Source organism: Streptomyces sp. NPDC004721, assembly GCF_053601495.1.
On record NZ_JBSGBZ010000046.1, the window covers coordinates 1 to 57,671 of the forward strand.

Consider the following 57,671-nt stretch of genomic DNA (forward strand, 5'->3'; position numbering starts at 1 on the left):
ACGCCCGGTTACATTCCGAACCCGGAAGCTAAGCCTTACAGCGCCGATGGTACTGCAGGGGGGACCCTGTGGGAGAGTAGGACGCCGCCGAACAATCTTTGGAGGACCCCTGGTCACCAGCGTTCAGCTGGGACCAGGGGTCCTTTTCGCATTTCCCGTACAGAAGACAGGAGTCACCGATGTCCGCCAACTCTCCCGATGAGCGCCCGGAGCGCGATCAGCGCCGCCGGGACGGTGGTGACCGCGGTGACCGTGGCGGGTTCCGCGGAGGACCGCGCCGTGACGACCGGGGCGAGCGCCGTGATGACCGCCGAGGCTTCCGTCGTGACGACGACCGTGGTGGTTTCGGCCGTCGTGACGACCGTGGTGGTTTCCGTCGTGACGACAGGCCCGGGCGTGGCGATCGGCCCGAGCGGGGCGAGCGCGGGGATCGTGGCGGCTTCCGCCGTGACGACCGCCGTGACGACCGGCGGGATGGTGACCGCGGGGGCTTCGGCCGTCGCGACGACCGTGACCGCGGCTTCCGCCGTGAGGGCGACCGCCCCACCTACCGCCGTGACGACCGCCGCGATGACCGCCGTGACGACCGGAGGGACGAGCGCCGCGACTTCGACCGCGGTGACCGTCGCGACGCGCGTCGGGACTTCGACCGCGGCGACCGCCGTGACGACCGGGGCGAGCGCCGTGATGACCGCCGAGGCTTCCGTCGTGACGACGACCGTGGTGGTTTCGGCCGGCCTGACGACCGTGGTGGTTTCCGTCGTGACGACAGGCCCGGGCGTGGCGATCGGCCCGAGCGGGGCGAGCGCGGGGATCGTGGCGGCTTCCGCCGTGACGACCGCCGTGACGACCGGCGGGATGGTGACCGCGGGGGCTTCGGCCGTCGCGACGACCGTGACCGCGGCTTCCGCCGTGAGGGCGACCGCCCCACCTACCGCCGTGACGACCGCCGCGATGACCGCCGCGATGACCGCCGTGACGAGCGGAGGGACGAGCGCCGCGACTTCGACCGCGGCGAGCGCCGTGACGGCCGCCGCGATTTCGAGCGCAGCGACCGCCGTGACGACCGCCGGGACCACCGGAGGGACGACCGCCGTGACGACCGCCGGGACTTCGAGCGCAGTGACCGCCGTGATGACCGCCGCGACTTCGACCGCGGCGACCGTCGCGACGACCGCCGTGACTTCGACCGCGGTGACCGCGGTGACCGCGGTGGCTTCCGTGGCCGTGACGACCGTGGTGGGCGCGGCCCGCGTCGGGACGACCGGGGCGTACGCCCGGGTGGGTTCCGGGGCGGCCGTGACGACCGGCGCGGCGGCGGGCGTTTCCGCGACGACCGTGACCGGGACCGTGACCGGGACCGTGAGCCGATCAAGCGGCTGCCGATCCCGGAGGACGTCACGGGCGAGGAGATCGACAAGGACGTGCGACAGGAGCTGCAGAGCCTGCCCAAGACGCTCGCCGAGGACGTCGCCAAGAACCTGGTGATGGTCGCCCGGCTCATCGATGAGGACCCCGAGGGCGCCTACGGCTACTCCAGGGTGGCCCTGCGCCTGGCGTCCCGTGTCGCGGCCGTGCGAGAGGCGGCCGGGTTCGCCGCGTACGCGAGCCAGAAGTACAGCGAGGCGCTCGCCGAGTTCCGGGCCGCCCGGCGGATGACCGGGAACGTGGACCTGTGGCCCGTCATGGCCGACTGCGAGCGCGGTCTCGGACGGCCGGAGAAGGCGCTGGACATGGCCGGGGCGCCGGAGGTGCACAAGCTCGACAAGGCCGGGCAGGTGGAGATGCGGCTCGTCGCGGCCGGCGCCCGGCGGGACATGGGTCAGCTGGACGCGGCCATCGTGACGCTGCAGAGCCCCGAACTGGCCTCCGGCTCGGTCCAGCCGTGGACCGCGCGCCTGCGGTACGCCTACGCCGACGCGCTGCTCGCCGCCGGCCGGGACTCCGAGGCGCGGGAGTGGTTCGCCAAGGCCGTCGAGGCCGACCGGGACGGCAGCACCGACGCCTCGGACCGGCTGGCCGAGCTGGACGGTGTGGAGTTCACCGACGCGCTCGACGAGGGCGGCGCGGACGACGAGACCGACGAGAACGCAGAGACCGACGAGAACGCAGACAACGGCGTGACCGGCGAGAGCGGCAACGCCGACCCGGCCGACAAGGACTGACGGACACCACAGGCCGTCAGGCCGTCACGCCGACCGTCACAGACAGAGGGCGGGCCCCGGTCACCGGGGCCCGCCCTTCGTCGTTTCAGAGGTCCAGTGCCCTCAGCACCAGTCCCGACGCCGGCTTGGGGCCGAACGACGTCGACTTGCGGGGCATCGTGACACCCTGGCGGGCCAGGTCGCGGACGACCTCCTCGCGGACCGGGTGCATCAGGACGGCCGTACCGCCGTCGCGTTCGGCCTTCTCCACGGTGGCGACCGTGTCGTGGATGTAGGCGATGTGGGCCGGGGAGTCCTCGGGGATGTGCCAGACGTGCTCGAGGAGCGTGGCGTGCAGGACGGTCGCGTCGAGGGTGCGCCAGGCGGCGGGGTGCTCCGCCGGGATCGTACGGGCCAGCAGGGCCGGGTCCGGGCGGTCCACGAGATGGAAGCTGCCGTCGCCGGCGAACAGGAAGGCGTTGCCCTCGCAGGCCGCGTCCGCGAGTGCCTCCAGCGCGTCCGTCAGGGGCAGGTCCAGATGCCGTACGCGGAACAGGCCCTCCAGGGCGGACAGCGCGTCGGCGACCGGCAGGCCGTGCAGCAGGCGGTGGATGGCGCGTACGCGGAGCGGGTAGCGGGCCGTGTCGACGAGGAGGACCAGACCGTAGTCCCAGGCGCTGGGGGAGGGGTGTTCCGCGCGCAGCCGACGGTAGGTCGCCCAGCGGTGATGGCCGTCGGCGATCAGGGCCTGGTGCCGGGCCAGGTCCCCCTGCACGCGCGCGAGGTCGTCGGGGTCGGTGACCGCCCACAGGCGGTGGCCGAAGCCGTCCTCGGTGGTCGTCGACAGCAGTGGCGGCCGCTCGGCGACGCGTTCGATGATCATGGTGGTGGCGGCGGTCGAGCCGTCGCCGCGGTAGGTGAGCAGCAGCGGTTCGAGATTGGCGCTGGTCGCGCGCATCAGGGCGGCGCGGTCCGCGACCACGTGCGGCATGACGTCCTCGTGCGGCAGCACCACGCCCTCCGCCGGCTCCGACACGCGCAGCGCGCCGATCAGTCCGCGTTGCAGCATGCCGTCGCCGTCGCGCTGCTCGTAGACGTACAGGGCCGGTTCCGGGTCGGCGGCCAGGACGCCCTCGGAGAGCCAGCGGCGCAGGGTCTCCGCCGCCTGTTTGTTGCGGGCGCTGGGCGTTTCGGCCTGCGGCAGAATCAGCCGGACGATGTTGTACGGATCGGCCGACTGGAGGTGGTGCAGGCCGTCCGGCCGCACGACGACGTCGTACGGCGGGGACGTCACGGCGGCCAGGCTGCCGACCCGGTCGGGGTCGTAGCGCAGCCCGCGGAACGGGGTGAGTTCGAGGCCCGGGCGCGGTGTCGCCGGTGGGGGACCTGCTGTGTTCATCCCGGCATCGTACGTGTGTCAGTGGCGTGGGGGATGATCGGGGGAAAACGGGTTTCATGAGGAGAGATGCGGAATGACCCAGGGCGTCAGGACGAGGCCCGAAGGCAGTGCACAGGCCCTGAGCGAGGCGTACGACACGGCCCTGCTCGACCTGGATGGAGTGGTCTACGCGGGCGGCCACGCGATCGCGCACGCGGTCGACTCGCTGGGCACCGCCCGCGCGGGCGGGATGCACCTGGCGTACGTCACCAACAACGCCCTGCGCACCCCGGCCGCGGTGGCGGCACACCTCACCGAGCTGGGCATACGGGCGGAGGCGGCCGATGTGGTCACCTCCGCGCAGGCGGTGGCCCGGCTGATCGCGGACCAGGTGCCGCCGGGCGCGCGCGTACTGGTGATCGGCGGTGAGGGGCTGCGTACGGCGCTGCGCGAGCGCGGGCTGGAGCCGGTCGAGTCGGCTGACGACGGCCCGGCCGCGGTGGTGCAGGGTTACGGCGGTCCGGAGCTGGCGTGGGGGCGTTTCGCGGAGGCGTGCTACGCCATCGCGCGCGGCGTGCCCTGGTTCGCCTCCAACACCGATCTGACGATTCCGGGCGCACGCGGGATCGCGCCGGGCAACGGCGCGGCGGTCGAGGTCGTCCGGATCGCCACGGGCGCGGAGCCGCAGGTGGCGGGCAAGCCGCTGCCGCCCATGCACCGCGAGACGATCCTGCGCACCGGTGCGGAGCGGCCGCTGGTGGTCGGGGACCGGCTGGACACCGACATCGAGGGCGCGTTCAACGGCGGGGTCGACTCGCTGCTCGTCCTGACCGGGGTGACCGACGGCGCGAAGCTGCTCGCCGCGCCCCCTCGGCACCGGCCGACGTATGTCGACGCGGATCTGCGGGGGCTGCTCACCGGGCAGCCGGAAATCACTCGGGAGGGTGACGGTTTCCGGTGCGGCGGATGGACGGCGACGGCGGACACCGGTCTTGAGCTGAACGGCGAGGGGGAGGCGCTGGACGGGCTGCGCGCGCTGTGCGCGGCGGCCTGGACGGCGGGCGGCGAGGACGCGTGCGAGCTGGACGGGGGGAAGGCGCTGGCGCGACTGGGGCTCTGAATCGGGTGAGGCGCCGGGAACCGTCGAGTCAGTGGAGAGGGTAGGCTAACCTAACCTCGTGTTGGTCGACAGTCCCCCAGAAGAGCGCGCGGCGGCCGCCGCCGCGCCCCCAACCCGTCGAGGCGCGCGGGCCGTTGGGCTTCTCGCCTCCGTCGCGGTACTGCTGCTCGTCGCCCTGGCGAGCCTCGCGATCGGAGCGAAGGAGCTGTCCCTGGCTCAGGTCTGGCACGGCCTGTTCCAGGACTCGGGGACGTACGGCGACGTCGTGGTCGGCGAGCGGCTGTCCCGTACCGTCCTCGGACTGCTCGCCGGATCGGCGCTCGGGCTGGCCGGGGCCGTGCTCCAGGCGCTGACCCGCAACCCGCTCGCCGATCCGGGCATCCTCGGCATCAACGCCGGCGCGTCCGCCGCCGTCGTCACCGCCATCACCTTCCTGGGCGTGACCAGCCTGAGCGGCTACGTCTGGTTCGCCTTCCTCGGCGCCGCGGCCGTGGGCGCCCTGGTGTGGTTCCTCGGCGGCAGCCGGGGCGCCACGCCCGTGCGCCTCGCGCTCGCCGGCACCGCGATCGGCGCCGCGCTGTACGGCTACGTCCAGGCCGTGATGATCATGGACGGGGCGGCGCTGGGCAGGATGCGGTTCTGGACCGTGGGTTCGCTCGCCTCCGCCACGACGGCGACCGTCATCCAGGTGCTCCCGTTCTTCGCGGTCGGCACGGTCGTCGCCCTGCTGCTGGCCCGGCCGCTCAACGCCATGGCCATGGGCGACGACACCGCCCGCGCCCTCGGCGCCGACCTGAACCGCACCCGGGCGCTCGCCATGCTCGCCGCGACCGTGCTGTGCGGGGCCGCGACCGCCGCCTGCGGGCCGATCGTCTTCATCGGGCTGATGGTCCCGCACGTCGTGCGCTCCTTCACCGGACCCGATCTGCGCTGGATCCTGCCCTACGCCACGGTCCTGTCCCCCGTGCTGCTGCTCGGCGCCGACGTCGCGGGACGGATCGTCGCCCGGCCCGCCGAGCTCCAGGTCGGGGTCGTCACCGCGATCATCGGCGGCCCCGTGTTCATCCTGCTCGTACGGCGGCGGAGGACGGCCCAGCTGTGAAGACCACCCGCGCCCCCCGCCCCGTACGGGCCCTGCGCACCCCCGGCGGGCTGTCCCTGCGCCTCGACGTCCGCACCTGCGTGGTCGTCGCCCTGCTGGTGCTGGCCGCGCTCACGGCGAGCGTCGTGCTGATCGGCACCGGTGACTTCCCGATCCCGGCCTCCGACGTGCTCAGGACGCTCGTCGGCCAGGGCGGACAGGGGCAGGAGTTCGTCGTCCGCGAACTGCGGCTGCCGCGCGTCCTCGTCGGGCTCCTGGTCGGCGGCTGCCTCGGCGTCGGCGGCGCGCTGTTCCAGTCCGTCTCCCGCAATCCGCTGGGCAGCCCGGACGTGCTCGGCCTCTCCCAGGGCTCGGCCGCCGGCGCCCTCACCGTCATCGTCCTGTTCTCGGGCAGCGCCACCGCGGTCACCCTCGGCGCGCTCGTGGGCGGCCTGGTCACCGGTACGGCCATCTATCTGCTGGCCTGGAAGCGGGGCGTGCACGGGTACCGGCTCGTCCTGGTCGGTATCGGCGTCTCCGCGGTGGTCACCGCCGTCAACGGCTACCTGATCACCAAGGCCGACTTCGTGGACGCGGCCCGAGCGGTGGTCTGGATGACCGGTTCGCTGAACGGGCGCGACTGGACCCAGGTCGGACCGCTGGCCGTGCTGTGCGCCGTGGTGCTCCCGGTCGTCCTCGCCAACGCGCGCGCCCTGCGGATGCTGGAGATGGGCGACGACGTCTCCCACGCCCTCGGGGTGCGCGTCGAACGCGTACGGCTCCTGCTGATGGGCTGTGCCGTCCTGCTGGTCGCCGCCGCCACCGCGGCCGCCGGCCCCGTGAGCTTCGTGGCCCTGACCGCGCCGCAGCTGGCCCGGCGCCTGACCTGCTCCCCGGGCCCCAACCTGGTGCCTTCCCTGTGCATGGGCGCCGCCCTGCTGGTCACCGCCGACCTGGCCGCGCAACGGGCCTTCGGCGCCGACCAGCTGCCGGTCGGCGTGGTCACCGGCGTGCTCGGCGGGGTCTACCTGCTGTGGCTGCTGGTCACCGAGCGCAGGGCCGGGCGGATATGAGCGCCCGCAGCAACGCAGTGAGCAACCGAAGGAGCAGCGTGAACCGCCTGTCCGCCGACAACGTCACCCTCGCCTACGACCAGCGCGTCATCGCCGAGCAGCTGTCGGTGGAGATACCCGACAACTCCTTCACGGTGATCGTCGGCCCCAACGCGTGCGGCAAGTCCACCCTGCTGCGGGCGCTGTCGCGGATGCTCAGGCCCAGCCGGGGCCGGGTGCTCCTCGACGGGCAGGTGATCCAGTCGATGCCTGCCAAGAAGGTCGCCCGGACGCTCGGCCTGCTGCCGCAGTCCTCGATCGCGCCCGACGGGATCACCGTCGCCGACCTCGTGGGCCGCGGCCGCTACCCGCACCAGGGGATCCTGCGCCAGTGGTCCGCCGAGGACGAGCGGGTCGTGCGCGAGTCCATGGAGCGGACCGGCGTCGCCCCGCTCGCCGAGCGGTACGTCGACGAGCTGTCGGGCGGCCAGCGGCAGCGCGTGTGGATCGCCATGGCGCTGGCCCAGCAGACGCCGCTGCTGCTGCTCGACGAGCCGACGACGTACCTGGACATCCAGCACCAGATCGACGTCCTCGACCTGTGCGCCGAACTGCACGAGGAGCAGGGGCGCACCCTCGTCGCCGTGCTGCACGACCTCAACCACGCCGCCCGCTACGCCACCCACCTCGTCGCCCTGCGCGGCGGCCGGGTCATCGCCCAGGGCGCGCCGAACGACATCGTCACCGCCGAACTCGTGGAGGAGGTGTTCGGGCTGCGCTGCCAGGTCATCGAGGACCCGGAGACCGGCACGCCGCTGGTGGTGCCGGCGGCGCGCGCGGCCCGCGCGCGTGTGGCGGCCCACGGCGCGGTCGCCGGCCTGGCCGCTACAGAAGCTTCGTGAGCCGCATCAGGTCGAACAGGCTCGCCTGGAGCTTCACCCGCCCCGATCCCCAGGCCTTGGCGAACGCCAGCTCCCCGCCGACCATCGCGAGCAGGTCGTCGCCGGTCATGGCGAGCCGGATCTCGGCCTTTGTAGGCGGCGGGCCCTGAACGGTGTCCCGTACCTCTATCCGGCCGCCGACGAGGCGGCCCAGGAAGGTGACGTCCAGATCCTTGATGTGGCAGCTCACCGAGCGGTCCAGGGCCGCCGCCTCGCGGACGTCCCCTTCCGCTGTCGCCATGGTGTCGGAGAGTCTTTCGAGTGCGCTGCGGCACTCCTCGATCGTTGCCATCACCACCGACGTTACCCCAGGGCTTCGCGGTAGCGTCTGGGCATGAGCGACTCTGTGACCGGGACGGAGGTCCGGGAGGAGGCGGCGGACCCCGAGGGGGAGGCTCCACCGCCCGGCGGCGAGGCGGCCGACGCGACCGGCGGGCACGACCCCGCCGCCCCCGCCCCGCTGCTCGTGCCCCGCACCCCCACCGGCGACGCCCGCGTCGACGCGGCCCTGGAACGGCTCGGCGACGCCGACCACCTCGCCACGGACGGACACCTCGAGGTGTACGAGGATGTACACGGGGGGCTGCGCGACGCGCTCACCGCGCTCGACGCCCGTCCGGCACCTCCGGCGCCCCCCGCGCAGTCACCGCCGTACCGACACAGGAGCTGAACCGAACGTGGCAGGAGTCGCACGCCGCCGTCTCGACGCGGAGCTGGTCCGCCGGAAGCTCGCACGCTCGCGCGAGCACGCCGGCCAGCTGATCGCCGCCGGGCGGGTCACCGTCGGCAAGACCGTCGCGACCAAGTCCGCCACCCAGGTGGAGACCGCCGCCGCCATCGTCGTCGCCTCCGACGACAGCGACCCCGACTACGTCTCCCGGGGCGGGCACAAGCTGGCCGGCGCGCTGGAGGCCTTCGTACCGCGCGGGCTGGTCGTCGAGGGGCGGCGGGCACTGGACGCCGGCGCGTCCACCGGAGGCTTCACCGACGTGCTGCTGCGCGCGGGCGCCGCACACGTCGTCGCCGTCGACGTCGGATACGGACAACTCGCCTGGTCTTTGCAGAGCGATGAACGCGTCACCGTCAAGGACCGTACGAACGTACGCGAGTTGACGCTCGAAGCGATCGATGGGGAGCCTGTGGATCTTGTCGTGGGGGACCTGTCCTTCATCCCGCTCGGCCTGGTGCTGCCCGCCCTCGTGCGGTGCGCGAAGCCGGACGCCGACCTGGTGATGATGGTCAAGCCGCAGTTCGAGGTGGGGAAGGAACGGCTGGGCAGCGGGGGTGTCGTACGGAGTCCGGAGCTGCGGGCGGAGGCCGTGCGGACCGTGGCCGGGAAGGCGTGGGAACTGGGGCTGGGGGCCGAAGGCGTCACCGCCAGTCCACTGCCCGGGCCCTCCGGGAACGTCGAATACTTTCTGTGGCTGCGTGCCGGGGCGCCCGCCCTGGACCCGGCCGATGTTGACCGTGCAGTGGCGGAGGGGCCGCGTTGACACAGACCCAAGCTCGAACCGTTTTCCTGCTGGCCCACACCGGGCGGCCGGCCGCCATCCGCAGTGCCGAGCTCGTGGTCAAAGGGCTGCTGCTGTCAGGCATCGGCGTACGCGTCCTGGAGGCGGAGGCATGCGACCTGCCGCTGCCGGACGAGGTGGAGCTCGTCAGGGAGGCCACCCCGCAGTGTCTCGACGGGTGCGAGCTGCTCATCGTGCTGGGCGGTGACGGCACGCTGCTGCGCGGCGCGGAGTTCGCCCGCGCCTCGGGCGTGCCGATGCTCGGGGTCAACCTCGGGCGGGTCGGGTTCCTCGCCGAGGCCGAGCGGGACGACCTGGACAAGGTCGTCGACCGGGTGGTCAGCAAGGCCTACGAGGTCGAGGAGCGCATGACCGTCGACGTGGTCGTGCACCGCAACGGGGACATCGTGCACACCGACTGGGCGCTGAACGAGGCGGCCGTGCAGAAGGTGTCCGCCGAGCGGATGCTGGAGATCGTGCTCGAGATCGACGGGCGCCCGGTGACCGGGTTCGGCTGCGACGGCATCGTCTGCGCCACCCCCACCGGGTCCACCGCGTACGCCTTCTCCGCCGGCGGGCCCGTGGTGTGGCCGGAGGTCGAGGCGCTGCTGATGGTGCCGATCTCCGCGCACGCGCTGTTCGCCAAGCCCCTGGTGACGTCGCCCGACTCCGTGCTGGCCGTCGAGGTGCTGCCGCACGTCCCGCCGGGCGTGCTGTGGTGCGACGGGCGGCGCACGGTCGAACTGCCGCCCGGCGCGCGCGTGGAGGTGCGCCGCGGAGCGGTACCGGTCCGGCTGGCCCGCCTGCACCACGCGTCGTTCACGGACCGCCTGGTCGCCAAGTTCGCGCTGCCGGTCTCGGGGTGGCGCGGGGCGCCGCACTAGGACGGCCGTCCCGGGACACGGGGGGACGGGCGTGCCCCCTCTATGGGTGGGGCGGCGTCGCACGACGCGACCAAAACCTCGTATGGTCGTGGTCGTGTTGGAGGAGATGCGGATACGGTCACTCGGAGTGATTGACGACGCGGTCGTCGAGCTGTCGCCGGGGTTCACCGCCGTCACCGGTGAGACCGGGGCGGGCAAGACCATGGTGGTCACCAGTCTGGGACTGCTGCTGGGCGGACGCGCGGATCCGGCGTTGGTGCGGATCGGCGCCGGGAAGGCGGTCGTGGAGGGGCGGGTCACCGTACCCGCGGACGCCTCCGCCGCCGTACGGGCCGAGGAGGCCGGTGCCGAGCTCGACGACGGGGCGCTGCTGATCAGCCGTACCCTCTCAGCCGAGGGCCGCTCCCGGGCGCACCTGGGCGGGCGGAGCGTGCCGGTGGGGCTGCTCGCCGAACTCGCCGACGAACTGGTGGCCGTGCACGGGCAGACCGACCAGCAGGGGCTGCTCAAGCTGTCCCGGCAGCGGCAGGCGCTCGACCGGTACGCGGGCGACGCCGTCGCCGTGCCGCTCGCCAAGTACGCCGAGGCCTACCGCCGGCTCCGCGTCGTGACCGCGGAGCTGGACGAGATCACCACGCGCGCGCGTGAGCGGGCCCAGGAGGCCGACATGCTGCGCTACGGCCTTGACGAGATCGCCGGGGTCGAACCGCGGGCCGGGGAGGACACCGAGCTGGCCGAGGAGGCGGAGCGGCTCGGCCACGCCGAGGCGCTGTCCGCCGCCGCGACGGCCGCGCACGCCGCTCTCGCGGGCAATCCGGAGGACCCCGAGGGCATCGACGCGGCCACGCTCGTCGCGGGCGCCCAGCGGGCCCTGGAGGCCGTGCGGTCGCACGATCCGGCGCTGGCCGATCTCGCCGACCGCATCGGCGAGATCGGCATCCTGCTCGGCGACGTGGCCGGGGAGCTGGCGGGGTACGCCGACGACCTGGACGCCGATCCGCTGCGGCTGGCGGCGGTGGAGGAGCGGCGGGCCGCGCTCGGCGCGCTGACCCGCAAGTACGGCGAGTACGAGAAGGGCGTCGCCGCCGTGCTCGCCTGGGCTGAGCGGAGTGCCGCGCGCCTCACGGAGCTGGACGGCGACGACGAGCGGACCGGGGAGCTGACCGCCGAGCGGGACGCGCTGCGCACCGAACTGGGCGGTCTGGCCCAGGCGCTGACGGACGCCCGCTCGGAGGCCGCGGAGCGGTTCGCCGCCGCCGTGACGGCCGAGCTGGCCTCCCTGGCCATGCCGCACGCGCGCGTGTCGTTCGACATCCGGCAGACCGAGGACCCCGAGGGCGTCGAGGTCGGTGGCCGTACCGTCGCCTGCGGGCCGGCCGGCGCCGACGAGGTCGAACTACTCCTCGCCCCGCACCCCGGGGCGCCGCCCCGGCCGATCGCCAAGGGCGCCTCCGGCGGTGAGCTGTCGCGCGTGATGCTGGCCGTCGAGGTCGTCTTCGCCGGGACGGATCCGGTGCCGACGTATCTGTTCGACGAGGTCGACGCGGGCGTCGGCGGCAAGGCGGCCGTGGAGATCGGGCGGCGCCTGGCCCGCCTGGCGAAGAGCGCCCAGGTCGTCGTCGTCACCCACCTGCCCCAGGTCGCCGCCTTCGCCGACCGGCAGTTGCTGGTGGAGAAGACCAACGACGGCTCGGTGACCCGGTCGGGTGTGAAGGTGCTCGAGGGCGAGGACCGCGTCCGAGAGCTGTCCCGGATGCTGGCCGGCCAGGAGGACTCGCAGACGGCCCGGGCGCACGCCGAGGAACTGCTCGCCGCGGCCCGGGCGGACGTCTAGAAAGTGCGTAGGGTGGCGAAATGATCTCCCGTGCCGCCACCCCGCGCACACATCCACCCACTCCCACCCGACCCGCCACCGTCCTCCCCGCCGCACCGCCGGCCGGACGCGATTGCTGGGGCCTCAGGCACCACGAGGGACGACCCATCGGGCGGCACACCGGACCGGCGACGGCCGCGACGGCCGCGACGGCCGCGACGGCCGCGGCCGGGGTCGGTCGGGTGCGGTCCGCGGCGGGCCCGGCGGTGCCGGCCGCGTGCGCTGGGTCGGCGGCGGCTGTGTATGCCGTGACGGCGACGGCCGCGACGGCCGTGGCCGGGGCTGGCCGTGTGCGGCCCGAGGTGGCTTGGCGGGTTGTTGGGAGTTGCGGGGTCCACGACCACGCCGGTGGCTCGTGGCGCGGCTTCCGGGCGTGTCTTGCCGTCCTGCGGTGCGGTGAAGTCACCCGCGGGACGGCCGAGCTGCCGCGGATCCCCGCCGCCGGGGCGAGGCTGAAGGAATGGCTGCCGGACGGAGTGGTGATCGCCGGGGGCCGCGTGCCTCGTCGGCCTCCCGGACGTGCGGCCCGGTCGGTTGGCCGGCGCGGTGTTCGCGCTGCCGTGCGGTGGACCGGTCGCTGCCGGGGGAGTTGCCGCGGCGGTACTGCCCGGGGCGCTCGGGGAGCGGGTGGTGAGCGGTGGTACGGGGGCGCACGCCCTGGGCGTGGCGCCGTCGCGTGCGACGGGCGCGGCGGACTGGTCGCGCACGCCCTCGCGGTGGCCGCCGCTGCCGCGCGCGGGGAGAAAGTGAACGCGCCGAGGGCGGCACCGACGCGCCGGTTTCACTCTTATGGGTGATCCGGCGTCAAGCTGTCGGACCGTTCCCGCAGGCGCCCGGCACCCCGCGCCGACCCGGAACACCCGTACGTACTGGCATCCTTGGACGCCGGGGGCAGTGAGCCGGGACAGCGTGTGCGGCTTTGTACCCCGGCTCGATACCTTCTGTACGTTTCCCCGTGACCCTCCCGACGCCGAACCAGGAGCCCCGGCCGCGTGAGCCCCGTGAGCAGCCACGTATCGCCCGGTCAGTCGACGCTGCGCACCGTGCAGGTGCTGGGCGGAGGCAGCGCCGGCAGCAGCACGCACGTGCGGTCGCTGGCCGCGGGCCTGGTCGCCCGGGGCGTGCGGGTGACGGTGTGCGCCCCCGCCGAGGCCGACCGCGCCTACTCCTTCACCGGTGTCGGCGCCCAGCACGTGCACGTGCCGCGCAGCAGCGACCCGGTGTCCGTGGCCGCGCTGCGCACGGTCTGCGCGGACGCCGACCTGGTGCACGCGCACGGGCTGCACGCCTCCTTCCGCGCTGTCCTGGCGCTCAGCGGCCGTAGCACGCCCCTCGTGGTGACCTGGCACAACCACGCGCACGCCGAAGGGGCCCGCGCGCACCTGATGCGGCTGCTGGAGCGCCGTGTGGTCAGGGCCGCCACCGTCGTGCTCGGCACCACCTCCGAACTCGTCGACCGGGCCCGGGGCAGGGGCGCGCGGGACGCCCGGCTCGCCGCCGTCGCTGTGCCCCGGCCGGCCGCCGGATACGAGCACCCGGACCGTCCGAGCTCCAAGGTGCGGGCGGAACTCGGCGCCACCGACCGGCCGTTGCTGATCGCCGTCGCCTCCCTGGACCCGGGCCGCGGCCACGAGCTGCTGCTGGACGCGGCCCGCGCCTGGCGCCTCATGGAACCCGTGCCGCTGCTCGTCGTCGCGGGGGAGGGGCCCCTGCGTGCGGAGTTCCAGCGGCGGATCGAGGACGAGGAGCTGCCGGTCCGGCTGCTCGGGCGGCGCGACGACGTCGGCGAGCTGCTCGCCGCCGCCGACCTGGCGCTGCTGCCCAGGAGCTGGGAGGCCCGCTCCATCCTCGCCCAGGAGGCCCTGCACGCGCGGGTGCCGCTCGTCGCCGCGCGGACCGGCGGCGTCCCCGAACTCGTGGGTGACGCGGCCGAACTGGTACCGGACCAGGACGCGGACGCGTTCACCGGCGCCGTCATACGGCTGCTCGGCGACCCCGAACGCCGTGAGGCGCTGCGGGACATGGGCGCCCGGCAGGCCGCCACCTGGCCCACCGAGGACGACACGGTCGCCCAGGTGCTCAGCGTCTACGACGAGTTGACCAGGCCCCGGCCGCTGACCTGACGCTCAGGGCAGTGCCGGCGGGCCCGCAGCGCCAGGCTCAGCGCCAGGACCGTCTGCGGGTCGTCGAGGTCGGTGCCCAGCAACTCCCCGATCCGGGCCAGGCGGTTGTAGAGCGTCTGCCGGTTCAGGTGCAGCTCGCGGGCGGTCTCCGCCTTGCGGCCCGCGTGCGCCAGATACGTCTGGAGGGTGGGCAGCAGCGGCGGCTTCGAGCGCTGGTCGTGGTCCCGCAGCGGGCCGATGGCGCGGTCCACGAAGGCCGCCAGGTCGGGGTGGTCGCGCAGCCGCCACAGCAGCAGGTCGATGTCCAGGCGGCGGGCGTCGTACCAGGGGCGGTCCGGCAGCCCCTGCGCCGCCGTCGCCGCCTCCGCCGCGTGCCGCAGGCCCGCCGAGGCGGCCGCCCAGCCGCCCGCCACACCGACGACCACCACCTCCGGCTGCCCGCCCGGCCGCCGCATCCCGGCCCGCTCCACACCCGCCCGCAGTGCCGCGGCGACCCGGTCCGCGACGGTGGGCCGCTCCGCCTCCGATCGCAGGCCGACCAGCAGCGGTACGCGGCCCTCGACCGGCCGCACGCCCAGCAGCACCGGCACGCCCACCGAGGCGAGTTCCTCGGCGACCGCGCGGGCCAGTACCGCCCAGCCCCCACCGCCGGCGGCCGCGCTCGGCCGGGTGGTGTCCCCGGTGGACGCGAGCGCGTCGCCGAGCCGCATCACCACGGGCAGCAGCGGACTGTTGCCCGGCTTGAAGCCGAGGACCCGGGCCTGCGCGGGAGCGTCCTCCGCGGCGATACGTCCCTCGGCGAGGTCGGTGAGGAAGTCGCCGCGGCCGCGCGCCGCCAGCTCCTCGTCCTGGCGGGCTTGCATCAGCACCACGGCCAGGAGGCCCGCCGCCCGCTCGGCGGCCATGCGGTGCACCGGGGCCAGCGGCGAGCGGACCGGCAGCAGCACGAGCCGGGCACGCACCGAGCCGGTGCCGGGTCCGCCGCCGGGCACGTCCACGACGACCGAACCGGCCGGTGGCGCCGCGTCCTTGCGCTGGCCGCGCAGTCCCTCCCAGACCTGGAGCGGATCGGCGCCCTCGGGGCCGGAGCCGGCCGCGTACAGCAGCTGCCCGTCCGGGGTCTCCAGGAAGACCGGGTTGCCGCCGAAGTCGGCCAGGATACCGAGCACCTGCGGCACTCCGCCGCCGCCGAGCAGTGCCTGAGTGCAGCGGCGGTGCACCTCCTCGGCCCGCTGGAGCAGCGCGTAGTGGCCGTTGACGATCTCCGTGTGGATCTCCTCGGTGACCGCCACGAACGGCACCTCGCGGTGCAGCTGGACGAGGGGGAGACCGGCGGTCCGCGCGGTCTCGACGAGGGCGGCGGGCAAACGGGTGAAGCGCGGACCCAGCTCCACCACCAGCGCCGCGATGCCGCGGTCGGCGAGGGTGCGCACGAAGGCCCGCTGGTCGGCGGGGCGCGTGCCGAGGCCGTAGCCCGTGGTCAGCAGGAGTTCGCCGCCCTTGAGCAGGGAGGCGATGTTGGGGACCTCGCCGGCGTGCACCCAGCGGACGGTGCGGGTCAGCTTGTCGGCGCCGGCGAGGACCTCGGGGAGGCCACTGCGCAGGCCGGGCAGTTCGAGGGCGCGCCGGACGGTGATGCCGGTGCCCTCGGTGTCGAATCTGCGGTCCATGAAGCGGACGCTACCTCTGCCCGCAGGGCCGCGGCAGCGTCGGGTGGCCGGAGCGGTCCGACCACCCTGAGCTGCGCCGACCGCCGGGCGGGCGCGCTCACCCGCCCGGCGCCGGGTCAGCCTCCGTAGGCGCCGCTGGCCGTCAGGCGCAGGGCCGTGTCGATCAGCGGCACATGGCTGAAGGCCTGCGGGAAGTTGCCGACCTGGCGCTGGCGGCGCGGGTCCCACTCCTCGGCGAGGAGGCCCAGGTCGTTGCGGAGCGACAGGAGCTTGTCGAAGAGCTTGCGCGCCTCGTCCACGCGGCCGATCATCGCCAGGTCGTCGGCCATCCAGAAGGAGCAGGCGAGGAAGGCGCCCTCGTCGCCGGGCAGGCCGTCGACGCCCGCGTGGTCGCCGTCGGTGGGGTAGCGCAGGATGAACCCGTCCGCGGTGGACAGCTCGCGCTGGATCGCCTCGATGGTGCCGATGACCCGCTTGTCGTCCGGCGGCAGGAAGCCCATCTGCGGGATGAGCAGCAAGGACGCGTCCAGCTCCCGCGAACCGTAGGACTGCGTGAAGGTGTTGCGTTCCTTGTCGTAGCCCTTCTCGCACACTTCGCGGTGGATGTCGTCGCGCAGCACCTTCCAGCGCTCCAGCGGGCCGTCGGCCTCCCCGGACTCGATGAGCTTGATGGTGCGGTCGACGGCGACCCACGCCATGACCTTGGAGTGCACGAAGTGGCGGCGCGGCCCGCGCACCTCCCAGATGCCCTCGTCCGGCTCCTGCCAGTGCTTCTCCAGGTACTGGATCAGCTTGAGCTGGAGCAGCGCGGCGTAGTCGTTGCGGGCCAGGCCCGTCATGTGGGCCAGGTGCAGTGCCTCGGTGACCTCGCCGTAGACGTCCAGCTGGAGCTGGTGCGCGGCGCCGTTGCCCACCCGGACCGGCGCGGAGTTCTCGTAGCCGGGCAGCCAGTCCAGCTCCGCCTCGCCCAGCTCGCGCTCGCCGGCGATGCCGTACATGATCTGGAGGTTGTCCGGGTCGCCGGCGACAGCCCGCAGCAGCCACTCGCGCCAGGCGCGGGCCTCCTCGCGGTAGCCGGTGCGCAGCAGCGAGGACAGGGTGATCGCCGCGTCGCGCAGCCAGGTGTACCGGTAGTCCCAGTTGCGCACACCGCCGATGTCCTCGGGCAGGGACGTGGTGGGGGCCGCCACGATGCCGCCGGTCGGGGCGTAGGTCAGGGCCTTGAGCGTGATGAGGCTGCGGACCACGGCCTCGCGGTAGGGGCCGTGGTACGTGCAGTGCCCGACCCACTCGCGCCAGAAATCCTCCGTCGCCTCGAGCGACTGCTCCGGCTCCGGCAGCGGCGGCGGCTCCTTGTGCGAGGCCTGCCAGGAGATCGTGAACGCGATCCGGTCACCGGGAGCGACCGTGAAGTCCGCGTACGTGGTCAGCGACTTGCCGTAGGTCTTCACCGATGTGTCGAACCACACGGAGTCCGGACCCGCCACCGCCACCGTGCGGCCCTCGTGCCGGTGCACCCACGGCACGACCCGGCCGTAGGAGAAGCGCATGCGCAGCGCCGAGCGCATCGGCACCCGGCCGGTGACGCCCTCCACGATGCGGATCAGCTGCGGGGCGCCGTCGCGCGGGGGCATGAAATCGGTCACGCGGACCGTGCCGCGCGGGGTGTCCCACTCGGATTCCAGGATCAGCGAGTCGCCGCGGTAACTGCGCCGGGCCGCCGTGGGCGGCTGTGTGCCGGCCGCGAAGGCCGGGCCGATCCGCCAGAAACCGTGTTCCTCGGTACCCAGCAGGCCCGCGAAGATGGCATGGGAATCGAAGCGGGGCAGGCACAGCCAGTCGACTGTCCCGTCCCGGCAGACCAGGGCAGCGGTCTGCATGTCTCCGATGAGTGCGTAGTCTTCGATGCGCCCGGCCACGTGCAACTCCAGTCGAACGGCCACGTCACACCCCGCGAAGGGGCTGTCGCTAGTGCGGTCAAGGGGTGGTTGTAATGCGTCGTCGAGCGGTGGGGGACCGCCGGTCGGCCGTGAGGGCAGAACGACAACCCTTGCTCAACGAACTGACGAGCTCTTGTTGTTCCGGGTCATACGGACGGGGGTGGTGCCGTGTTGCCGGCGGGGCTCCTCAGCGAGTGTCCGAGCAGGATACGACGCACGTAGATGATCTGCGTGCCGCTCCGGGCAACCCGGGTGCGCCGAACGAGTGAGCCATGGGTGAGGGACCTGTAAGTGGTACGCGCACGTGTCCGGGCGTGCGCGGAGCGTGGCCGGGAGCCATGCCCGTCAGGCGCTGATACCCTGGTAGCCCGTGGACCGGTGGGCTCGAAACCCCCGAACCGCAGCGACGGCGCCTCAGCCGGACACCCGGGTTCCCCGGACCGGCCAGCCGTACCGCACGACAAACCGCGACCACGGGAGCCCCCTCTTGGCCATGCCGCCCGCTGCTTTCCGAAACAGCAAAGCCACGACGACCAAGCACATCTTCGTCACCGGGGGTGTCGCCTCCTCGCTCGGCAAGGGCCTCACCGCCTCCAGCCTGGGCATGCTGCTGAAGGCCCGGGGCCTGCGCGTCGTGATGCAGAAGCTGGACCCGTACCTCAACGTCGACCCGGGCACGATGAACCCCTTCCAGCACGGTGAGGTGTTCGTCACCAACGACGGCGCCGAGACCGACCTGGACATCGGCCACTACGAGCGCTTCCTCGACCGCGACCTCGACGGCTCCGCCAACGTCACCACCGGCCAGGTGTACTCCACGGTCATCGCCAAGGAGCGGCGCGGCGAGTACCTGGGCGACACGGTGCAGGTCATCCCGCACATCACCAACGAGATCAAGCACCGCATCCGGCGCATGGCCACCGACGAGGTGGACGTCGTCATCACCGAGGTCGGCGGCACGGTCGGCGACATCGAGTCGCTGCCGTTCCTGGAGACCGTCCGCCAGGTCCGCCACGAGGTCGGCCGGGACAACGTCTTCGTCGTGCACATCTCGCTGCTTCCCTACATCGGCCCGTCCGGGGAACTGAAGACCAAGCCGACCCAGCACTCGGTCGCCGCGCTGCGCAACATCGGCATCCAGCCCGACGCGATCGTGCTGCGCTGCGACCGTGAGGTGCCCACCGCGATCAAGCGCAAGATCTCCCTGATGTGCGACGTCGACGAGGCGGCCGTGGTCGCCTGCCCCGACGCCCGGTCGATCTACGACATCCCGAAGGTCGTGCACTCCGAGGGCCTGGACGCCTACGTCGTGCGCAAGCTGGACCTGCCCTTCCGCGACGTGGACTGGACGACCTGGGACGACCTGCTGGACCGCGTCCACAAGCCCGAGCACGAGATCACCCTGGCCCTGGTCGGCAAGTACATCGACCTGCCCGACGCCTATCTGTCGGTGACCGAGGCGCTGCGCGCGGGCGGCTTCGCCAACAGGGCCCGGGTGACGATCAAGTGGGTCACCTCCGACGACTGCAAGACCGCGGCCGGCGCCGAGCAGCAGCTCGCCGGCGTCGACGGCATCTGCATTCCGGGCGGCTTCGGCGACCGCGGCGTGCTCGGCAAGGTCGGCGCCATCCGCTACGCCCGCGAGAACGGCATCCCGCTGCTGGGTCTGTGCCTGGGCCTGCAGTGCATCGTGATCGAGGCCGCCCGCAACCTCGCCGACATCGCGGACGCCAACTCCACCGAGTTCGACCCGGCCACCGGCCACCCGGTGATCTCGACCATGGCCGAGCAGATGGACATCGTCGCCGGCGAGGGCGACATGGGCGGCACCATGCGGCTCGGCATGTACCCGGCGAAGCTGGCCGAGGGCTCGATCGTGCGCGAGGTCTACGACGGCAAGGAGTACGTCGAGGAGCGCCACCGCCACCGCTACGAGGTGAACAACGCCTACCGCGCGGAGCTGGAGAAGAAGGCGGGCATCGTCTTCTCCGGCACCTCCCCGGACGGCAAGCTCGTCGAGTACGTGGAGTACCCGCGCGAGGTCCACCCCTACCTGGTCGCAACCCAGGCGCACCCGGAGCTGCGCTCGCGCCCGACGCGTCCGCACCCGCTGTTCGCGGGCCTGGTGAAGGCCGCCGTCGAGCGGAAGAACTCCAAGTAGCACACCCGGTTGTACGGTTGCGGGGGTGCGTACCGTGAAGGTGCGCACCCCCGTTCTGCTTGCGCACGTCGGAAAGGTCAGGGCATGACGATCAAGGACATCCCGGAGGAATGGGAGATCCGGGCCACCAGCACCCCGTTCGTCGGCGGCAAGACCTCCATCCGCACCGACGACGTCGTCATGCCCGACGGCTCCGTGGTCACCCGCGACTACCAGGTGCATCCGGGCTCCGTGGCCGTCCTCGCCCTCGACGAGGAGGACCGGGTGCTGCTGATCCGCCAGTACCGCCACCCGGTGCGGCAGCGGCTGTGGGAGATCCCGGCGGGCCTGCTCGACGTGCCCGGCGAGAACCCGCTGCACGCCGCCCAGCGCGAGCTGTACGAGGAGGCCCACGTCAAGGCCGAGGACTGGCGGGTGCTGACCGACGTCTACACCACCCCGGGCGGCTGCGACGAGTCCGTGCGCATCTTCCTCGCCCGGGGCCTGTCCGAGGCGGTCGGCGAGCGCTTCGCGGCGGAGCACGAGGAGACCGACATGGAGCACGCGCGGATGCCGGTGGACGAACTGGTACGGGGCGTGCTCGCGGGCGAACTGCACAACAACTGCCTGGTGGTGGGCGTCCTGTCGCTGGTCGCCGCGCGCCAGGGGGACGGACTGGACGCGCTGCGCCCGGCCGAGGCGCCCTGGCCGGCGCGCCCCTTCGCGTCCTGAACACACCGGCGACCCCTGCGGTGTGACGATCGCCTGATCCGATCGGGCGACGTGTCCGCCGTGCTCCTCACGGAACGTCGCAGAGCGTGAACTAGGCTCTGGAAACGCCCGAACCGGAGTCCCGGCGGGCTTGCACGTGCGTGGGACGGGAGTGTGGCCCGTGACGGATCAGGCGGTGGACGCAGGTGGCGTGAACCTGTCCGGCGGGGACCGGTTCCCCGCGGCCGCGAAGAGTCTTTTCCTGGGCCGCACACGGGAGTTGAAGGAGCTGCTCGCCGACATCGAGCGGGCCGGCCTCGACACCCTGGCCGGCCGCAAGGAGCCACGCGCCCGCGTCCTGCTGATCGCGGGCAGGCCCGGCTCCGGCCGTACGGCGCTCGCCGAGGAACTGGTGGGGCAGGTCGCGCAGCGTTACCCCGGCGGTGTACTGCGCGCCAGGCTCACCGAGCCCGACGGCACCCCCGTACCCGTGGAGGCCGTCGCCCGCGACCTGCTCACCGCCCTTGATCTGCCGACCCCGCCCGGCGCCGCCGAGGACGACCTGACCGAGGCCCTGCGCACCGCCCTCGCCGAGCGCCGGGCGCTGCTCCTGCTCGACGACGCGGCCGGCGCGGACCAGGTCGACGCGCTGCTGCCGGAGAACGCCGACTGCCTGCTCGTCGCCGTCTCCCGGGGTCCGCTCACCGGGATCGCCGACGTCCGCCCGTGCACCCTGGGCGGCCTGGACACCAAGTCCGGCGTGGAGCTGCTGGCGCAGCGCATCGACCCGGTGCGCATCACCGTCGACCCGCGCGCCGCCGAGAGCCTGGTCGAGGTCTGCCAGGGCCAGCCCGCCGCGCTGACCCTGGCCGGCGGCTGGCTCGCCGCCCACCCCCAGGCGGCCGTCGCCGACCTCGCCAAGCAGCTGCGCGCCGACCCCGACGAGCGCTCCGTCCTCGACCGGGTGCTCCGGTTCGTGCACGACACTCTGTCCGGTCCGGCCGCCCGGCTGCTGCGCCTGCTTTCCCTCGCCCCGGCCGGAGACGTCGACCCGCAGACCGCCTCCGCGCTCTCCGGCTGCTCGGTCGAGGCCGCCCGCGGCTTCCTCGACGACTTCGCCGAACTCGGCGTACTGCGCGCCGTCCCCTCATCACTGCCGTGCTACGAGGTCCCCGGCTGCCTGCACCCGCTGCTGGCGGACCTCGCCGGACGCCGGGACCGCCCCGCCGAGCTGCGGCTCGCCCGCGCCCGGATGCTGGAGCGGACCGTGCGGCTGCTCCAGTCCTGCCGGGCGATCACCGAGACCGACAGCCCCGAGACCAGGGAGAAGCTGAAGAGTCTGCCTCCCGGGCTGCGCTTCGCCACTCCGCGGGCCGCCGAGAAGTGGCTGCGGGCCCGCAGGCCCGCTCTGCTCGCCGCGGCCCGGCTCGCCGTCGCCGACGGCGAACTGGACACCCTGGCCCGCCGCTTGATGTCCCAGCTGGTGCGGGCCATGGTGGCGCACATCGGCACCCAGGCCGCCGCCGGTGACCTCTACGGCATCCACCGGCTCGTCCTGGATGTGGCCGAGCGGCGCGGGCTGCCCCGGGAGAGGGCCGCCGCCCTGCTGAACCTCGCCGACCTGGACGCCCGCACCGGGCGTACGGCCGGGGCACTGGCCCGCTACCGGGCCGCGCTGGACGCCGGACGGGAGGCCGACGACCCGTACGCGATCAACCGCGCCATGGAATCCGTAGGCAGCGCCCACCAGGAGCTGGGGGACTACGACCGGGCCGCCGACTGGTTCGGCCGGGCCCTGGCGCAGCGGCTCGCGCGCGAGGAGCGCGAGGACGCCGCGCGCCTCTACGGCCGCATCGCCACCGCGCACACCTACGCGGGCCGCTACGGCGAGGCCCTGCGCGACTGGCGGGCGGCCGCCGCCATGCACCGCAAGGCGGGCGATGTCGCCGCCCACGCGCGGGCGTTGAGCGAGCTGGCGCGCGTCCAGGAGTACGCCGGGCGGCCCGAGGACTGCCTGCGCACCTGCCAGGAGGCGGTGGAGTGGGCCCGCCGTGCCGAGGACGTACGGCTCCAGGCGGCGCTCCAGTTGCGGCTCGCCGACACCCTGGAGCGGCTGGGCGACTCGGCCACGGCGGCCCTGCACCGCGGGACGGCCCGGCGCATGCTCGGCGACGAGGTCCCTGCGGCCGAGGAGGGCGGCCCGGAGGGCCCCTTGACGGAAGATGACGCCAATGCCTGCGAAATCCGCAGTGCATCCACTGAAGATTGATGCAATGGAAGGCTAGACAGAGAGAAAGCCTTCATTAGACTGGTTCTGCCGCTCGTTCTCCTGCGGTGTTGCCTGGTATGCCCCCGCATGCCGGGGTACGTCTGATATTGCCCCACATTCTCTGAGCCAAGGACCGTGATCGACGTGAAGGTCGGCATCCCCCGCGAAGTCAAGAACAACGAGTTCCGGGTGGCCATCACCCCCGCCGGCGTGCACGAGCTCGTGCGTAATGGCCACCAGGTCGTCGTCGAGCGGAACGCGGGCGTCGGCTCCTCGATCCCGGACGAGGAGTACGTGGCCGCCGGCGCCCGGATCCTCGAGACCGCGGACGAGGTCTGGGCCGCCGCCGACATGGTGCTGAAGGTCAAGGAGCCCATCGCCGAGGAGTACCACCGCCTCCGCAAGGACCAGATCCTCTTCACCTACCTGCACCTGGCCGCCTCCAAGGAGTGCACGGACGCCCTGCTGGAGTCCGGCACCACGGCGATCGCCTACGAGACCGTCGAGCTCCCGAACCGCGCGCTGCCGCTGCTCGCCCCGATGTCCGAGGTCGCGGGCCGCCTCGCGCCGCAGGTCGGCGCCTACCACCTGATGCGCGCCGCGGGCGGCCGCGGTGTGCTGCCGGGCGGCGTCCCGGGCGTGCCGGCCGGCGAGGCCGTCATCATCGGCGGCGGCGTCTCCGGCTGGAACGCCGCGCAGATCGCCATCGGCCTGGGCTTCCACGTGACCCTCCTGGACAAGGACATCAACAAGCTCAAGGAGGCGGACAAGATCTTCGGCACGAAGATCAAGACCGTCGTCTCCAACGCCTTCGAGCTGGAGAAGGCCTGCGTCGAGGCCGACCTCGTGGTCGGCGCCGTGCTCGTCCCGGGCGCCAAGGCCCCGAAGCTGGTCAGCAACGAGCTGGTGTCCCGGATGAAGGCCGGAAGTGTCCTTGTCGACATCGCGATCGACCAGGGCGGATGCTTCGAGGACTCCCATGCGACCACGCACGCCGAGCCGACCTTCAAGGTCCACGAGTCGGTGTTCTACTGCGTCGCCAACATGCCGGGCGCGGTGCCCAACACCTCCACATACGCGCTGACCAACGCCACGCTGCCGTACATCGTCGAACTCGCCAACCGCGGCTGGGTGGAGGCGCTGCGCCGTGACGCGGCGCTGGCCAAGGGCCTCAACACCCACGAGGGCAAGGTCGTTTACCGCGAGGTCGCCGAGGCTCACGGCCTGGAGCACGTCGCGCTGGAGTCCCTGCTCGGCTGAGCGGGTCGCCAAGTCGCCAAGGTGTGAAAGGCGATACGTCAACACGCGTCGTCAACCTCGCACGACCGGCCGGACCTTGTCCCACAAGGTCCGGCCGGATGTGTGTATGGTCACTTCGCCGCACTCGGTCAACTCGCCTCGAACGCAACCATTCGACCGATTCACGCACCGGTGAAACCTGTCGTGCGACGGTCGTACGCCCTTGACAGAGGGATGTTCCATTACCGACACATCGGGCCGGGTCCGGCGGATTGTGTTGCTGCGGACCGCCGACACGCCATAGAGTCGCCAATCGTCGGCATGGTGCCACGCTGACCTGTCTAGAAGTCCCCTGGTCACCAAGGAGGTAAGACGACTTGTGAATGAGTCGACATTTTCTCCCGGGGGTGGTCAACCAGGAATGCCTGCGACGGGCCAGGGCCCCACGCGGCTCGAGGCTGTCGGCTCCGTTGCTGTGCGCACCTTCGCAGCCCACCAGAGTCACCGGACACCAGGGGTGACTCAGCCAGCACACCCAAGCATGGATGGCCATCACGTGAACGCCATGGCCGGCGACGGAAGTGGCGCGCCCCACAACCACTTCGCCGACTACGACGAACTGCCCGAGGGGCACTTCTACGACCCCGACGCCGAGTACGAGCCCGACCCCGAGTACGCGGCCACGCTCGCGCCCGACGCGGCCCGCCAGCGCCGTGAGCGCATCGGCCCGACCGGACGCCCGCTGCCGTACTTCCCGATCCCGGGTCCGCTGACCGACCACGGCCCCGCGAAGATCATCGCGATGTGCAACCAGAAGGGCGGCGTCGGCAAGACCACGTCGACCATCAACCTGGGTGCCGCGCTCGCGGAGTACGGCCGCCGGGTGCTGCTCGTGGACTTCGACCCGCAGGGCGCGCTGTCGGTGGGTCTCGGCGTCAACCCCATGGAGCTCGACCTCACCGTCTACAACCTGCTCATGGAGCGGGGCATGTCCGCGGACGAGGTCCTGCTGAAGACGGCGGTCCCCAACATGGACCTGCTGCCCAGCAACATCGACCTGTCGGCCGCCGAGGTACAGCTGGTGAGCGAGGTCGCGCGCGAGTCGACGCTCCAGCGCGCCCTGAAGCCGCTGATGGACGACTACGACTACATCGTCATCGACTGCCAGCCCTCGCTCGGCCTGCTCACCGTCAACGCCCTCACGGCCGCGCACAAGGTGATCGTGCCGCTGGAGTGCGAGTTCTTCGCGCTGCGCGGTGTGGCACTGCTGACCGAAACCATTGAGAAGGTCCAGGAGCGCCTCAACCCGGAGCTGGAGCTCGACGGGATCCTGGCCACGATGTACGACTCGCGCACCGTGCACAGCCGTGAGGTGCTCGCACGTGTCGTCGAGGCGTTCGACGACCACGTGTACCACACGGTCATCGGACGCACGGTCCGCTTCCCGGAGACCACGGTCGCCGGTGAGCCGATCACCACGTACGCCTCCAACTCCGTCGGTGCCGCCGCCTACCGCCAGCTCGCCAGGGAGGTGCTCGCCCGGTGTCACGCCGAGTGAGTCTGCCGGGGGCCGACGAACTGTTCCGTACGACAGGGGGAATGGCGCTCCAGCCGTCCACTCCCCGACGCCAGGCAGGCGGCGAGGCCCGGGTGCCCGCCCCCGCGGCGGAGGGCGACGCGGCCGCCGCGGCGGAGGACGCGCCGCAGTCGGTGCCCGCGCAGGGCGGCGACGGCGAGGGCGCGGAGCACGTGGCGGTGGACGCGGGGCCGAACGACGCGGGCGAGTCCCGCAGCCGGTCCGCGACCGCGGAGCGCTCCGCGCGGCGTTCGGCGGCGGCGCAGGAAGGTTCTGCCGCCGCGCAGCCGCGCAAGCGGGGCCGCGGCGCGGCGCGCCGGCCCAGCGGACGGGAACGGCACGACGAGAAGATCACCGTGTACGTGTCCGCCGAGGAGCTCATGGACCTCGAGCACGCCCGGCTGGTGCTCCGCGGCGAGCACGGGCTCGCCGTGGACCGCGGGCGCATCGTCCGCGAGGCGGTCGCCGTGGTGCTGGCCGACCTGGAGTCCCGGGGCGAGGCGAGCATCCTGGTTCGGCGGCTGCGCGGCCGTTAGCCGTCCGCGCGGGCGGTAAGCGGTAGCCTGCGACGGCAATGACCTCGAACGACGCTCCCACCCCCACCGGCCGCAGACGCGCCCTCGGCCGCGGCCCGGGAACGGCATCCCCACCCTCGGCTCACCCGCCCGAGCCACCCGCGCGCCAGGACGAGCGCCCCGAACCGCCGGCCGCGCCTCCGGAGCCCACGCCCGCACCCGGGGCCGCCGAGCAGCCTTCCGAGCCTGCACCGGCTCCTGAACCTCCGGCGGACCTCCCCGGGGACGGCCCGGTGGGCCCGGCCGCCGAGCTGCCGGCCCAGCAGGCGATCGGCGTTGCCGAGACTGCGGCAGCCGAGCCCAGCGGCTTGACCGTGCCCCGCACCGGTTCCGACACGACGACCACGCCGGGGGCCGGGGATGTCTCGCCGCCGGCGGTCGCGGACGGTTCCCGGGCGGAGGCTCGTGGCGCCCTCGGACCAAAGGCTGACGCGGGACGCCGGGCGGAGGCCGTGCTGGAGCCCGGGGGCGTTTCGGAGTCGGCGGTCACAGTCGTTTCCCGGACGGAGCGGACGGAGGCTCGTGCTGCTTCCGAAGCGGAAGCCGACGAGAGGCGCCGGGCGGAGGCCGTGCCGGGGTCCGAGGCGGTGGTCGAGGCCGCTGCCGGTGTGGGGTCCGAGGCCGGGCCGCCGTCGGAGGGGGCCGGCGACGGGGTGTTCAAGGTTCGGCTGGCCAACTTCGAGGGGCCGTTCGACCTGCTGCTCCAGTTGATCTCGAAGCACAAGCTCGACGTCACCGAGGTGGCCCTGTCCAAGGTCACCGACGAGTTCATGGCGCACATCCGAGCCATGGGGCCCGACTGGGACCTGGACCAGACGACCGAGTTCCTGGTCGTGGCCGCCACCTTGCTCGACCTGAAGGCGGCCCGGCTGCTGCCCGCGGCCGAGGTGGAGGACGAGGCCGACCTGGCGCTGCTCGAAGCACGCGACCTGCTGTTCGCACGGCTGCTCCAGTACCGCGCGTACAAGCAGATCGCCGACATCTTCAGCCGCCGGCTGGACGAGGAGGGCCGGCGCCATCCCCGTACCGTCGGGCTGGAACCCCACCACGCCGAACTGCTGCCCGAGGTCGTCATCAGCATCGGCGCGGCGCGCTTCGCCGAACTCGCGGTCAAGGCGATGCAGCCCAAGCCCAAGCCGCAGGTGTACGTCGACCACATCCACGCGCCGCTGGTCAGCGTGCGGGAGCAGGCGGGGATCGTGATCGCGCGGCTGCGGGAGCTCGGTGAGGCCGGCTTCCGGGAACTGGTGGCGGACACCGACGACACGCTCACCGTCGTGGCCCGCTTCCTCGCCCTCCTCGAGCTGTACCGCGAGAAGGCCGTGGCCCTGGACCAGGAGACCGCCCTCGGCGAGCTGATCGTGCGCTGGACCGGCGGTGACGGGGACGAGACGCCCACGGTGACGGACGAGTTCGACCGTCCGCCCGAGGTGCCCAAGGAGCCCGAGGAGCCCAAGGAGGAGAAGAAGGCGTGAGCGAGGAGACCACCGACCCGTCCGAGGGCGCGAGCACCGTCGCCGACCTCGACCTCAGGCCCGCCCTGGAGGCCGTCCTCATGGTCGTGGACGAGCCCGCGACCGAGGAGCACCTGGCGAGGATCCTGCAACGGCCCCGCCGGCAGATCGCGGACGCATTGCGCGAACTGGCCGACGAGTACACCGTGCAGGGCCGCGGCTTCGAGCTGCGGCTGATCGCCGGCGGCTGGCGTTTCTACACCCGCCCCGAGTACGCGGCCGCCGTCGAGGGCTTCGTCCTGGACGGCCAGCAGGCCCGGCTCACCCAGGCCGCCCTGGAGACCCTCGCCGTGGTCGCCTACCGCCAGCCGGTCAGCCGCAGCCGCGTCTCCGCCGTCCGCGGAGTCAACTGCGACGGAGTCATGCGTACGCTGCTCCAACGCGGTCTGGTCGAGGAGGCGGGCGCGGAACCCGAAACAGGTGCGATCCTGTACAGGACGACGAACTACTTCCTGGAGCGGATGGGCCTGCGCGGTCTGGACGAGCTCCCGGAACTCGCGCCCTTCCTCCCCGAGGCGGAGGCGATCGAGGCCGAGACCCAGGAGGGCGTACCGTCGTTCGACCCGGACGCTCCCGATGACGCGCCGGGCGCAGACGGCGACCACACGACGAACACGACGACGGAATTCTGATGCGAAGCAGCGGCAGCGGCAGGAACGGCGGGCGCGGCAACTACCGCGGTGCCGGCAACAACAGGGACGAGCGGCAGGGGCAGGGCCGCCCCCGCAACCCCCGACCCGAGGAGCGCCGCTACGACGTCGGCCCCGGCGCGACCAAGGACGGCCCCAAGTCCGGACGCGGCGGATCCGCGCGTGGTGGCGCCAAGGGCGGCCCCAAGCAGCCCCAGCAGGGCGGCCGTACGGCTCCGTCCCGCTCCCGCGAGTACGAGACGCGGATGGAGGAGCGCAACCGCGATCGGTACGCCGGCAAGAAGGACGTCAAGCTGCCCAAGACCTTCCCGGGCGCCGAGCAGGAGGGCGAGCGTCTGCAGAAGGTGCTCGCCCGCGCGGGATACGGTTCGCGGCGCGCCTGCGAGGAGCTGATCGAGCAGGCCCGGGTCGAGGTCAACGGCGAGATCGTCCTGGAGCAGGGCCGCCGGGTCGACCCGGAGAAGGACGAGGTCAAGGTCGACGGCCTGACCGTGGCCACGCAGTCGTACCAGTTCTTCTCGCTGAACAAGCCCGCCGGTGTCGTCTCCACCATGGAGGACCCGGAGGGCCGCCAGTGCCTCGGTGACTACGTCACCAACCGCGAGACGCGCCTCTTCCACGTCGGCCGGCTCGACACCGAGACCGAGGGCGTGATCCTGCTCACCAACCACGGCGAGCTGGCGCACCGGCTGACCCACCCGAAGTACGGCGTGCGCAAGACCTACCTCGCGCACATCGTCGGCCCCATCCCGCGGGACCTGGGCAAGCAGCTCAAGGACGGCATCCAGCTGGAGGACGGCTACGCGCGCGCGGACCACTTCCGGGTCGTCGAGCAGACCGGCAAGAACTACCTCGTGGAGGTCACCCTCCACGAGGGCCGTAAGCACATCGTCCGCCGCATGCTCGCCGCCGCGGGCTTCCCGGTCGACAAGCTCGTCCGCACCGCCTTCGGCCCGATCACCCTGGGCGACCAGAAGTCCGGCTGGCTCCGCCGTCTGTCGAACACCGAGGTCGGCATGCTGATGAACGAGGTCGACCTCTAGGCCCTGGTCGACCCGGCCTCAGGGACCGGACGGCTCAGACGCCTGCCTGGCAGGCCGACGCGTGGCGGACACGGCGCAGGAAGTCCGCCACGCGTCGGTGATCGGGCTCCGCGGGGAGCGGGGTGCGGTCGGCGGCCCGTTCGGTCTCGGCGGCCAGGCGGGCCATCCACGACTCGATCTCGGGCCACGGGACCTCACCCCGCCGCACCTCCAGGAGCGGTTCGCGCCGGTCGCCGACGTCGACCGTCAGCGTGCCGGTGCGCAGCAGGTCGCGGGCGCTGGTCAGCAGGCGCAGCAGGTGCATCGCGTGCTTCCAGCGCGGGGCGCCGTGCGTGCGGACATCGGCTTCGAGCTTCCCGCGCTGGCTCAGCGCGTAGCGGGTGAACGTCCCGTACACCTGCCGGGAGAGGAACGCGCCCCGCAGGGACAGCAGTTCGCGGCCGGTGTCGTCCACGTACTCCACCAGGGGCCGCGCGCAGGGCCAGCGCGCAGAAGCGCTCCAGCTCCCAGCTGAACTGCTCATCGAGGGGCCCCTCCACATGCGTCGGCGGCTTCTCGAAGCGCCAGAACAGGGGAGTGGGCGCGACGAACACGCCCCTGCGGTCCGTGTCGCTGTCGTCCGTCGCCAGTCCGAAGGCCCGCGACCCCATGACACAGTCGTAGATGGTGTGATCACGCACCAGGTCCTCGGGCTGCATTCCCGGGAGCGTACGCGGATCCTCACAGCAGGTGGATGGAATTTCCCTCCACCTTGATCTGCTTGGCGTCCAGCGGGCTGACCGCCGGCCCCTTGGCCACCGAGCCGTCGGCGATGCGGAACCTGCTGCCGTGGCAGGGGCAGTCGATCATGCCGTTGGCGATCTTGCCCACCGTGCAGCCCTGGTGCGAGCAGATCGCCGAGAAGGCCTTGAACTCGCCCTTCTTCGGCTGGGTGACCACGACCTTCTGCTCGGCGAAGACCTTGCCGCCGCCTTCCGGGATGTCGGCCGTGCTCGCCAGCTCCGGCCCGGCGGCGGTCCCCTCCGTGGCGCCGGAGGCCGCCGAAGGGTGGGACGTCGTCCCGTCCGAGGGGGAGGTCGCCTCTGCGGCAGGCGACGCCTCGGAGTTGCTGCTGGCTTTGGTGCCGCAGCCCGCCGCCACGAGCGCCACCGCACTCGTGGCGAGAACCGTGCGCCGCGTCGAGCCCTGCGTCATGTCGTCACTCCGGGGTTCCGGGGGAGGTAAGGGATGAGCTCCGAGCGGAGCATCAGCATCTTCGCATCGAATTCGGTCAAGTCGAAGCACATCGTGACAGCACGTAATAAACCACCCGTTTCCCCAGTTGTCTCAGCGGGCGGGCGCCGGCCACCCGTCCCACGCGGTCTGACTAGGCTGGACGCGAGACCCGATTCACCTCAGCAAGGAGCAGCACCGTGGCGGTACGAGCGGTCCGGGGGGCCGTCCAACTCGAGCGGGACGAGGCCGGGCACATGGACGAGCAGGTCGGGGCGCTGCTCACCGCAGTCCTGGAGCGGAACGGCCTGACCGCGGACGACCTGATCAGCATCTGGTTCACCGCCACTCCCGACCTGCACAGCGACTTCCCGGCCGCCGCGGCCCGCAAGCTGGGCATCGTCGACGTACCGCTGATCTGCGCCCAGGAACTGGACATCGAGGGCGCCATGCCCCGCGTCGTCCGCGTCCTCGCGCACATCGAGTCCGACCGGCCGCGCGCCGAGATCGCCCACGTCTACCTCGGCGCTGCGGCCGCCCTGCGCAAGGACATCGCCCAGTGAGAAACGCACTCGTGATCGGCACCGGGCTGATCGGCACCTCCGCCGCCCTGGCCCTCGCCCAGCGGGGGGTGGTCGTGCACCTCGCCGACCACGACCCGGAGCAGGCCCGTACGGCCGCGGCGCTCGGCGCCGGCACCGACGAGGCCCCGGACGGCCCGGTCGACCTCGCCATCGTCGCCGCGCCGCCGGCGCACGTGGCGGGGGTGCTCGCCGACGCCATGCGCCGGGGCGTTGCCCGCGGCTACCTGGACGTGGCCAGCGTCAAGGGCGGCCCGCGCCGTGAGCTGGAGTCGATGGGCCTGGACCTGACCGGCTACATCGGCACGCACCCCATGTCGGGCCGCGAGAAGTCGGGTCCGCTGGCGGCGACCGGTGACCTCTTCGAGGGCCGCCCCTGGGTGCTCACCCCCACCCGGGACACCGACACCGAGGTCCTCAACCTCGCCCTGGAGCTCGTCTCGCACTGCCGGGCGGTCCCGGTCGTCATGGACGCCGACGCCCACGACCGTGCCGTGGCCCTCGTCTCCCACATGCCCCACCTGGTCTCCAGCCTGGTTGCCGCACGCCTGAAGAACGCCGAGGACGCGGCCGTACGGCTGTGCGGGCAGGGCATCAGGGACGTGACCCGGATCGCGGCCTCCGATCCGCGGATGTGGATCGACATCCTGTCCGCCAACCCGGGACCGGTCGCCGACCTGCTCTCCGACATCTCCACCGACCTGGAGGAGGCCGTGCAGGCCCTGCGCGCCCTCCAGTCCTCCGACGAGGCCAAGCGCCGCGAGGGCGCCGCCGGCATCGAGGACGTGCTGCGACGGGGCAACGCCGGCCAGGTCCGGGTCCCCGGCAAGCACGGGTCCGCGCCGCGGGTGTACGAGGTCGTCGCGGTCCTCATCGACGACCAGCCCGGCCAACTGGCCCGCATCTTCGCGGACGCGGAGTTGGCCGGGGTCAACATCGAGGACGTGCGCATCGAGCACGCCACCGGGCAGCAGGCCGGTCTGGTGCAGCTCATGGTCGAGCCGAAGGCGGCACTGGTCCTCACCTCCGCCCTGCGGGAACGGGGCTGGTCCATCCGCCAGTAAGAGGGTGTCCGGGAAGCCAGTAACCTTGTGCGGGGCGCTCTCGCGTCCCGCACACCACCCGCCACCCTTCACCAGGAAGGTGCCCCGCTGTGGAAAACGGCGCCGCCCGGACCGCCCAGCCCGTGATCGTCGCCATCGACGGCCCTTCCGGCACGGGCAAGTCGAGCACATCGAAGGCCGTGGCCGCGCAGCTCGGCCTGAGCTACCTGGACACCGGGGCCCAGTACCGGGCGATCACGTGGTGGATGGTGACCAACGGGATCGACATGGACGACCCCACCGCGATCGCCGCGGTGGCCGGCAAGCCCGAGATCGTCTCCGGTACCGACCCCGCCCACCCGACGATCACCGTCGACGGCGTGGACGTGGCCGGTCCGATCCGCACCCAGGAGGTCACCGCCCAGGTCAGCGCGGTCAGCGCCGTACCGGAGGTGCGGACCCGGATCACCGAGCTCCAGCGCTCGCTGGCCGTGTCCGCCGAGGCCGGGATCGTCGTCGAGGGCCGTGACATCGGCACCACCGTGCTGCCCGACGCCGACCTGAAGATCTTCCTCACCGCCTCCCCGGAGGCCCGCGCCGCCCGGCGCAGCGGCGAGCTCAAGGGCGCCGACGTCCACGCCACCCGTGAGGCCCTGATCAAGCGCGACGCGGCCGACTCCAGCCGCAAGACCTCACCGCTGGCCAAGGCCGGCGACGCCGTCGAGGTGGACACCACCGAGCTGACGCTGGCACAGGTCATCGAGTGCGTGGTCACCCTCGTCGAGGAGAAGCGGGTCGCGAAGTGAGCCGTCCGCCGGAGCGTGCGGCGGGCCCGCCGTCGGAGCGCGGTGCCGACGTCGGCCGGCGGATCGGCGTAGGTCTGATGTACGGGCTGTGGCGCCCGCGCGTGCTGGGCGCCTGGAAGGTGCCCGCCACCGGCCCGGTGATCCTCGCGGTCAACCACGCGCACAACGTCGACGGCCCGATGGTCATGGGCGTGGCACCCCGGCCGGTGCACTTCCTGATCAAGAAGGAGGCGTTCGTCGGCCCGCTCGGCCCCTTCCTGACCGGCATCGGCCAGCTCCAGGTGGACCGGCACTCCGCGGACCGCTCGGCGATCACACGGGCGCTCCGCGTCCTGAAGCAGGGCGGCGTCCTCGGGATCTTCCCCGAGGGCACTCGCGGCGAGGGCGACTTCGCCTCCCTGCGGGCCGGGCTCGCCTACTTCGCGGTCCGCAGCGCCGCCCCGATCGTCCCGGTCGCCGTGCTGGGAAGTTCCGAGAGGCGCGGACGGTTGATAAAGGGGCTCCCTCCGCTGCGCCACCGGGTCGACGTCGTCTTCGGCGACCCGTTCGAAGCGGGCGACGACAGCGGGCGGCGTACGCGCCGGGCCCTGGACGGGGCCACCGAGCGCATCCAGAAGCAGCTCACCGACCACCTGGAAAACGCCCGGCGACTGACCGGGCGCCACACTTGAGTAGTGGATCACCGCGAACCGGTGGTGTTCCACCGATCACCACGATGAACGACGAGGTACGGACTTCATGAACGACGACATCCAGCCCGACGGCTCGGCCGAGCACGAGTACGAGCACGGGGCGCTCGGCGACGTCGAGTACGCGGAGTTCATGGAGCTCGCCGCGGAAGAGGGCTTCGACGTCGAGGACGTCGAGGGCGCCATCGAGGCCGCCGGACACGGCCCGCTGCCCGTCCTCGCCGTCGTCGGCCGCCCCAATGTCGGCAAGTCGACTCTGGTGAACCGCATCATCGGCCGCCGTGAGGCGGTCGTCGAGGACAAGCCGGGCGTCACCCGCGACCGTGTCACCTACGAGGCCGAGTGGGCGGGCCGCCGCTTCAAGGTCGTCGACACCGGCGGCTGGGAGCAGGACGTCCTCGGCATCGACGCCTCCGTGGCCGCGCAGGCCGAGTACGCCATCGAGGCCGCCGACGCGGTGGTGTTCGTCGTCGACGCCAAGGTCGGCGCCACCGACACCGACGAGGCCGTCGTACGGCTCCTGCGCAAGGCGGGCAAGCCGGTCGTGCTGTGCGCCAACAAGGTCGACGGCCCGAGCGGCGAGGCGGACGCCACGTACCTGTGGTCGCTCGGTCTCGGCGAGCCGCACCCGGTCTCGGCCCTGCACGGCCGCGGCACCGGCGACATGCTGGACCGCGTCCTGGAGGCGCTCCCCGAGGCGCCGCGCGAGACGTTCGGCGGGGGCGGCATCGGCGGCCCGCGCCGCGTGGCCCTGATCGGCCGCCCGAACGTCGGCAAGTCCTCGCTGCTGAACAAGGTGGCCGGCGAGGAGCGCGTCGTCGTGAACGAGCTGGCCGGCACCACCCGCGACCCGGTCGACGAGCTGATCGAACTGGGCGGCAAGACCTGGAAGTTCGTCGACACCGCCGGTATCCGCAAGCGCGTCCACCTCCAGCAGGGCGCCGACTACTACGCCTCGCTGCGCACCGCGGCCGCCGTCGAGAAGGCGGAGGTCGCCGTCATCCTGATCGACGCCTCAGAGTCCGTCTCGGTGCAGGACCAGCGGATCATCACCATGGCCGTGGAGGCGGGCCGCGCGCTCGTCATCGCCTACAACAAGTGGGACACCCTCGACGAGGAGCGCCGCTACTACCTGGAGCGGGAGATCGAGACCGAGCTCGCGCAGATCGCGTGGGCCCCGCGCGTCAACGTCTCGGCGTACACCGGACGGCACGTGGAGAAGCTGGTCCCGGCGATCGAGACGGCGCTGGCCGGCTGGGAGACCCGGGTGCCGACCGGCCGCCTGAACGCCTTCCTCGGCGAGCTGGTCGCCGCCCATCCGCACCCGATCCGGGGCGGCAAGCAGCCGCGCATCCTGTTCGGCACCCAGGCCGGCACCAAGCCGCCGCGGTTCGTGCTGTTCGCCTCCGGGTTCATCGAGGCCGGCTACCGGCGGTTCATCGAGCGACGGCTGCGTGAGGAGTTCGGCTTCGACGGCACGCCGATCCACATCTCGGTGCGGGTGCGCGAGAAGCGCGGCGCGAAGAAGAAGTAGCGGAAACGGCGAAGGGGCGGCCCCGAACGGGGGCCGCCCCTTCGCCGTCGGCGGATCAGATTCCGCGCCGCGGAGCCGGTGGCAGGGCCGCGGGAACGTGGTGCATTCCGGTCTCCTGCCGTCCGATCGTCCCGACGCGCTGCCACTGCGTCTGCTGCCGGCCCGTGCCGTGGCGGGTGCTGTAGGCCCTCAGGCTGTAGGCGTCGTACACGGTGGAGCCCGTATCGTGCGGCAGGTTCCCGAAGGCTACGAAACCCAGGTCCTCCTCGCCGCTGCGGTCGCCCGGCAGGGTCCGGTAGGACTTGACGTACTCGGCGTAGAGCGCGTCGTAGATCGGCGTGGCCGATGGGCCGCTGTGAGGATCCTGGGGCGTCCGTGCGGAGGGGATCGGCGGGTAGGACTGGCGGCGGGGGACGTCATATGCGTGCACGTATCTCCAAACGACCCCGAACCGGAAGGGATGCGGGCTCAGGTCCCGGCGAGCGGCAGCGTCGCCGCGACCAGCCTTCCGCCCGCCGCGGCCTTGTCCAGCGCGTCCCGCAGCAGGTCCTCCCGCGGCTGCCGGCCGATGGACCCGACCGGCGCGGCGAACATGATCACCTGCTGGTGCTTGTTGGCGGCCGCCCGCCAGCCGTCGGTGACCTGGAGCGGCTGGTGCGCCTGCCACCAGGCGACCGGCTGGCCGCCGTTGGCCTGGGGCTGGAGGACGGCGTGCAGCTGGCCCACGGCGAGCAGCACCGACCAGCCGTGCAGTACCGGCGGCACGGCGGCGAGTTCGGTCACCGGGACGTAGCCCTGCTCGATGAGCAGTGGCAGGAACTCGTCGCCGCCGCCCAGCGAGCCCGGACGCACGATGGGCGCGGTCGGCTCGACCACCAGGGCGGGGTGCAACTCCCCGGCGATCAGCACGAGTCCGCTGGTGATCCCGAGCACGGCCTGCTCCGGCACCGCCCTCTGCGGCGCGGCCTGCTCGGTCGCGCTCCACTGGGGCGGGGCCTGCTCGGTCGCGCTCCACTGGGGCGGGGCCTGCTCGGTCGCGCTCCACTGGGGCGGCGTCTGCTCGGTCGCGCTCCACTGGGGCGGCGTCTGCTCCGGCACCCTGCCGGAGGGGCTCGTGTCCCCGTTGATGGAGCGGACCGCGCCCCGCAGCTGCTCCTCGGTGACCTGGACGACCTGCGAGGGCAGGCAGGTGGCGTGGGCGAAGGCGAGGACGGCGGTCTCGTCCCCGATGAACAGGACGGTGCTGGTGCGCTCCTGTTCGGAGTCGCCGGGGGTGCGGCAGGACGTGCAGTCGTAACTGCCCGGGGCGTTCTGTCCGGCGAGCAGCCGGTCGGCTTCTTCGTCGCCGATCTCGGCGCGTACGGCGTCGCTGACGTCGAGCATGCGCGGCACGGGTGGCTCCCTCGGGATGTGGTGCGTGGCGGAGCCGGGTGGCTCCCGGCCCATGAACCGGGAGGGACCCGGCTCATGAAGAAGACAACGGGTGATCTGTGGCGGGAGTCACGCCCTCCGGCGAACGGAATCGAACCATCCCGTGCGGAGGGTGACGGTAGGTGCGGAATTCGGCACTCACGGTCAACTCCTGGCAAATGTAAGGGAGTTGGGTCGGTGAAGTGAGTCACAGATCGACGGTGCCGGTGGTCGAAAAATCGGGAAATCAGCGAATGAAGTGGGTGGCCGAAAAAGTCGATACCGCCGGTAACAGCGAACTGGCCTGCCAGAACAGGCAGTTGGTTGATCCGGGCTCCGCCCGCTCCTTACATTCCTCAGCCGTGTGCAACGAGCACCACTCGGGTACGTCCGCCGACCGCACCGGGCCGAGCACGGCTCGGCACGACCTCGTGCGGCGGACGGGGCGAGCGCGCCGACCGCGTCCATGCGCGGCGGGCGCGCCCGCCTTGGGGGACCCCGGGTGTTTCGAGAGGGATCCACATGTCCGAATGTGCCGATAAGAGCCACGACACCACGCGCGACAACGCCCGCAGGGCACGGACGGCGGCGGCTCTCGCCGGGGCGGCCCTGCTCGCCCCGCTCGGGCTGCTGGCCGCCACCGGCAACGCCCACGCGGCGGACGGCGGCGTGTGGGACCGCATCGCCCGGTGCGAGAGCGGCGGCAACTGGCACATCAACACCGGCAACGGCTACTACGGCGGGCTCCAGTTCGCCACCGGCACCTGGCGCGCCTACGGCGGCACGGCCTACGCGCCCACCGCCGACCGGGCCTCCAGGTCCCAGCAGATCGCCGTCGCCACCAGGGTCCAGCATGCCCAGGGCTGGGGCGCGTGGCCGGTCTGCTCGGCCCGGGCCGGGGCGTACGGCAGCGCACCCGCGGCCGGATCGGGGGCGGGGACGGGGGCGACGACCGAATCGGCGCACAGCACACACAAGCCGGCGAACAAGCCGGTCCAGGAGGGCGGTCGGCAGAAGACACAGGACACGGTCCTGCCGCGACGGCCGTCGATGGCGCCGGCGCGCGAGGCGGGCCACACGAACCGTGGCGCCTCCCACGGCGCGTACACCGTGCGCGCGGGCGACACGCTGAGCGGCATCGCCGCCCGGCACGGGACCACCTGGCAGTGGCTCCACTCCGTCAACAGGTCCGTCATCGGGGGCGATCCCGATCTGATCGTGCCCGGTCAGCGCCTCGAACTCTGAGCCGTTCCGGCTCCCACCACGGGCGTCAGGCCCCGTCCGGTCCACCGACCGGGCGGGGCCTTCCGCCGTCCAGGCGGAGCGCTCGCTCCGGCGGCGGAACGGCGGAATTCCCATGCCGTGTCAGCTTCCGGGAACGGCCGCGGATTCGGAATGCGAGGGCGCCCCGGTGCGGTTCCGGAACGCTTCTCGCGGCGTATTCGGCCGGACTTTTCCGGGCGCTGTCCCGGTCGGTGGGAATTGTGTTCGCACGATTGCGGACGAGGGACGGAACCGCCCGTACGTGTGACGGAGCGAGAGCGTTCCGGAGGCTTGGGCCTGTGACACAAGTGTGACAGGAGGGGATGGAGTGGCCCGCGTACCGGGGTGGGCTTTCCCTGCCGCGGGCCGGCGCCTAGCGTGGCGCTATGGCACCCATTCCCACTCCGCCGGCGGAACCCCAGGACAACCCCGACGCATACGTCGGCCTCGAGGCCGGACAGGCCGAACGGCTCGCGCGTGAGCGGGGCTGGAGCACGGTGCGGTCACTGCCGCCGGGCGCGATCATCACCATGGAGTACCGGTTCGGACGGCTGAACTTCGAGGTCAGGGACGGCCGCGTGGCGCGGGCCTGGAAGGGCTGAACCGCCGCCGGCGCTCCCGGCCCCCGCGGCGGTCCGTCGTCAACGGCCCGTCAGAGGGCGGGCCGCCGAGGCCGTGCCGCGCGGGACGCGGTCGGGGTGCGGCGGTCGGCGGCTGCCGGCCGGGGTGACCGGCGTGCGCTCCGCGCGACTCGTGTGCCGGCCCGGGGCGAGGTGGGCCGGTGTGCGGGACGTGCGTCCGGCGCCGACCGTCTCGTGGGCCGCCGGGGTCTCGTCCGAGACGGAGGCGCGTGGGGTGAACACGACGGGCGCGCCGACGGGTGCGGCGGGCGCGGGCGCGGGCACGGGTGCCGGGCGGCCGCGACGGGCGCGCCAGCGGTCGCGCAGGTCGAACAGGGCGACCTCGGTCCTGGTGATCAGCGGCTCGAACCACGGCAGCGCCAGCAGGATCAGCAGCCCCGCGGCCCAGCCGAGGAGTACGTCGCTCAGCCAGTGCGTCCCCAGGTAGACCGTGGTCAGGCCGACGCCGAGCGCCGTCACCGCGGACAGCGCCGACAGCCAGCGGCGCGCTCGCGGGGTGGACGCCAGATAGGCCAGGATGCCCCAGGTCACCACGGCGTTGGCGGTGTGGCCGCTGGGGAATATATCGCCGCCCAGGCCCATCTCGTTCGAGCCGATGACGGTCGCGTAGTGCGGTCCCAGACGCCCCATGCCGATCTTCGCGGCGCCGACCGTGACGTTGAGCAGCAGCAGCGAGGCGGCGAGGGTCAGCAGCGGGCGCAGCGTGTGCTGCCGCCATGAGCGCCAGCCCAGCCACGCGCAGACCATCACGGCGGTGGGACCGCGCTGGCCGAGCACCACGTAGTAGTCGAGGAACGCGTGGATCTGCGGCCACTGCTGGTACGGCCGGAAGAACATGACCTGCCAGTCGAGCCGGACCAGCCACGAGGTGGTGACCACGGCCCAGACGATCGACAGGTAGAAGGCCAGGGTCGCCGAGAAGAGCACGAACCGGTGGCGGCTCATTCGCGGCATGTCGATGTGCGCCGGCCGTTGCGGCTCACGGTCCAGCCTGGCGAACACCCGGTCCAGGCGGGTGAGGGTTCGTTCGGTACGCACCCAATCGACGTTACAGCGAGTGAGCTGTGTTCCCGGACGAAGCACGTGGTTTGTGATGACGACGTGATGTGGGATTGCTCTCAACGGGGCTTTATAACCACGGAATCCGCAATCACGGCCGAACCCGTCCCACATTTCCTTTGATCATTCCGGCGGGTGCTTATGCGGTGCTTATAAATGCGTTAACCGAACGCTCGGATGAAATTCCGCGTGCCTTCGGCCGGTCGGAGCCGGCCGGTCACGGGGGACCGGAGCCGTTCAGCCAGAACGCCCCGTAGACCGCCGAGGCCACCGCGACGGCGCCCACCACCAGTGCCGACCGGGCCACGCGGGGCCGGGCCAGGGCGATTGCGAGCGGCAGCAGCAGCGGGAAGGCGGGCAGCAGCAGACGCGGCTTGGAGCCGAAGTAGCTCGACGCGCACAGGGCGAGTGCGGTCACGACACCCGAGTACACCAGCAGCGCGAGCGGCTGCCGCTGCCGTACGCCGGTGACGTACAGCCAGACGACCCCGGCGACCCCGAGGATCAGCCCGGCCCCGGCGAGGGCCGAGGGGAAGGACGTGAACTTGCCGGCGACGAAGCGGGCGAAGGCGTACCCGCCGTCGAAGCCGTTGCGCCAGCCGGCCTGGACCTGGAGGTAGCCGAAAGGGCCCTTGCCGGTGCGGTGGCCGACCCACAGGACGTAACCGGCGGCGCCGAGCGGGGCGAGCACCATGCCGAGCAGGCGGCGGGCGGTGGCGTGCCCCGTGACGGCCGGGCCGCGATGCGCGTCCCTTGCGCCGTCCGCCGCCGTCGTGCTCCGGTCTCCCACGAACGAGGCGAGGGCCGCCGCCCACACCGCCGCGACCACCGCGAGACCCACCGGCCGGGTCAGTCCCGCCAGCAGGGCCAGGGTGCCCGCCGTCACCCAGCGGCCGGTGAGCACGGCGTACAGCGCCCAGGCGGCGAGCGCCGTGAACAGCGACTCGCTGTAGGCCATGGACTGCACGATCCCGACCGGCAGCACCGCCCACAGCAGCACGGCCGCGATACCGGCCTCGCGGCCGTACACGTGATCGGCCACCGCGAAGATCCCCCAGGCCGCGGCGAAGGAGGCCAACAGGCTGACCGCGAAGCCCGCGTCGGCGTACGACAGCGGGCTCACCGCTGCGACCAGTCGCTCCAGCCAGGGCAGCAGCGGGAAGAAGGCCAGGTTCGAGTGCACGTCCCCGTTCGGCAGGCGCACCTCGTAGCCGTAGCCGAGCCCGGCCACCCCGGCGTACCAGAGCGAGTCCCAGCGGGCGGTCAGCAGCGTGTACGCGCTCTTGCCGCGCTCGGCACTCCACAGCGCCAGGGCGATCAGGCCCAGAGCGCGCACGGCGGCATACCCGAGGAGTGCCGGGGCGGCCCTGCGCAGGGCCCCGGCACGGGCCACTGCCACGCGCGTCGCAAGATCACTCACGGACTCGATTATCGGCGCTGCCGGGAACCGGAGCGGCCACCGGGGCACGCTCATGGGGCGCTCACCGGGGACTTTTGGGGGACTCACGCGGAAGCGGAGTGGCGTATGCCACACGGGTTGAGCACCTGCTCTGAGAGGTGAGCCACGCCCCATCCGGGCGAATGAGCGTACTCTGACGTGTCACTCGCACGTCGTCGCGCAGGTCGGGGGCCCGCTCCGCTCCGGCCGAGCCCGGGGAGTCCCCACCCTGCGGGCCGCCGAACGCGAGGGCTCATCTGGGAGGTACGTACATGTCCGGGACGACCGCGGCCGCCGACCGGCTGCGCCGTCGGGCGGCGGGTGCCGGTGCCAACCGCTGGGTCGTCCTGGTCGTCCTCTGCGTCAGCCTGCTGCTGGTGGCGGTGGACGCGACCGTGCTGCACGTGGCGGTGCCCGCGGTCACCGAGGATCTCAGGCCCGGCGCCATCGAACTGCTCTGGATCGTCGACACCTATCCCCTCGTCTGCGCCTCGCTGCTGATCCTGTTCGGCACGCTGGGCGACCGGGTGGGCCGCAGACGGATCCTGCTGCTGGGCTACGCCCTCTTCGGCATCGCCTCCGGCGTGGCGGCCTTCGCCCCCAACCCCCAGATGCTGATCTTCGCGCGGGCGCTGCTCGGCGTCGGCGGCGCCATGATCATGCCGGCCACGCTGTCACTTCTGCGGCAGGTGTTCCCGGACCGGCGCGAGCGGGCGCTGGCGATCGGGATCTGGAGCGCGGTCGCCGCGGTGGGCGCGGCGGTCGGGCCGCTGCTCGGCGGCTTCCTGCTCGAGCACTTCTGGTGGGGGTCGGTCTTCCTCGTCAACATCCCGCTGATGCTGGTCAGCCTGCCGGTGGGCCGGCTGCTGCTGCCCGAGTCGACCGGCGGCCGGAACGGGCCCTGGGACGTGGTCGGCGCGTTGCTGGCGGCGGCCGGACTGTTCGGTGTGGTGCTGGGCGTGAAGCGGCTCGGCGGCGGGGAGACGGCGCTGAGCGCGCTCACCGTGGGACCGCTGGTGGTCGGCGCGGCGCTGCTGGTGACGTTCGTACGGCGGCAGCGGCGGCGGACGCAACCGCTGGTGGACCTCAGGATGTTCGCGCGCCCGGCGTTCAGCACGTCGGTGGGCTGCATCGTGCTGGCCATGCTGGCGCTGGTCGGGCTCGAACTGATCGCGGCGCAGTACCTGCAACTGGTGCTCGGGCTGTCGCCGCTCGCCACGGGGCTGCGGCTGCTGCCGCTGACGTTCGCCGCGATGGCGGCCGGGCTGGCCGGGGCGCGGATGCTGCGGCGGTTCGGGCCGCGGCGGATGGTGTGCTTCGGGTTCTGTGTGACCGCCGCCGCGGTGGTGCTGCTCACGGCGATGGGCGGCCGGGACAACCCGGGGCTGCTCCTCGCCGGCTTCGCGCTGCTCGGCTTCGGCCTGGAGACGACGCTGTTCGGGGCGTACGAGTCGATGCTGAGCGAGGCGCCGCCGGCGCAGGCGGGCGGAGCGGCGGCGATAGGGGAGACGTCGTACCAGTTGGGCGCGGGGATGGGTATCGCCCTGCTGGGCACGGTGATGAACGCGGCGTACGCGCCAGGGCTCGCCGATGTGCCGGGGGTGCCGGCGAAGGAGTCCGGAGCGGCGGCGCACTCGCTGGGGGAGGCGTACGAGGTCGCCGAACAGCTCGGCGGGCCGGTCGGGGCCGCCCTGCGGCGGGCGGCCCGGGACGCCTTCGTGCACGGACTGCATGTGACGCTGCTGGTGAGCGCGGGGCTGTTGCTGCTGGGGGCGGTGATGGCGCTGCGGCTGCCGCGGGTGATGCAGTGTGAGGAGCCGGCGGTCGAACTGCCCGCGCAGCGGGAGGCCGAGAGGCCCCGCGTCTCGGCGTGAGCGCTCTCCCTCTCCCGCGGTCGGCGCCGCGGCGGGGGAGGAGCACGCTGGACGTGGGCGGCTCCGCACCGTAACGTCGGGCCGGAGTCGCACAACTAGCGGTGCTAGGTTTCAGTTGCCGTTGCCGGAGGGTGTCCTCATGTCCTCGCAGTCGTCCCCGTCGTCCCCATCGCCCTCGTTCGACCCCGCCGACCCGCTCGGGATCGACGACCTGCTGGACCCGGAGGACCTGGCCGTCCGCGACACCATGCGGCAGTGGGCAGCCGACCGGGTCCTGCCCCATGTCGCCGAGTGGTACGAGAAGGGCGAGCTGCCCGTCATCCAGGAACTGTCCCGCGAGCTCGGCAGCATCGGCGCCCTCGGCATGTCCCTGACCGGATACGGCTGCGCCGGCGCCACCGCCGTCCAGTACGGGCTCGCCTGCCTCGAGCTCGAGGCCGCCGACTCCGGCATCCGGTCCCTGGTCTCGGTGCAGGGCTCACTCGCCATGTACGCCATCCACCGGTTCGGAAGCGAGGAGCAGAAGCAGAGGTGGCTGCCCCCCATGGCCGCCGGCGAGGTGATCGGCTGCTTCGGACTCACCGAGCCCGACCACGGCTCCGACCCCGGCTCCATGCGCACCCACGCCAAGCGCGACGGCACCGACTGGATCCTCAACGGCCGCAAGATGTGGATCACCAACGGCTCCGTGGCCGGCGTCGCCGTCGTCTGGGCGCAGACCGAGGACGGCATCCGCGGCTTCCTCGTGCCGGCCGGCACCCCCGGGTTCTCCGCCCCGGAGATCAAGCACAAGTGGTCCCTGCGGGCGAGCGTCACCAGCGAGCTGGTCCTGGATGACGTACGGCTGCCAGCCGACGCCGTACTGCCGGAGGCCACCGGGCTGCGCGGACCGCTCGGCTGTCTCTCGCACGCCCGCTACGGCATCGTCTGGGGCGCCATGGGCGCGGCCCGCTCCAGCTTCGAGGCCGCCCTCGACTACGCCACGTCGCGCGAGCAGTTCGGCAGGCCCATCGGCGGCTTCCAGCTCACCCAGGCCAAGCTCGCCGACATGGCGGTCGAACTGCACAAGGGGATTCTGCTCGCCCACCATCTGGGGCGGCGCATGGACGCCGGCCGCCTGCGTCCCGAGCAGGTCAGCTTCGGCAAGCTCAACAACGTACGAGAGGCGATCGAGATCTGCCGTACGGCACGGACGATTCTCGGGGCGAACGGGATCTCCCTGGAGTACCCCGTGATGCGGCACGCGACCAACCTCGAGTCGGTGCTCACCTACGAGGGCACCGTCGAGATGCACCAGCTCGTGCTGGGCAAGGCGCTCACCGGGTTCGACGCCTTCCGGTGAGCCCCGAACGGGGCAGGGCCGGTGTACGGCCCTGCCTCAGCTCTGGTTGAAGAACCCGTCCGCGCGGTGCACCGCAGGGTCCCCGTTGACGATCTCGGTGTCGGCGGGGGACAGCAGGAACACCCGGGTGGACACACGGTCGATGGAGCCGCGCAGCCCGAAGACGAGCCCGGCCGCGAAGTCGACCACGCGCTTGGCGTCGGAGGCTTCCATGGCCGTCAGGTTCATGATGACGGGCACGCCCTCCCGGAACAGTTCGCCGATGGCGCGGGCGTCCCGGAAGCTGTCCGGTGTCACCGTGCCGATCCGGCGGCCCTTGTCCTCTGCCGTGTCCGTCGCCACCTTCACCCGGGGATCGGTGACCCAGGCGTCCCCGGACTCGGTCCCCTCCGTGTAGTCGTCGTCGTAGTAGCGCTCGTCATCGTTGTCGTCGACGAGGCCGAGCCACGCACTCGCCTTGCGTACCGATCCCATGGACGCCTCCTCTCACAGCGGTCTTTCCTGCATTCCGCGTCCCTATGGTCATCCATGATGCTGACAACGCGCCAAGTGAACAGGCGGCGCACGGGGGGTTTGTGACGGTACTGGTGCACGACCAATACGTCGAGAGCCCGTATGCCCCAAGGGTTCTGCCCTACACGACTGCTGACGGGGAGTGAAATATGATTGTTCTCAGCATATGGGTGACGGTCGGGGCGTACGGGTGAACGAAGGGGTCGATACGATGCCGCGACTCCACGTCCTGCACACCAAGGGGGATGGTCGTGTTCGGAATCGTCAGGCCCTGCCGTCATCGGCTCGGGGAAAGGCTCGGCGCCGAGTGGATGGCCCACTTGTGCGGGCTGTGTCTGGCCCTGCGCGGTGACCACGGGCAGTTCGCGCGGATCGTGACGAACTACGACGGGCTGCTCGTCTCGGTCCTGACGGAGGCTCAGGCGGAGAAGGTCGGCCGGGCCGGCGGCCTGCGGCGTACCGCCGGGCCGTGCCCGCTGCGCGGGATGCGCACCGCGTCCGTCGCCCTCGGCGAGGGGCCCCGACTGGCGGCGGCCGTCTCCCTGGTGCTGGCCTCGGCCAAGGTGCGCGACCACGTCGCCGACGGCGACGGACTGCTGGCGCGCCGGCCGGTGGCGCTCGCCGCGCGCCGGGTCGCCGACAAGTGGAGCCGGGCGGGCGCCCGTACGGGGGCCGGTGTCGGATTCGACACCGCGGTGCTCCTGGACGCGGTGGACCGGCAGACGGGCGTCGAGGCGCTCGCCGGTCCCGGGACGCCGCTCCTGGCCGTCACCGAGCCGACCGAGACCGCGACCGCCGCGGCCTTCGCGCACACCGCGGTCCTCGCCGGGCGGCCGGGCAACGCCGGCCCGCTCGCCGAGGCCGGGCGCCTGTTCGGACGGCTGGCGCACCTCCTGGACGCCGTGGAGGACCGCGAGTCCGACGCCGCCACCGGCGCCTGGAATCCGCTCACCGCCACCGGAACGCCGCTCGGCGAGGCGCGTCGGCTCGCCGACGACGCGGTGCACGGCATCCGGCTCGCCCTGAGCGAGGTGGAGTTCGGCGACGGACGGCTCGCCCATCGACTGCTCGTGCACGAACTCCGGCGCTCCGTCGACCGCGCCTTCGGTACCGAGTCCTGCGGGCATGCGCCCGAGGGGGCCTTCGGCCCGCCGCAGGGGCCGTACGCCCCGCAGGCTCCGTACGGCCCGAACCATCCGAACCACCCGTACTCCGGGGGCGGTGAGCCGCCGCGGCCCGGCGGGCGCGGGTTCTGGGCCGGGTGTGCGGTGGCCGTCGGGCTGTGCTGCACCTGCAAGGTGTGCTGCGCCGACGAGTTCGAGGGTCCGTGGTCGGGCAAGAAGCGCTCGGGCTGCTGCAGCTGCGACTGCTCGTGCTGCGAAGGGTGCGACTGTTGCGACGGTTGCTGTGATGGCTGCGACTGCTGTGACGGCTGCTCGTGCTGCGACTGCTGACCGTCGCGGCCGGCCGTCCACCCCGTCCACGGGCTCCGGGCCCGGACGGTGGGCGGCAGTGGGGTTTGACCGCCGGGCCGCGTATGGAAGGGCTCATCTCATGATGGACCTATCCGACCAGCGGAAGCAGGGGCGCGCGCACCGTGCCGAGACGGTGCCGGCGCCCCGCGCCCCGCTCACCCGGACCGGCGCCTACGGGCTCGGGAACTATCCGGAGCGTCGAGTTCCGGACATCCCCCGAGCCTGGACGGCCGAGGGCGAAGCGGTCGCGGTCACCGCTGCCGAGGCGGACGAACCGGCCTTCTGCGCACGGCCCTTCGGCCGTCCGGTGCGGCTCGCCGCCGGCGCCGGACAGGAGCGGGACCCACGGGTCGACCTGGGCGAGCGCCCGGCCGGACGGCGCCGCGAGGGCATATGGGGTGCGGGGGCCGCGACGTCGTGACGGCGGTGGGGGGACACGGCCCGGACCGGAGCCGTCTTCCCGCTGCTGACTGGATGTCAATTCATCCTGATCGTGCATAGTTCACTCGAATCGCACATGGCCGCACGGCCGAAAGGCGCCCTTGCGCCGACCGGTCGTTCGGCCGAATACTCCCCCACAGCGCTTGTCAGGGGCACGGCATGTTCGGAATCCGAACAGTCGTCCGCTGACTGCGCCTCACGGGCCCCGACCCCACGCGGGCCCCCGACTTCCTTTGTGGAGGAACGACAAGTGAGGATCAAGCGCACCACTCCCCACGGCGTGACGAGACGGACCCGGCTGATCGCCATCGCCTCCGGCTTCGTGGCCGCAGCCGCGTTCGCGGTCCCCCACGCGAACGCGTCCGACACTCCCACCACCTTCAGCGCGGCCCAACTCACCACCGCGAGCGACTCCGTACTCAAGGCCGACATCCCGGGCACGGCCTGGAGCGTCGACAGCAAGACCAACCGAGTCGTCGTCACCGTCGACAGCACGGTCTCCCAGGCCGACATCGCCCGGATCAAGCGGCAGGCGGGGAACAACTCCGGCGCCCTGACCATCAAGCACACCACCGGGAAGTTCAACAAGCTGATCTCCGGCGGCGACGCCATCTATGCGAGTAGCTGGCGCTGCTCGCTGGGCTTCAACGTCAAGGACAACAGCGGCAACTCCTACTTCCTGACCGCCGGTCACTGCACCAACGGCGCGGGCACCTGGTGGTCGAACTCCTCCCACACCACCACGCTCGGCACCACAGCCGGCTCCTCCTTCCCCGGCAACGACTACGGCATCGTGCGCTATACCAACAGTTCGGTGGCCAAGCCGAGCGCCGTGGGCAGCGTGACCATCACCAGCGCGGCCACGCCGTCCGTCGGTACCACCGTCTACCGGCGCGGTTCGACGACCGGCACCCACAGCGGCCGCGTCACTGCGCTCAACGCGACGGTCAACTACGGCAACGGCGAGATCGTCAACGGCCTCATCCAGACCACCGTCTGCGCCGAGCCCGGTGACTCCGGCGGCTCGCTCTACTCCAACAGTGGCATCGCCTACGGTCTGACCTCCGGCGGCAGCGGCAACTGCACCTCCGGCGGTACGACCTTCTTCCAGCCGGTGACCAAGGCGCTGAGCGCCTATGGGGTCCACGTCGGCTGATGTCCCCCTCTGCCGGGCCGCGGAGTGCGCGGCCCGGCCCGCCCCGCGCTCGACAGCGAAGAGCCCCCGTACGCAACCGGCGTGCGGGGGCTCGCCCTTGGGCGCGGCGCGGGTTACGGTCGAAGGATCGTGAGCCGGCGCGCCCGCGCCGGATTGGGGGGCCGTGATGGTTGAGGAACTGGTGACGGCGGGGGTGGCGCTCGCGTCCGCCGGAGCGGTGGGCCTGGTGGCGGCGGCGCGGGTCGTCAAGCAGTACGAGCGGGGGGTGGTGTTCCGCCTCGGCAGGCTGCGCCCGCAGGTGCGCGGACCCGGGCTCACGCTGATCGTCCCGTTCGTGGACCGGCTTCACAGGGTCAGCCTGCAGATCGTGACCATGCCCGTGCCGGCGCAGGAGGGCATCACCCGGGACAATGTGACGGTGCGTGTGGACGCCGTCGTCTACTTCAAGGTGACCTCGCCGGCCGAGGCGCTGGTCCAGGTGGAGGACTACCGCTTCGCGGTCTCGCAGATGGCGCAGACCTCGCTGAGGTCCATCATCGGCAAGAGCGAACTGGACGATCTGCTGTCCGACCGGGAGAAGCTGAACCAGGGTCTTGAGCTGATGATCGACAGCCCGGCCGTGGAATGGGGCGTCACGATCGACCGGGTGGAGATCAAGGACGTGTCGCTGCCCGAGACGATGAAGCGGTCCATGGCCCGGCAGGCGGAGGCCGACCGTGAGCGCCGGGCCCGGGTCATCAACGCGGACGCGGAACTCCAGGCGTCGAAGAAGCTGGCGGAGGCCGCCCAGCAGATGGCGGACACGCCCGCCGCGCTGCAACTGCGGCTCCTCCAGACCGTGACGGCGGTCGCCGCCGAGAAGAACTCCACCCTGGTCCTGCCCTTCCCGGTCGAGCTGCTGCGGTTCCTGGAGAAGGCCCAGCATCAACTGCCCGTGGCGGCCCCGGCGCCCGCGCCCCGGGTGGATCCCGCCCCCGAGGGGCCGAATTCGAGCCAGGGCTAGACCTCGCGGAATGTGGGCCGGTCGTCCGCACGCGGTGTTTGCGCTGTGAATGTTGCGTGAACGCCTCTGCGGCGACCTCGGGGGGCAGGTCGATACGCAGGGGGCTTACGCCAGTTGACGTACACGCGTCCAGAACTCGACCTTGTGTGCTCCCTGGGGGCATCGGAATAGTGGGCGCCGTTCAACCGCCTTCCGGCTCGTCGGGTCCCCACTACCTGACGGGCCGATCCCCCCACAGGAGGACGTCAGTTGAAGCACCGACGCATACCCGGACGCCGTGCGGCCGTGGCGGGTGCGGGCATCGCCGCCCTGCTCGTCGCGGGAGTCACCTTCCAGAGTGCGAACGCCAGTGAACCCGCGAAGACCCCCGAGCTCCGGACCCTTTCGTCCGCGGCGGCCGGAAAGCTCGCCTCGACGCTCGTGCGGGACCTCGGCGCCAACGCCGCGGGTACGTACTACGACGCCACGACGGAGAGCCTCGTGGTGAACGTGCTCGACGCGAGCACCGCCGAGACCGTCGAGCAGGCGGGCGCCAAGGCCAGAGTCGTACGGAACTCCCTCGCCGAACTGACCGGCGCCCGCACCACGCTGGAGAAGGACGCGACCATCCCCGGCACCTCGTGGGCGACGGACCCCGTGACCAACAAGGTCGTCGTCACCGCCGACAGCACGGTCTCCGGGGCCGAGTGGACCACGCTGAGCCAGGTCGTCGACGGGCTCGGCACCAAGGCCGAACTCAGGCGATCGAAGGGGGAGTTCAAGCCCTTCGTCACGGGCGGTGACGCGATCACCGGCGCCGGCGGCCGCTGCTCGCTGGGCTTCAACGTGGTCAAGGACGGCCAGCCGTACTTCCTCACCGCGGGCCACTGCACGGAGGCGATCTCCACCTGGTCGGCCGGTGGCGCGGTGATCGGCCAGAACGAGCGGTCCAGCTTCCCGGGCGACGACTTCGGTCTGGTCCGGTACACCGCGAACGTGGACCACCCGAGCACGGTGAACCTGTACAACGGCTCGACGCAGGCGATCACCGGGGCGGGCGAGGCGACCGTCGGCGAGAAGGTGACCCGCAGCGGCTCGACGACCCAGGTGCACAGCGGCACGGTCACCGGTCTGAACGCCACCGTGAACTACTCCGAGGGCACGGTCAGCGGCCTGATCCAGACCGATGTGTGCGCCGAGCCCGGTGACAGCGGCGGCTCCCTGTTCGACGGCGACACCGCGATCGGCCTCACCTCCGGTGGCAGCGGCGACTGCACCTCGGGCGGTGTGACCTTCTTCCAGCCGGTCACCGAGGCCCTCTCGGCGACCGGCGCCCAGATCGGCTGATCCCGGCCCCGGCCTCCACACAGCCGGTGAAAGCCCCGCCCTCACGAGGGCGGGGCTTTCGCATGGCCGTCACGTCCCTCGCGCTCCGGGCGCCGGGCGTTTGCGCAGGTGGGACACGCTCGAACGGATGTCGCACAGACGTTCGGAAATTGGTTTATGGTGGGGGTGAGAGAGATGGGAACTGATGTTCGAGGGCGGTCACGGCTCACGAGTGCGGGAGGTGCGGATGCCGGACTTCACGCATCTGCACACCGCCTCCGGGTTCTCCCTGCGCTACGGCGCCTCGCACCCGGAGCGGCTGGCCGAACGCGCCGCGGAACGGGGCATGGACGCGCTCGCGCTCACCGACCGCGACACCCTGGCCGGCTCGGTCCGCTTCGCCAAGGCCTGCGCCGCGGCGGGCGTCCGCCCGCTGTTCGGTGTGGAGCTGGCGGTGGAGACCGCGGAGCCCGTACGGCGGGACCGGCGCCGCACCCCGGTGCGCGGAGGCGCCTTCGTCGACGAGTCGGCTCCCCGCGCCACCTTCCTCGCCCGCGCCGGCGCCCGCGGCTGGGCCGATCTGTGCCGCCTGGTCACCGCCGCCCACTCCGGGCTCACGGCTGCGCGCGAACAGGGGGGACCCCCGTCTCCGGGCACCCCGCTGCTGCCCTGGCCCGGCAACCACGCGGACGGCCTGACCGTTCTGCTCGGGCCCGACTCCGACGTCGGCCGCGCCCTCGCCGCCGGCCGCCCCGACCGGGCCGCCAGACTCCTCGTGCCCTGGCGTGAGACCTACGGCGACGCCCTGCGCCTGGAGGCGGTCTGGCACAGCCGCACGGGCACCGGACCCGGCTCGCTGCGCCTGGCCGCCCGCACCGTCGGCTTCGCCGCCGAGCAGCGGATCCGGCCCGTGCTCAGCAACGCCGTCCGGTACGCCGACCCGGGGCAGGGCCCGGTCGCCGACGTGCTGGACGCCGCCCGCCGGCTCGTCCCCATCGACCCGGCCAAGGAGCTGGACTCCGGCGAGGCCTGGCTGAAGGAGCCGGACGTCATGCTGCGCGCGGCCGAGCGGATCGTGGAGGCCGCCGGCTTCCGCACCGAGGCCGCCCACCGCCTGCTGGAGCAGACCCTGACGACGGCCGCCGAGTGCCTGGTCGACCCCGAGGACGACCTCGGCCTGGGCACCGTCCACTTCCCCGAGCCGCACCTCGTCGGCGCCGGCCGCCGCACCGCCCAGCGCGTACTCGCCTCCCGGTCGGCGGCGGGCATGGTGCTGCGCGGCTACGCCGGCCGCCGGGACTACTGGGAGCGGATGCACCGGGAGCTGGACATCATCGCCCACCACGGCTTCGCCACCTACTTCCTCACCGTCGCCCAAGTCGTCGACGACGTACGGAAGATGGGCATCCGGGTCGCCGCCCGCGGCTCCGGCGCCGGCTCCCTCGTCAACCACCTCCTCGGCATCGCCCACGCCGACCCGGTCGAGCACGGGCTGCTGATGGAGCGCTTCCTGTCCAAGCGGCGCACGGCCCTGCCCGACATCGACATCGACGTGGAGTCCGCACGCCGGCTGGAGGTCTACCGCGAGATCATCGGCCGGTTCGGCACCGAGCGGGTCGCGACCGTCGCCATGCCGGAGACGTACCGCGTACGGCACGCCATCCGCGATGTCGGGGCGGCCCTGTCCATGGACCCCGCCGACATCGACCGCATCGCCAAGTCCTTCCCGCACATCCGCGCCCGCGACGCCCGCGCGGCACTCGACGAACTGCCCGAACTCAGGGCGCTGGCGGGGGAGCGGGACAGGTACGGCAGGCTGTGGGAGCTGGTCGAGGCCCTGGACGCCCTTCCGCGCGGGGTCGCCATGCACCCCTGCGGGGTCCTGCTCTCCGACGCCTCCCTGCCGTCCCGCACACCGATCGTGCCCACCAGCGGCGAGGGCTTCCCCATGTCCCAGTTCGACAAGGACGACGTGGAGGACCTCGGGCTGCTCAAGCTGGACGTGCTGGGCGTGCGGATGCAGTCGGCGATGGCGCACGCGGTCGCGGAGGTGGAGCGGACCACGGGGGAGCGGATCGACCTGGACTCCCTGCCGGACGGCGACCCGGCGACGTACCGGCTCATCCGCTCCGCCGAGACCCTCGGCTGCTTCCAGATCGAGTCCCCGGGCCAGCGCGACCTGGTCGGGCGCCTCCAGCCGGCCACGTTCCACGACCTGGTCGTCGACATCTCCCTGTTCCGGCCCGGTCCGGTCGCCGCCGACATGGTGCGGCCGTTCATCGAGGCCCGGCACGGGCGGGCGCCGGTGCGCTATCCGCACCCCGACCTCCGGGAACCGCTGGAGGAGACGTACGGGGTCGTCGTCTTCCATGAGCAGATCATCCACATCCTGCACCTCATGACCGGCTGCGGACGCGACGAGGCGGACCGGGTGCGGCGCGGGCTGTCCGACCCGGAGTCGCAGGGGCGCATCAAGGTGTGGTTCGCGCAGCACGCGGCGGCGAAGGGGTACGACGCGGAAACGATTCACCGCACCTGGGAGGTCGTCGAGGCGTTCGGCTCCTACGGCTTCTGCAAGGCGCACGCGGTCGCCTTCGCCGTGCCGACGTACCAGTCGGCGTGGCTGAAGGCCCATCACCCGGCCGCCTTCTACGCCGGGCTGCTCACGCACGACCCCGGGATGTACCCGAAGCGGCTGCTGCTGGCGGACGCGCGGCGGCGCGGAGTGCCGATCCTGCCGTTGGACGTGAACAGGTCGGGAGTTGCCCACCGTATCGAACTGGTGTCTGAGTTGAAGTCTGGTTCTTCCGGTATGTGGGGACTTCGGCTGGCCCTCTCCGACGTGTACGGCATCAGCGAGGCCGAGGCGGCGCGGATCGCGGAGGGACAGCCCTACGCCTCGCTGCTCGACTTCTGGGAACGGGCCCGGCCCAGCCGCCCGGTCGCCGCCCGGCTCGCCCAGGTGGGCGCGCTGGACGCGTTCGGCGCCAACCGGCGCGACCTGCAACTGCACCTGACCGAGCTGCACCGCGGCGCCCGCGGCGCGGGCGGCGGCCAACTGCCGCTGGCCGGCGGGAGGGAGACGGCCGCGGCCGGGCTCCCCGGCCTGTCCGACGCCGAACGGCTCAGCGCCGAGCTGGGCGTGCTGTCCATGGACGTCTCACGGAACCTGATGGACGACCACCGGGAGTTCCTCGACGAACTGGGCGTGGTCCCGGCGCGCCGGCTGCGCGAGGCCCGGCATGGCGAGACGGTACTGGTCGCGGGCGCCAAGGCGGCCACCCAGACCCCGCCGGTCCGGTCCGGCAAACGGGTCATCTTCACCACGCTGGACGACGGCACCGGCTTGGTCGACCTCGCCTTCTTCGACGACTCCCACGACGCCTGCGCGCACACCGTCTTCCACTCCTGGCTGCTGCTGGTGCGTGGTGTGGTGCAGCGGCGCGGTCCGCGCAGCCTCAGTGTGGTGGGCGCCGCCGCCTGGAACCTGGCCGAACTCGCCGAACTGCGCGCCGAGGGCGGACTCGGCGAAGTGGCGGCGCGCCTGGCCGAACCGGCACCGGAGGAGCCCGCCGACGGCGCCCCCGCGCACGGCCGGACGATCCGCATGTCCACGGGGTACGAGATGCACCCCTGGGCCGATCTGCGTCCCGCGGGCGAAGGCCCGCCGGGTGGAAGGAAGTTGTGGCACCAGAGTCCAGGGAGTGCGGGATGACGGTTCTCTGCGTACGTTTCCAGCTGCCGCCGATGTACGAGGCTGCCCTGCCGGGGCTGCTCGGGCTCCTCGAGGAGTTCACCCCGGTCGTCGAGGCGCTGCCGCCGGACGGGGCGCTGGCCGATCTGCGGGGCGCCGAACGGTACTTCGGGCGCGACGCGGTCGAGCTGGCGTCGGTGATCCGGGTCCGCGCCCTCGCGCTGCACGGCGTGGACTGCGTGATCGGCGCCGGGCCGGGCCCGATGCTGGCCCGCATGGCCCTGCGCGACGCCCGGCCCGGACTCACGTGCGCGGTGCCCGGCGAACCGGACGCCGTGACGGGGTTCCTGGCCGAGCGGCCCGTCACCGCACTGCCCGGCGTCGGCGCGGCGACGGCCCGCACCCTGGACGAGTACGGCCTCGACACCCTGGGCCGGGTCGCCGCCGCGCCCCTGCAGACCCTCCAGCGCCTGGTCGGCGCCAAGTCCGGCCGCGAACTCCATGAGAAGGCGAACGGCGTCGACCGGAGCCGGGTCGTACCGAACGCCATCTCCAGGTCGCTCGTGGCGGAACGCCCCTTCGACCGGGACGAACTGGACCCCGACCGGCACCGCAGGGCGCTGCTGTCGGCCGCCGGGGAACTGGGCTCCCGGCTGCGCGCCCTGGGCAAGGTCTGCCGCACCTTGACCCTCACCGTGCGCTACTCCGATCGCTCCGGCACCACCCGCAGCCGCACGCTGACCGAACCGACCGCGCACTCGGCCGCGTTGACCGGAGTCGCGTACGCCCTGTACGAGGCCCTGGGGCTCCAGCGCGCCCGGGTCCGCGCGCTCGCCCTGCGCGCCGAGGGCCTCGGGCCCGCCGAACAGGCCTCCCACCAGCTCACCTTCGACCCCGTCGACGAGAAGGTCCGCCGTATCGAGGAGGTCGCGGACCGCGCGCGAGCCCGGTTCGGCCCGCGGGCGGTGATGCCGGGCACGCTGGCCGCGTGACTCCCTTCGACTCGCGGTCAGTTGGCCCACGGCGGAGTGAGCACCGTGCCGTCCGCCAGGCGGGCCTGAAGGCCGAGGGACGTGGTGACCCAGGAGACCGCGGTGCGGTCCGCGGGGTTCTCCACGGCGAGCGTCGTACCGGCGTTGATGATCACCGTGTCGCCCGCGGCGACGCGCTCGGTGCGGTCGTCGAGCGTGATCAGGAGTTCGCCGTCGAGCAGGTGGAGGATCTCCTCGTGGGTGACGGTGTGGGCCGGGGCCCTGGTGCCGGCGGGGATCTCGCCGCGCCAGGCGCACAGCTGCCTGGACCCGGTCTGCGGGGTGGCGTACGAGACGAAGCGGGCGCCGTGGATCTCGTGGGTCACGGCGTCGGACGGGCGGACGACGGGCATGGGTGCCTCCTCGGACTCAATGGTCAAGCTGCTTGACCAAGCGGATGGAAGCCATGGTCAAGGCGCTTGACCATTTCGTCAAGGGTGTTTCAATGCCTCCGTGCAGAACTCCGAAGCCATGGCCCTGTCCGCCGCCCTGCTGGCCGTCGCGGGCGAGCTGACCCAGCGCATTCATGACGGCGTTGTCGCCCGCGGCTTCGAGGGGCTCCGGCCGGCGCACGGCTTCGCGTTCGCGCGGCTGGCCCCGGACGGGGCGACGGTCACCGAGCTGGCCGCCCATCTGGGGGTCACCAAGCAGGCCGCCAGTCAGCTCGTCGACGAGATCGTGCGCAAGGGATACGCGGAGCGCCTGCCGCATCCCGAGGACGCGCGGGCCCGTCTGATCGTGCTGACCGAGCGCGGCCGGGCCTGCACCCGCGCGGCGGAGGAGTCGGCCGCCGACGCCGTGCGGGCGTGGGGTGAGGTGATCGGCGAGGGTGAAGTGCGCGCGCTGTGGGAGCAGTTGGCACGCCTCGCGCCGCAGGGTCCGATCCGGCCCACTTGGTGACGGTTCGTCAGGGGCGTTGCATCACGGCCTTCGGTCGTGGCCGGACGTCGCCCGAAGTTTTTACTGACGCGTAACTTCACAGTTTTACTACTCGTCCGTAACTTGACGAGTGAACAGCATCCCGTGATCCGGATCACAGGGCGTAGTGCCGTCGCACCTCCCTTGAGCCGCAAGGAGATCACTCGATGCTGCCCTTCAAGCGCGCCCTCAGACCACTCGCCGCCCTGCTGCTGGCCGCCGCCCTCGCCACCGCCCCCGCCGCCACCGCTCACGCGGCCAGTGCCCCCAGCAGGGGGTGGAACGACTACGGCTGCAAGCCCTCCGCCGCCCACCCCCGCCCCGTCGTCCTCGTCCACGGCACCTTCGGCAACTCCATCGACAACTGGCTGTCCCTCGCGCCGTACCTGAAGGACCGCGGGTACTGCGTCTTCTCCCTCGACTACGGCCAGTTGCCGGGCGTCCCGCTCTTCTACGGCCTCGGCCCCATCGACAAGTCGGCCGAGCAGTTGTCCGCCTTCGTCGACAAGGTGCTCGCCGCGACCGGCGCCGCCAGGGCCGACCTCGTCGGCCACTCACAGGGCGGGATGATGCCCCGCTACTACCTGAAGTTCCTCGGCGGAGCCGCCAAGGTGAACGCCCTCGTCGGCATCGCGCCCGACAACCACGGCGCCACCCTCAGCGGCCTCACCAACCTCCTGCCCTACTTCCCGGGCGCGAGCGACCTGCTCAAGACCGCCACCCCTGGCCTCGCCGACCAGATCGCCGGGTCCGCCTTCCTCGCCAAGCTCAACGAGGGCGGCGACACCGTGCCCGGCGTGCGCTACACGGTCATCGCCACCAAGTACGACGAGGTGGCCACGCCGTGGCCCAGCCAGTACCTGACCGGCCTCGACGTACGCAACGTCCTGCTGCAGGACCTGTGCGCGGTCGACCTGTCCGAGCACGTGACGATCGGCACGATCGACCGCATCGCCTTCCACGAGGTGGCCAACGCGCTCGACCCGGCCCACGCCACCGCCACCACCTGCGCGTCGGTCTTCAGCTGACGTGGCTCGGGGCCTGCCCGGCCTGAGCCGCCGGACAGGCCCCGCGTTCAACGGGCCGCGTCAGCGGCCTCGCCCGCCGCCGGCCGCGGCGCGCCGGCGGACCGAGGCGAACAGGGCCGCCGAACCGAGCGCCAGGGCGGCCGCGCCGCCGACCGTGAGGTATGGGGTGCGGTCGTCGCCGCCGGTCTCGGCCAGGTTGACCGGGCTGCCGGCGGCCCGCGGCCGGTTCGGCTCGGCCGTGGCCGTGTCCCCGGCCGACCGCACGGCCGGGTCCGACGCCGGATGCGACGCCGGGCTCGCGGCCGGGTCCGCCGACGCGGGCGCCACCGGGTCCTTCGTGGTCCGGGCGTCGTCGTCCCCGTGGCCGTGGTGCTCGACCGACGAATTGCCGGCACCGTCCTCGATCTGCCGCTCGGTGGGCGCGGAGGCGGCCGGCGCCGGGGCGGAGCCGCCGGACGCGCCGCCGCTCCCGCCGCCAAAGGTGACGTCCGAGCAGGAGTAGAAGGCCTCCGGGCTGTCCGAGCGCTGCCACACCGCGTACAGCAGATGCCTGCCCGAGCGTTCGGGCAGCGTGCCGGAGAAGGTGTAGAAGCCGTCCGCGGCGACCGGGTCGGTGGCCGTCGCCACGGGATGCGCCAGATCGAGGTCGTCCCAGGCCGGAGACTTGGCCGGGTCGTAGCCGGGCTTGGTGAGGTAGACCGTGAAGGTGCCCTTGTGCGGGGCGGTCACGCGGTACCTGAAGGTGTACGCGCCGCCGTGCACGCCCGTCGCGGGCCAGTCC

Annotated in this window: 50 protein-coding genes, 1 rRNA gene and 1 pseudogene (1 of these 52 running past the window's edge); 38 read left to right on the forward strand and 14 right to left on the reverse strand. The window is 72.5% G+C overall.

What is annotated here, in order from left to right; genetic code table 11:
- Positions 1 to 93 (forward strand): 5S ribosomal RNA (gene rrf, locus ACWEK3_RS31480); the annotation flags it as partial.
- 80 nt (positions 94 to 173) lie between these two features.
- Here rrf and ACWEK3_RS31485 read toward each other — a convergent pair.
- A complete protein-coding gene (locus ACWEK3_RS31485; RefSeq protein ID WP_453251171.1) occupies positions 174 to 1,079 on the reverse strand; it encodes a hypothetical protein in 906 nt (301 codons plus the stop codon).
- 300 nt (positions 1,080 to 1,379) lie between these two features.
- Between ACWEK3_RS31485 and ACWEK3_RS31490 the strand changes: the two genes are divergently transcribed.
- Entirely contained in the window at positions 1,380 to 2,165 is a 786-nt protein-coding gene (locus ACWEK3_RS31490; protein WP_450542317.1) for a hypothetical protein, read from the forward strand.
- An 85-nt stretch (positions 2,166 to 2,250) separates the two neighbouring features.
- On the opposite strand, the gene ACWEK3_RS31495 is transcribed toward ACWEK3_RS31490, so the two are convergent.
- A complete protein-coding gene (locus ACWEK3_RS31495) occupies positions 2,251 to 3,543 on the reverse strand; it encodes a DUF1015 domain-containing protein (RefSeq protein ID WP_450542313.1) in 1,293 nt (430 codons plus the stop codon).
- Between the two features lie 73 nt (positions 3,544 to 3,616).
- On the opposite strand from ACWEK3_RS31495, the gene ACWEK3_RS31500 reads away from it, so the two are divergent.
- From ACWEK3_RS31500 to ACWEK3_RS31515, 4 genes are read left to right on the forward strand one after another with little or no spacing between them, the layout of a single operon-like run.
- The gene (locus tag ACWEK3_RS31500) at positions 3,617 to 4,642 is read left to right on the forward strand and encodes an HAD-IIA family hydrolase (RefSeq protein ID WP_450542311.1); all 1,026 of its coding nucleotides are present in this window, start codon (positions 3,617 to 3,619) and stop codon (positions 4,640 to 4,642) included.
- Between the two features lie 58 nt (positions 4,643 to 4,700).
- Positions 4,701 to 5,744: a FecCD family ABC transporter permease gene (locus ACWEK3_RS31505; protein WP_453251155.1), complete on the forward strand. Its 1,044-nt coding sequence runs from the start codon at positions 4,701 to 4,703 to the stop codon at positions 5,742 to 5,744.
- Entirely contained in the window at positions 5,741 to 6,796 is a 1,056-nt protein-coding gene (locus ACWEK3_RS31510; protein ID WP_450542307.1) for a FecCD family ABC transporter permease, read from the forward strand. Before ACWEK3_RS31505 ends, ACWEK3_RS31510 begins: the two co-directional genes overlap by 4 nt.
- Positions 6,793 to 7,677 carry an ABC transporter ATP-binding protein gene (locus ACWEK3_RS31515; RefSeq protein ID WP_453251156.1) on the forward strand — a complete coding sequence of 295 codons (885 nt, stop codon included), beginning with the start codon at positions 6,793 to 6,795 and terminating at the stop codon, positions 7,675 to 7,677. The genes ACWEK3_RS31510 and ACWEK3_RS31515 overlap by 4 nt, the downstream gene beginning before the upstream one ends.
- Here the strand turns inward: ACWEK3_RS31515 and ACWEK3_RS31520 are convergent.
- The gene (locus ACWEK3_RS31520) at positions 7,661 to 8,008 is read right to left on the reverse strand and encodes an SCP2 sterol-binding domain-containing protein (RefSeq protein ID WP_450542303.1); all 348 of its coding nucleotides are present in this window, start codon (positions 8,006 to 8,008) and stop codon (positions 7,661 to 7,663) included. The genes ACWEK3_RS31515 and ACWEK3_RS31520 overlap by 17 nt on opposite strands.
- A gap of 42 nt (positions 8,009 to 8,050) precedes the next feature.
- On the opposite strand from ACWEK3_RS31520, the gene ACWEK3_RS31525 reads away from it, so the two are divergent.
- From ACWEK3_RS31525 to ACWEK3_RS31545, 5 genes are all read left to right on the forward strand, one after another.
- Positions 8,051 to 8,386, forward strand: a complete 336-nt coding sequence (locus tag ACWEK3_RS31525) for a hypothetical protein (RefSeq protein WP_376549102.1) — start codon at positions 8,051 to 8,053, stop codon at positions 8,384 to 8,386.
- Between the two features lie 7 nt (positions 8,387 to 8,393).
- On the forward strand, positions 8,394 to 9,209 hold the full coding sequence (locus ACWEK3_RS31530; protein WP_390876373.1) for a TlyA family RNA methyltransferase: 816 nt from the start codon (positions 8,394 to 8,396) through the stop codon (positions 9,207 to 9,209).
- A complete protein-coding gene (locus tag ACWEK3_RS31535; RefSeq protein WP_450542300.1) occupies positions 9,206 to 10,111 on the forward strand; it encodes an NAD kinase in 906 nt (301 codons plus the stop codon). The genes ACWEK3_RS31530 and ACWEK3_RS31535 overlap by 4 nt, the downstream gene beginning before the upstream one ends.
- 82 nt (positions 10,112 to 10,193) lie before the next feature.
- Positions 10,194 to 11,945, forward strand: coding sequence for a DNA repair protein RecN (gene recN / locus ACWEK3_RS31540; RefSeq protein WP_450542299.1), 1,752 nt, complete (start codon positions 10,194 to 10,196; stop codon positions 11,943 to 11,945).
- Between the two features lie 1,031 nt (positions 11,946 to 12,976).
- Positions 12,977 to 14,107: a glycosyltransferase family 4 protein gene (locus ACWEK3_RS31545; protein WP_453251157.1), complete on the forward strand. Its 1,131-nt coding sequence runs from the start codon at positions 12,977 to 12,979 to the stop codon at positions 14,105 to 14,107.
- Here the strand turns inward: ACWEK3_RS31545 and ACWEK3_RS31550 are convergent.
- Together ACWEK3_RS31550 and ACWEK3_RS31555 are read right to left on the reverse strand one after the other, a co-directional pair.
- Positions 14,071 to 15,777, reverse strand: a complete 1,707-nt coding sequence (locus ACWEK3_RS31550) for a PucR family transcriptional regulator (RefSeq protein WP_453251158.1) — start codon at positions 15,775 to 15,777, stop codon at positions 14,071 to 14,073. The genes ACWEK3_RS31545 and ACWEK3_RS31550 overlap by 37 nt on opposite strands.
- A gap of 116 nt (positions 15,778 to 15,893) precedes the next feature.
- Positions 15,894 to 17,696, reverse strand: coding sequence for a glycoside hydrolase family 15 protein (locus ACWEK3_RS31555; protein WP_390726656.1), 1,803 nt, complete (start codon positions 17,694 to 17,696; stop codon positions 15,894 to 15,896).
- A 514-nt stretch (positions 17,697 to 18,210) separates the two neighbouring features.
- On the opposite strand from ACWEK3_RS31555, the gene ACWEK3_RS31560 reads away from it, so the two are divergent.
- From ACWEK3_RS31560 to ACWEK3_RS31600, 9 genes are all read left to right on the forward strand, one after another.
- A complete protein-coding gene (locus ACWEK3_RS31560; protein WP_361416672.1) occupies positions 18,211 to 19,878 on the forward strand; it encodes a CTP synthase in 1,668 nt (555 codons plus the stop codon).
- An 84-nt stretch (positions 19,879 to 19,962) separates the two neighbouring features.
- The gene (locus ACWEK3_RS31565; protein WP_376549092.1) at positions 19,963 to 20,589 is read left to right on the forward strand and encodes an NUDIX domain-containing protein; all 627 of its coding nucleotides are present in this window, start codon (positions 19,963 to 19,965) and stop codon (positions 20,587 to 20,589) included.
- A 160-nt stretch (positions 20,590 to 20,749) separates the two neighbouring features.
- Positions 20,750 to 22,837 carry an NB-ARC domain-containing protein gene (locus ACWEK3_RS31570; protein WP_453251159.1) on the forward strand — a complete coding sequence of 696 codons (2,088 nt, stop codon included), beginning with the start codon at positions 20,750 to 20,752 and terminating at the stop codon, positions 22,835 to 22,837.
- 135 nt (positions 22,838 to 22,972) lie between these two features.
- On the forward strand, positions 22,973 to 24,097 hold the full coding sequence (gene ald, locus ACWEK3_RS31575; RefSeq protein WP_365418579.1) for an alanine dehydrogenase: 1,125 nt from the start codon (positions 22,973 to 22,975) through the stop codon (positions 24,095 to 24,097).
- Positions 24,098 to 24,497: 400 nt separating this feature from the next.
- The gene (locus tag ACWEK3_RS31580; RefSeq protein ID WP_141362315.1) at positions 24,498 to 25,634 is read left to right on the forward strand and encodes a ParA family protein; all 1,137 of its coding nucleotides are present in this window, start codon (positions 24,498 to 24,500) and stop codon (positions 25,632 to 25,634) included.
- A complete protein-coding gene (locus ACWEK3_RS31585; RefSeq protein ID WP_361416659.1) occupies positions 25,619 to 26,188 on the forward strand; it encodes a hypothetical protein in 570 nt (189 codons plus the stop codon). The genes ACWEK3_RS31580 and ACWEK3_RS31585 overlap by 16 nt, the downstream gene beginning before the upstream one ends.
- 494 nt (positions 26,189 to 26,682) lie before the next feature.
- Positions 26,683 to 27,702: a segregation and condensation protein A gene (locus tag ACWEK3_RS31590; protein ID WP_450542315.1), complete on the forward strand. Its 1,020-nt coding sequence runs from the start codon at positions 26,683 to 26,685 to the stop codon at positions 27,700 to 27,702.
- A complete protein-coding gene (gene scpB, locus ACWEK3_RS31595) occupies positions 27,699 to 28,373 on the forward strand; it encodes an SMC-Scp complex subunit ScpB (protein WP_450542288.1) in 675 nt (224 codons plus the stop codon). The genes ACWEK3_RS31590 and scpB overlap by 4 nt, the downstream gene beginning before the upstream one ends.
- A complete protein-coding gene (locus ACWEK3_RS31600; RefSeq protein ID WP_361416650.1) occupies positions 28,373 to 29,434 on the forward strand; it encodes a pseudouridine synthase in 1,062 nt (353 codons plus the stop codon). Before scpB ends, ACWEK3_RS31600 begins: the two co-directional genes overlap by 1 nt.
- 34 nt (positions 29,435 to 29,468) lie before the next feature.
- On the opposite strand, the pseudogene ACWEK3_RS31605 reads toward ACWEK3_RS31600, so the two are convergent.
- Both ACWEK3_RS31605 and ACWEK3_RS31610 read right to left on the reverse strand, forming a co-directional pair.
- A pseudogene (locus ACWEK3_RS31605) lies at positions 29,469 to 30,132 on the reverse strand (nucleotidyltransferase domain-containing protein).
- A gap of 22 nt (positions 30,133 to 30,154) precedes the next feature.
- Positions 30,155 to 30,628: a Rieske 2Fe-2S domain-containing protein gene (locus ACWEK3_RS31610; RefSeq protein WP_450542284.1), complete on the reverse strand. Its 474-nt coding sequence runs from the start codon at positions 30,626 to 30,628 to the stop codon at positions 30,155 to 30,157.
- Between the two features lie 218 nt (positions 30,629 to 30,846).
- On the opposite strand from ACWEK3_RS31610, the gene aroH reads away from it, so the two are divergent.
- From aroH to der, 5 genes are all read left to right on the forward strand, one after another.
- Positions 30,847 to 31,209 carry a chorismate mutase gene (aroH, locus tag ACWEK3_RS31615; protein WP_376549081.1) on the forward strand — a complete coding sequence of 121 codons (363 nt, stop codon included), beginning with the start codon at positions 30,847 to 30,849 and terminating at the stop codon, positions 31,207 to 31,209.
- Complete coding sequence (locus tag ACWEK3_RS31620) at positions 31,206 to 32,291, forward strand: prephenate dehydrogenase (RefSeq protein ID WP_450542281.1); 1,086 nt, start codon at positions 31,206 to 31,208, stop codon at positions 32,289 to 32,291. Before aroH ends, ACWEK3_RS31620 begins: the two co-directional genes overlap by 4 nt.
- Before the next feature lie 89 nt (positions 32,292 to 32,380).
- Entirely contained in the window at positions 32,381 to 33,076 is a 696-nt protein-coding gene (gene cmk / locus ACWEK3_RS31625) for a (d)CMP kinase (protein ID WP_361416634.1), read from the forward strand.
- A complete protein-coding gene (locus ACWEK3_RS31630; protein ID WP_450542279.1) occupies positions 33,034 to 33,747 on the forward strand; it encodes a lysophospholipid acyltransferase family protein in 714 nt (237 codons plus the stop codon). Before cmk ends, ACWEK3_RS31630 begins: the two co-directional genes overlap by 43 nt.
- A gap of 67 nt (positions 33,748 to 33,814) precedes the next feature.
- Entirely contained in the window at positions 33,815 to 35,299 is a 1,485-nt protein-coding gene (gene der / locus ACWEK3_RS31635) for a ribosome biogenesis GTPase Der (RefSeq protein ID WP_365418608.1), read from the forward strand.
- Between the two features lie 55 nt (positions 35,300 to 35,354).
- Here the strand turns inward: der and ACWEK3_RS31640 are convergent, their stop codons facing one another.
- Positions 35,355 to 35,729 carry a hypothetical protein gene (locus tag ACWEK3_RS31640; protein ID WP_384424373.1) on the reverse strand — a complete coding sequence of 125 codons (375 nt, stop codon included), beginning with the start codon at positions 35,727 to 35,729 and terminating at the stop codon, positions 35,355 to 35,357.
- A gap of 38 nt (positions 35,730 to 35,767) precedes the next feature.
- Positions 35,768 to 36,691, reverse strand: coding sequence for a hypothetical protein (locus tag ACWEK3_RS31645; protein ID WP_450542277.1), 924 nt, complete (start codon positions 36,689 to 36,691; stop codon positions 35,768 to 35,770).
- A gap of 540 nt (positions 36,692 to 37,231) precedes the next feature.
- Here ACWEK3_RS31645 and ACWEK3_RS31650 point away from each other — a divergent pair.
- Together ACWEK3_RS31650 and ACWEK3_RS31655 are read left to right on the forward strand one after the other, a co-directional pair.
- Entirely contained in the window at positions 37,232 to 37,954 is a 723-nt protein-coding gene (locus ACWEK3_RS31650) for a transglycosylase family protein (protein WP_453251160.1), read from the forward strand.
- A gap of 404 nt (positions 37,955 to 38,358) precedes the next feature.
- Positions 38,359 to 38,574, forward strand: a complete 216-nt coding sequence (locus tag ACWEK3_RS31655) for an I78 family peptidase inhibitor (protein WP_141362342.1) — start codon at positions 38,359 to 38,361, stop codon at positions 38,572 to 38,574.
- Between the two features lie 39 nt (positions 38,575 to 38,613).
- Here the strand turns inward: ACWEK3_RS31655 and ACWEK3_RS31660 are convergent, their stop codons facing one another.
- Both ACWEK3_RS31660 and ACWEK3_RS31665 read right to left on the reverse strand, forming a co-directional pair.
- Positions 38,614 to 39,651 (reverse strand): phosphatase PAP2 family protein, encoded by a 1,038-nt coding sequence (locus ACWEK3_RS31660; RefSeq protein ID WP_361416616.1) that lies wholly within the window; start codon positions 39,649 to 39,651, stop codon positions 38,614 to 38,616.
- Between the two features lie 238 nt (positions 39,652 to 39,889).
- On the reverse strand, positions 39,890 to 41,092 hold the full coding sequence (locus ACWEK3_RS31665) for a hypothetical protein (protein WP_450542271.1): 1,203 nt from the start codon (positions 41,090 to 41,092) through the stop codon (positions 39,890 to 39,892).
- Between the two features lie 290 nt (positions 41,093 to 41,382).
- Here ACWEK3_RS31665 and ACWEK3_RS31670 point away from each other — a divergent pair, with 290 nt between their 5' ends.
- A complete protein-coding gene (locus tag ACWEK3_RS31670; protein WP_450542269.1) occupies positions 41,383 to 42,984 on the forward strand; it encodes an MFS transporter in 1,602 nt (533 codons plus the stop codon).
- Between the two features lie 139 nt (positions 42,985 to 43,123).
- Positions 43,124 to 44,326 (forward strand): acyl-CoA dehydrogenase family protein, encoded by a 1,203-nt coding sequence (locus ACWEK3_RS31675; RefSeq protein WP_453251161.1) that lies wholly within the window; start codon positions 43,124 to 43,126, stop codon positions 44,324 to 44,326.
- A gap of 36 nt (positions 44,327 to 44,362) precedes the next feature.
- Here ACWEK3_RS31675 and ACWEK3_RS31680 read toward each other — a convergent pair whose 3' ends face one another.
- Complete coding sequence (locus ACWEK3_RS31680) at positions 44,363 to 44,800, reverse strand: cell division protein SepF (protein WP_225076049.1); 438 nt, start codon at positions 44,798 to 44,800, stop codon at positions 44,363 to 44,365.
- Between the two features lie 290 nt (positions 44,801 to 45,090).
- Between ACWEK3_RS31680 and ACWEK3_RS31685 the strand changes: the two genes are divergently transcribed.
- From ACWEK3_RS31685 to ACWEK3_RS31715, 7 genes are all read left to right on the forward strand, one after another.
- Positions 45,091 to 46,293, forward strand: a complete 1,203-nt coding sequence (locus ACWEK3_RS31685) for a DUF5685 family protein (RefSeq protein ID WP_453251162.1) — start codon at positions 45,091 to 45,093, stop codon at positions 46,291 to 46,293.
- A 100-nt stretch (positions 46,294 to 46,393) separates the two neighbouring features.
- On the forward strand, positions 46,394 to 46,735 hold the full coding sequence (locus tag ACWEK3_RS31690) for a hypothetical protein (protein ID WP_453251163.1): 342 nt from the start codon (positions 46,394 to 46,396) through the stop codon (positions 46,733 to 46,735).
- A 270-nt stretch (positions 46,736 to 47,005) separates the two neighbouring features.
- Positions 47,006 to 47,911, forward strand: a complete 906-nt coding sequence (locus ACWEK3_RS31695; protein WP_453251164.1) for a S1 family peptidase — start codon at positions 47,006 to 47,008, stop codon at positions 47,909 to 47,911.
- A 166-nt stretch (positions 47,912 to 48,077) separates the two neighbouring features.
- Entirely contained in the window at positions 48,078 to 48,914 is an 837-nt protein-coding gene (locus tag ACWEK3_RS31700) for a slipin family protein (protein WP_450542260.1), read from the forward strand.
- Positions 48,915 to 49,163: 249 nt separating this feature from the next.
- Complete coding sequence (locus ACWEK3_RS31705; RefSeq protein ID WP_453251165.1) at positions 49,164 to 50,240, forward strand: S1 family peptidase; 1,077 nt, start codon at positions 49,164 to 49,166, stop codon at positions 50,238 to 50,240.
- 226 nt (positions 50,241 to 50,466) lie between these two features.
- Complete coding sequence (locus ACWEK3_RS31710; RefSeq protein ID WP_453251166.1) at positions 50,467 to 53,934, forward strand: DNA polymerase III subunit alpha; 3,468 nt, start codon at positions 50,467 to 50,469, stop codon at positions 53,932 to 53,934.
- A complete protein-coding gene (locus ACWEK3_RS31715) occupies positions 53,931 to 54,905 on the forward strand; it encodes a DNA polymerase Y family protein (protein ID WP_450542254.1) in 975 nt (324 codons plus the stop codon). Before ACWEK3_RS31710 ends, ACWEK3_RS31715 begins: the two co-directional genes overlap by 4 nt.
- Positions 54,906 to 54,922: 17 nt before the next feature.
- Here ACWEK3_RS31715 and ACWEK3_RS31720 read toward each other — a convergent pair whose 3' ends face one another.
- The gene (locus tag ACWEK3_RS31720; protein WP_450542252.1) at positions 54,923 to 55,297 is read right to left on the reverse strand and encodes a cupin domain-containing protein; all 375 of its coding nucleotides are present in this window, start codon (positions 55,295 to 55,297) and stop codon (positions 54,923 to 54,925) included.
- 100 nt (positions 55,298 to 55,397) lie between these two features.
- Between ACWEK3_RS31720 and ACWEK3_RS31725 the strand changes: the two genes are divergently transcribed.
- The gene (locus ACWEK3_RS31725) at positions 55,398 to 55,844 is read left to right on the forward strand and encodes a MarR family winged helix-turn-helix transcriptional regulator (RefSeq protein ID WP_450542250.1); all 447 of its coding nucleotides are present in this window, start codon (positions 55,398 to 55,400) and stop codon (positions 55,842 to 55,844) included.
- Positions 55,845 to 56,029: 185 nt separating this feature from the next.
- On the forward strand, positions 56,030 to 56,890 hold the full coding sequence (locus tag ACWEK3_RS31730; protein ID WP_450542248.1) for an esterase/lipase family protein: 861 nt from the start codon (positions 56,030 to 56,032) through the stop codon (positions 56,888 to 56,890).
- A gap of 60 nt (positions 56,891 to 56,950) precedes the next feature.
- Here ACWEK3_RS31730 and ACWEK3_RS31735 read toward each other — a convergent pair whose 3' ends face one another.
- Positions 56,951 to 57,671, reverse strand: partial view of a lytic polysaccharide monooxygenase auxiliary activity family 9 protein gene (locus ACWEK3_RS31735; RefSeq protein WP_453251167.1) — the 3' portion only. Its footprint extends 326 nt past the window's final position; 721 of the gene's 1,047 nt are visible here — the last part of the coding sequence; its start codon lies beyond the right edge, outside the window; it ends in the stop codon at positions 56,951 to 56,953.

Coding starts and splice junctions, on each gene's coding strand:
- ACWEK3_RS31495 (WP_450542313.1), bottom strand. CDS start 3,543: ATGAACACAGCAGGTCCCCCACCGGCGACACCGCGCCCGGGCCTCGAA.
- ACWEK3_RS31500 (WP_450542311.1), top strand. CDS start 3,617: ATGACCCAGGGCGTCAGGACGAGGCCCGAAGGCAGTGCACAGGCCCTG.
- ACWEK3_RS31515 (WP_453251156.1), top strand. CDS start 6,793: ATGAGCGCCCGCAGCAACGCAGTGAGCAACCGAAGGAGCAGCGTGAAC.
- ACWEK3_RS31520 (WP_450542303.1), bottom strand. CDS start 8,008: ATGGCAACGATCGAGGAGTGCCGCAGCGCACTCGAAAGACTCTCCGAC.
- ACWEK3_RS31525 (WP_376549102.1), top strand. CDS start 8,051: ATGAGCGACTCTGTGACCGGGACGGAGGTCCGGGAGGAGGCGGCGGAC.
- recN (WP_450542299.1), top strand. CDS start 10,194: ATGGTCGTGGTCGTGTTGGAGGAGATGCGGATACGGTCACTCGGAGTG.
- ACWEK3_RS31550 (WP_453251158.1), bottom strand. CDS start 15,777: ATGGACCGCAGATTCGACACCGAGGGCACCGGCATCACCGTCCGGCGC.
- ACWEK3_RS31560 (WP_361416672.1), top strand. CDS start 18,211: ATGCCGCCCGCTGCTTTCCGAAACAGCAAAGCCACGACGACCAAGCAC.
- ACWEK3_RS31565 (WP_376549092.1), top strand. CDS start 19,963: ATGACGATCAAGGACATCCCGGAGGAATGGGAGATCCGGGCCACCAGC.
- ACWEK3_RS31580 (WP_141362315.1), top strand. CDS start 24,498: ATGCCTGCGACGGGCCAGGGCCCCACGCGGCTCGAGGCTGTCGGCTCC.
- ACWEK3_RS31600 (WP_361416650.1), top strand. CDS start 28,373: ATGCGAAGCAGCGGCAGCGGCAGGAACGGCGGGCGCGGCAACTACCGC.
- ACWEK3_RS31610 (WP_450542284.1), bottom strand. CDS start 30,628: ATGACGCAGGGCTCGACGCGGCGCACGGTTCTCGCCACGAGTGCGGTG.
- der (WP_365418608.1), top strand. CDS start 33,815: ATGAACGACGACATCCAGCCCGACGGCTCGGCCGAGCACGAGTACGAG.
- ACWEK3_RS31650 (WP_453251160.1), top strand. CDS start 37,232: ATGTCCGAATGTGCCGATAAGAGCCACGACACCACGCGCGACAACGCC.
- ACWEK3_RS31655 (WP_141362342.1), top strand. CDS start 38,359: ATGGCACCCATTCCCACTCCGCCGGCGGAACCCCAGGACAACCCCGAC.
- ACWEK3_RS31670 (WP_450542269.1), top strand. CDS start 41,383: ATGTCCGGGACGACCGCGGCCGCCGACCGGCTGCGCCGTCGGGCGGCG.
- ACWEK3_RS31675 (WP_453251161.1), top strand. CDS start 43,124: ATGTCCTCGCAGTCGTCCCCGTCGTCCCCATCGCCCTCGTTCGACCCC.
- ACWEK3_RS31680 (WP_225076049.1), bottom strand. CDS start 44,800: ATGGGATCGGTACGCAAGGCGAGTGCGTGGCTCGGCCTCGTCGACGAC.
- ACWEK3_RS31690 (WP_453251163.1), top strand. CDS start 46,394: ATGATGGACCTATCCGACCAGCGGAAGCAGGGGCGCGCGCACCGTGCC.
- ACWEK3_RS31700 (WP_450542260.1), top strand. CDS start 48,078: ATGGTTGAGGAACTGGTGACGGCGGGGGTGGCGCTCGCGTCCGCCGGA.
- ACWEK3_RS31710 (WP_453251166.1), top strand. CDS start 50,467: ATGCCGGACTTCACGCATCTGCACACCGCCTCCGGGTTCTCCCTGCGC.
- ACWEK3_RS31715 (WP_450542254.1), top strand. CDS start 53,931: ATGACGGTTCTCTGCGTACGTTTCCAGCTGCCGCCGATGTACGAGGCT.
- ACWEK3_RS31720 (WP_450542252.1), bottom strand. CDS start 55,297: ATGCCCGTCGTCCGCCCGTCCGACGCCGTGACCCACGAGATCCACGGC.
- ACWEK3_RS31730 (WP_450542248.1), top strand. CDS start 56,030: ATGCTGCCCTTCAAGCGCGCCCTCAGACCACTCGCCGCCCTGCTGCTG.